At 71.5% G+C, this 57,230-nt stretch carries 47 protein-coding genes, 1 tRNA gene, 1 rRNA gene and 1 pseudogene (1 of these 50 running past the window's edge); 18 read left to right on the top strand and 32 right to left on the bottom strand.

What is annotated here, in order from left to right; translation table 11 throughout:
- The 3 genes from dapF to miaA form a co-directional block, all read right to left on the bottom strand.
- Window positions 1–183, bottom strand: the beginning of a protein-coding gene (gene dapF, locus ABZT74_RS22335; RefSeq protein WP_356437465.1) for a diaminopimelate epimerase. 687 nt of this gene lie to the left of the window's left edge; the window shows 183 of its 870 coding nt (coding positions 1–183); its start codon is at window positions 181–183; its stop codon lies off the left edge, out of view.
- 49 nt (window positions 184–232) lie between these two features.
- Window positions 233–772: a hypothetical protein gene (locus ABZT74_RS22330; RefSeq protein ID WP_355871680.1), complete on the bottom strand. Its 540-nt coding sequence runs from the start codon at window positions 770–772 to the stop codon at window positions 233–235.
- A 107-nt stretch (window positions 773–879) separates the two neighbouring features.
- Window positions 880–1,818, bottom strand: a complete 939-nt coding sequence (gene miaA / locus ABZT74_RS22325; RefSeq protein ID WP_355871456.1) for a tRNA (adenosine(37)-N6)-dimethylallyltransferase MiaA — start codon at window positions 1,816–1,818, stop codon at window positions 880–882.
- Between the two features lie 182 nt (window positions 1,819–2,000).
- On the opposite strand from miaA, the gene ABZT74_RS22320 reads away from it, so the two are divergent.
- Window positions 2,001–2,255 (top strand): hypothetical protein, encoded by a 255-nt coding sequence (locus ABZT74_RS22320; RefSeq protein WP_355871458.1) that lies wholly within the window; start codon window positions 2,001–2,003, stop codon window positions 2,253–2,255.
- Window positions 2,256–2,279: 24 nt separating this feature from the next.
- A complete protein-coding gene (locus ABZT74_RS22315) occupies window positions 2,280–2,540 on the top strand; it encodes an antitoxin (RefSeq protein ID WP_355871460.1) in 261 nt (86 codons plus the stop codon).
- Between the two features lie 105 nt (window positions 2,541–2,645).
- Here the strand turns inward: ABZT74_RS22315 and ABZT74_RS22310 are convergent, their stop codons facing one another.
- From ABZT74_RS22310 to ABZT74_RS22300, 3 genes are all read right to left on the bottom strand, one after another.
- Complete coding sequence (locus ABZT74_RS22310) at window positions 2,646–3,374, bottom strand: class III extradiol dioxygenase subunit B-like domain-containing protein (protein WP_356437463.1); 729 nt, start codon at window positions 3,372–3,374, stop codon at window positions 2,646–2,648.
- A gap of 142 nt (window positions 3,375–3,516) precedes the next feature.
- Window positions 3,517–5,049 carry a tRNA (N6-isopentenyl adenosine(37)-C2)-methylthiotransferase MiaB gene (miaB, locus tag ABZT74_RS22305; RefSeq protein ID WP_356437460.1) on the bottom strand — a complete coding sequence of 511 codons (1,533 nt, stop codon included), beginning with the start codon at window positions 5,047–5,049 and terminating at the stop codon, window positions 3,517–3,519.
- A 173-nt stretch (window positions 5,050–5,222) separates the two neighbouring features.
- Window positions 5,223–6,086, bottom strand: coding sequence for an NAD(P)H-binding protein (locus ABZT74_RS22300; protein ID WP_356437458.1), 864 nt, complete (start codon window positions 6,084–6,086; stop codon window positions 5,223–5,225).
- A gap of 98 nt (window positions 6,087–6,184) precedes the next feature.
- Between ABZT74_RS22300 and ABZT74_RS22295 the strand changes: the two genes are divergently transcribed.
- Window positions 6,185–6,913 carry a TetR/AcrR family transcriptional regulator gene (locus tag ABZT74_RS22295; protein ID WP_356437622.1) on the top strand — a complete coding sequence of 243 codons (729 nt, stop codon included), beginning with the start codon at window positions 6,185–6,187 and terminating at the stop codon, window positions 6,911–6,913.
- Window positions 6,914–6,928: 15 nt separating this feature from the next.
- On the opposite strand, the gene ABZT74_RS22290 is transcribed toward ABZT74_RS22295, so the two are convergent.
- Together ABZT74_RS22290 and ABZT74_RS22285 are read right to left on the bottom strand one after the other, a co-directional pair.
- Window positions 6,929–7,804 carry an alpha/beta hydrolase gene (locus ABZT74_RS22290; RefSeq protein ID WP_356437455.1) on the bottom strand — a complete coding sequence of 292 codons (876 nt, stop codon included), beginning with the start codon at window positions 7,802–7,804 and terminating at the stop codon, window positions 6,929–6,931.
- Window positions 7,805–8,022: 218 nt separating this feature from the next.
- On the bottom strand, window positions 8,023–8,406 hold the full coding sequence (locus tag ABZT74_RS22285; RefSeq protein ID WP_356165343.1) for a MazG nucleotide pyrophosphohydrolase domain-containing protein: 384 nt from the start codon (window positions 8,404–8,406) through the stop codon (window positions 8,023–8,025).
- Window positions 8,407–8,641: 235 nt separating this feature from the next.
- On the opposite strand from ABZT74_RS22285, the gene ABZT74_RS22280 reads away from it, so the two are divergent.
- The gene (locus tag ABZT74_RS22280; protein ID WP_356437452.1) at window positions 8,642–9,640 is read left to right on the top strand and encodes a TAXI family TRAP transporter solute-binding subunit; all 999 of its coding nucleotides are present in this window, start codon (window positions 8,642–8,644) and stop codon (window positions 9,638–9,640) included.
- A 24-nt stretch (window positions 9,641–9,664) separates the two neighbouring features.
- On the opposite strand, the gene ABZT74_RS22275 is transcribed toward ABZT74_RS22280, so the two are convergent.
- Window positions 9,665–11,077, bottom strand: coding sequence for a HAMP domain-containing sensor histidine kinase (locus ABZT74_RS22275; protein ID WP_355871568.1), 1,413 nt, complete (start codon window positions 11,075–11,077; stop codon window positions 9,665–9,667).
- Between the two features lie 9 nt (window positions 11,078–11,086).
- The gene (locus ABZT74_RS22270) at window positions 11,087–11,773 is read right to left on the bottom strand and encodes a response regulator transcription factor (RefSeq protein ID WP_355871571.1); all 687 of its coding nucleotides are present in this window, start codon (window positions 11,771–11,773) and stop codon (window positions 11,087–11,089) included.
- A 318-nt stretch (window positions 11,774–12,091) separates the two neighbouring features.
- Between ABZT74_RS22270 and ABZT74_RS22265 the strand changes: the two genes are divergently transcribed.
- The 8 genes from ABZT74_RS22265 (at window position 12,092) to ABZT74_RS22230 (ending at window position 18,665) form a co-directional block, all read left to right on the top strand.
- Window positions 12,092–12,868, top strand: a complete 777-nt coding sequence (locus tag ABZT74_RS22265) for an amino acid ABC transporter ATP-binding protein (protein ID WP_355871574.1) — start codon at window positions 12,092–12,094, stop codon at window positions 12,866–12,868.
- Between the two features lie 104 nt (window positions 12,869–12,972).
- Window positions 12,973–13,806, top strand: a complete 834-nt coding sequence (locus tag ABZT74_RS22260; RefSeq protein WP_356437449.1) for a glutamate ABC transporter substrate-binding protein — start codon at window positions 12,973–12,975, stop codon at window positions 13,804–13,806.
- A gap of 151 nt (window positions 13,807–13,957) precedes the next feature.
- A complete protein-coding gene (locus tag ABZT74_RS22255) occupies window positions 13,958–14,626 on the top strand; it encodes an amino acid ABC transporter permease (RefSeq protein ID WP_356437447.1) in 669 nt (222 codons plus the stop codon).
- Window positions 14,623–15,516 (top strand): amino acid ABC transporter permease, encoded by an 894-nt coding sequence (locus tag ABZT74_RS22250; protein ID WP_356437445.1) that lies wholly within the window; start codon window positions 14,623–14,625, stop codon window positions 15,514–15,516. Before ABZT74_RS22255 ends, ABZT74_RS22250 begins: the two co-directional genes overlap by 4 nt.
- A 173-nt stretch (window positions 15,517–15,689) precedes the next feature.
- Entirely contained in the window at window positions 15,690–17,435 is a 1,746-nt protein-coding gene (locus ABZT74_RS22245; protein ID WP_356437443.1) for an FAD-dependent monooxygenase, read from the top strand.
- Between the two features lie 33 nt (window positions 17,436–17,468).
- On the top strand, window positions 17,469–17,630 hold the full coding sequence (locus ABZT74_RS22240; protein ID WP_356164663.1) for a putative leader peptide: 162 nt from the start codon (window positions 17,469–17,471) through the stop codon (window positions 17,628–17,630).
- Window positions 17,631–17,703: 73 nt separating this feature from the next.
- Window positions 17,704–18,258 carry a cysteine dioxygenase gene (locus ABZT74_RS22235; protein WP_356437441.1) on the top strand — a complete coding sequence of 185 codons (555 nt, stop codon included), beginning with the start codon at window positions 17,704–17,706 and terminating at the stop codon, window positions 18,256–18,258.
- Complete coding sequence (locus ABZT74_RS22230; protein ID WP_356437438.1) at window positions 18,255–18,665, top strand: rhodanese-like domain-containing protein; 411 nt, start codon at window positions 18,255–18,257, stop codon at window positions 18,663–18,665. Before ABZT74_RS22235 ends, ABZT74_RS22230 begins: the two co-directional genes overlap by 4 nt.
- Window positions 18,666–18,890: 225 nt before the next feature.
- Here the strand turns inward: ABZT74_RS22230 and ABZT74_RS22225 are convergent, their stop codons facing one another.
- The 4 genes from ABZT74_RS22225 to recA all read right to left on the bottom strand — a co-directional run bounded on the left by ABZT74_RS22225 (window position 18,891) and on the right by recA (window position 24,501).
- Window positions 18,891–21,425, bottom strand: a complete 2,535-nt coding sequence (locus ABZT74_RS22225; protein WP_356437435.1) for an FtsX-like permease family protein — start codon at window positions 21,423–21,425, stop codon at window positions 18,891–18,893.
- Complete coding sequence (locus tag ABZT74_RS22220) at window positions 21,422–22,144, bottom strand: winged helix-turn-helix domain-containing protein (protein ID WP_356437432.1); 723 nt, start codon at window positions 22,142–22,144, stop codon at window positions 21,422–21,424. Before ABZT74_RS22220 ends, ABZT74_RS22225 begins: the two co-directional genes overlap by 4 nt.
- 296 nt (window positions 22,145–22,440) lie before the next feature.
- Window positions 22,441–23,367 carry a recombination regulator RecX gene (recX, locus tag ABZT74_RS22215; protein ID WP_356437429.1) on the bottom strand — a complete coding sequence of 309 codons (927 nt, stop codon included), beginning with the start codon at window positions 23,365–23,367 and terminating at the stop codon, window positions 22,441–22,443.
- Window positions 23,368–23,370: 3 nt separating this feature from the next.
- On the bottom strand, window positions 23,371–24,501 hold the full coding sequence (gene recA, locus ABZT74_RS22210; RefSeq protein ID WP_356164650.1) for a recombinase RecA: 1,131 nt from the start codon (window positions 24,499–24,501) through the stop codon (window positions 23,371–23,373).
- A gap of 358 nt (window positions 24,502–24,859) precedes the next feature.
- Here recA and ABZT74_RS22205 point away from each other — a divergent pair, with 358 nt between their 5' ends.
- Window positions 24,860–25,639, top strand: a complete 780-nt coding sequence (locus tag ABZT74_RS22205) for a hypothetical protein (RefSeq protein ID WP_356437426.1) — start codon at window positions 24,860–24,862, stop codon at window positions 25,637–25,639.
- Window positions 25,640–25,642: 3 nt separating this feature from the next.
- Here ABZT74_RS22205 and ABZT74_RS22200 read toward each other — a convergent pair whose 3' ends face one another.
- Window positions 25,643–26,854, bottom strand: a complete 1,212-nt coding sequence (locus ABZT74_RS22200) for an AI-2E family transporter (RefSeq protein ID WP_355871610.1) — start codon at window positions 26,852–26,854, stop codon at window positions 25,643–25,645.
- A 104-nt stretch (window positions 26,855–26,958) separates the two neighbouring features.
- Window positions 26,959–27,153, bottom strand: a complete 195-nt coding sequence (locus ABZT74_RS22195; RefSeq protein WP_355871613.1) for a DUF3046 domain-containing protein — start codon at window positions 27,151–27,153, stop codon at window positions 26,959–26,961.
- An 80-nt stretch (window positions 27,154–27,233) separates the two neighbouring features.
- On the opposite strand from ABZT74_RS22195, the gene ABZT74_RS22190 reads away from it, so the two are divergent.
- A complete protein-coding gene (locus tag ABZT74_RS22190) occupies window positions 27,234–28,178 on the top strand; it encodes a hypothetical protein (RefSeq protein ID WP_356164641.1) in 945 nt (314 codons plus the stop codon).
- A 128-nt stretch (window positions 28,179–28,306) separates the two neighbouring features.
- Here the strand turns inward: ABZT74_RS22190 and ABZT74_RS22185 are convergent, their stop codons facing one another.
- The 3 genes and pseudogenes from ABZT74_RS22185 to ABZT74_RS22175 all read right to left on the bottom strand — a co-directional run.
- On the bottom strand, window positions 28,307–28,615 hold the full coding sequence (locus tag ABZT74_RS22185) for an AzlD domain-containing protein (protein ID WP_355871619.1): 309 nt from the start codon (window positions 28,613–28,615) through the stop codon (window positions 28,307–28,309).
- On the bottom strand, window positions 28,612–29,439 hold the full coding sequence (locus tag ABZT74_RS22180; protein ID WP_356437423.1) for an AzlC family ABC transporter permease: 828 nt from the start codon (window positions 29,437–29,439) through the stop codon (window positions 28,612–28,614). Before ABZT74_RS22180 ends, ABZT74_RS22185 begins: the two co-directional genes overlap by 4 nt.
- Window positions 29,440–29,552: 113 nt before the next feature.
- A pseudogene (locus tag ABZT74_RS22175) lies at window positions 29,553–30,473 on the bottom strand (AraC family transcriptional regulator); the annotation flags it as partial.
- Between ABZT74_RS22175 and ABZT74_RS22170 the strand changes: the two are divergent.
- The 3 genes from ABZT74_RS22170 (at window position 30,456) to ABZT74_RS22160 (ending at window position 37,553) form a co-directional block, all read left to right on the top strand.
- Window positions 30,456–35,570, top strand: coding sequence for an ATP-dependent helicase (locus ABZT74_RS22170; protein ID WP_356437420.1), 5,115 nt, complete (start codon window positions 30,456–30,458; stop codon window positions 35,568–35,570). The pseudogene ABZT74_RS22175 and the gene ABZT74_RS22170 sit on opposite strands and share 18 nt — an antisense overlap.
- A gap of 349 nt (window positions 35,571–35,919) precedes the next feature.
- A complete protein-coding gene (locus tag ABZT74_RS22165; protein ID WP_356437417.1) occupies window positions 35,920–36,759 on the top strand; it encodes a DNA-formamidopyrimidine glycosylase family protein in 840 nt (279 codons plus the stop codon).
- 32 nt (window positions 36,760–36,791) lie between these two features.
- Window positions 36,792–37,553, top strand: coding sequence for an SDR family NAD(P)-dependent oxidoreductase (locus tag ABZT74_RS22160; RefSeq protein ID WP_356437414.1), 762 nt, complete (start codon window positions 36,792–36,794; stop codon window positions 37,551–37,553).
- A gap of 380 nt (window positions 37,554–37,933) precedes the next feature.
- Here the strand turns inward: ABZT74_RS22160 and ABZT74_RS22155 are convergent, their stop codons facing one another.
- The 10 genes from ABZT74_RS22155 to ABZT74_RS22110 all read right to left on the bottom strand — a co-directional run bounded on the left by ABZT74_RS22155 (window position 37,934) and on the right by ABZT74_RS22110 (window position 52,962).
- Complete coding sequence (locus ABZT74_RS22155; protein WP_355871634.1) at window positions 37,934–38,215, bottom strand: hypothetical protein; 282 nt, start codon at window positions 38,213–38,215, stop codon at window positions 37,934–37,936.
- A gap of 131 nt (window positions 38,216–38,346) precedes the next feature.
- Window positions 38,347–38,817 carry a DNA starvation/stationary phase protection protein gene (locus ABZT74_RS22150; protein ID WP_355871637.1) on the bottom strand — a complete coding sequence of 157 codons (471 nt, stop codon included), beginning with the start codon at window positions 38,815–38,817 and terminating at the stop codon, window positions 38,347–38,349.
- Between the two features lie 219 nt (window positions 38,818–39,036).
- Window positions 39,037–39,414 (bottom strand): helix-turn-helix transcriptional regulator, encoded by a 378-nt coding sequence (locus ABZT74_RS22145; RefSeq protein WP_355871640.1) that lies wholly within the window; start codon window positions 39,412–39,414, stop codon window positions 39,037–39,039.
- Between the two features lie 109 nt (window positions 39,415–39,523).
- On the bottom strand, window positions 39,524–40,069 hold the full coding sequence (locus ABZT74_RS22140) for a CinA family protein (protein WP_356164630.1): 546 nt from the start codon (window positions 40,067–40,069) through the stop codon (window positions 39,524–39,526).
- The gene (pgsA, locus tag ABZT74_RS22135; RefSeq protein WP_356164628.1) at window positions 40,066–40,788 is read right to left on the bottom strand and encodes a CDP-diacylglycerol--glycerol-3-phosphate 3-phosphatidyltransferase; all 723 of its coding nucleotides are present in this window, start codon (window positions 40,786–40,788) and stop codon (window positions 40,066–40,068) included. Before pgsA ends, ABZT74_RS22140 begins: the two co-directional genes overlap by 4 nt.
- Complete coding sequence (rimO, locus tag ABZT74_RS22130) at window positions 40,785–42,266, bottom strand: 30S ribosomal protein S12 methylthiotransferase RimO (RefSeq protein ID WP_356164626.1); 1,482 nt, start codon at window positions 42,264–42,266, stop codon at window positions 40,785–40,787. The genes pgsA and rimO overlap by 4 nt, the downstream gene beginning before the upstream one ends.
- A 91-nt stretch (window positions 42,267–42,357) precedes the next feature.
- Window positions 42,358–43,215 (bottom strand): RodZ domain-containing protein, encoded by an 858-nt coding sequence (locus tag ABZT74_RS22125; RefSeq protein ID WP_355871652.1) that lies wholly within the window; start codon window positions 43,213–43,215, stop codon window positions 42,358–42,360.
- Window positions 43,216–43,550: 335 nt separating this feature from the next.
- Window positions 43,551–46,277: a DNA translocase FtsK gene (locus tag ABZT74_RS22120; protein ID WP_356437411.1), complete on the bottom strand. Its 2,727-nt coding sequence runs from the start codon at window positions 46,275–46,277 to the stop codon at window positions 43,551–43,553.
- A 154-nt stretch (window positions 46,278–46,431) separates the two neighbouring features.
- Window positions 46,432–47,115, bottom strand: coding sequence for a response regulator (locus ABZT74_RS22115; RefSeq protein WP_355871658.1), 684 nt, complete (start codon window positions 47,113–47,115; stop codon window positions 46,432–46,434).
- A 354-nt stretch (window positions 47,116–47,469) separates the two neighbouring features.
- Complete coding sequence (locus tag ABZT74_RS22110) at window positions 47,470–52,962, bottom strand: HAMP domain-containing protein (RefSeq protein WP_355871660.1); 5,493 nt, start codon at window positions 52,960–52,962, stop codon at window positions 47,470–47,472.
- 409 nt (window positions 52,963–53,371) lie between these two features.
- On the opposite strand from ABZT74_RS22110, the gene ABZT74_RS22105 reads away from it, so the two are divergent.
- A complete protein-coding gene (locus ABZT74_RS22105; protein ID WP_356164623.1) occupies window positions 53,372–56,119 on the top strand; it encodes a SpoIIE family protein phosphatase in 2,748 nt (915 codons plus the stop codon).
- Window positions 56,120–56,198: 79 nt separating this feature from the next.
- Here the strand turns inward: ABZT74_RS22105 and ABZT74_RS22100 are convergent.
- From ABZT74_RS22100 to rrf, 3 genes are all read right to left on the bottom strand, one after another.
- Window positions 56,199–56,274: transfer RNA gene (locus tag ABZT74_RS22100), tRNA-Thr, on the bottom strand.
- An 85-nt stretch (window positions 56,275–56,359) separates the two neighbouring features.
- On the bottom strand, window positions 56,360–57,022 hold the full coding sequence (locus tag ABZT74_RS22095) for a DegT/DnrJ/EryC1/StrS family aminotransferase (RefSeq protein WP_356165340.1): 663 nt from the start codon (window positions 57,020–57,022) through the stop codon (window positions 56,360–56,362).
- A gap of 113 nt (window positions 57,023–57,135) precedes the next feature.
- Window positions 57,136–57,230: ribosomal RNA gene (rrf, locus tag ABZT74_RS22090) — 5S ribosomal RNA — on the bottom strand; the annotation flags it as partial.

Genomic DNA, 57,230 nt, shown 5'->3' with positions numbered 1-57,230 from the left:
GGCCTCCGGGTGGGCCGCGGAACGCACGACGTGCAGCAGACCGTCGCCGCCGATGCCCGCGCGGCGGTCGCACAGGGCGGCGACGCCGGCCGACGGGAGGTCGATGACGTTCTCCGGGTCGGGGACGATCACGAAGTCGTTCTCGGTCCCGTGTCCCTTGAGGAAGGCGATCCGCGTGCTCATCCCCCGATCGTACGGGGTCGGATCCGGGCGTCGCGGTACGGCGCCCGGGTCAGCGCAGTCGCGCCACGCGCCACACGGCGAGCACCGCGACCGCGGCGACGACCACGACGTACGCGATCACCACACGCCAGTCCGGGCGGCGGCCGGAGCCGCGCGCGGGGAAGCCGGGCAGGGCGTAGCCGACGCGGCGGGCGGCCATCATGCCCCAGCCGGCGGCGCACGAGCAGATCAGCAGGCCGAGCATGGCGACGACGGCTCCGCCGTCACCGAACTCGAAGGCCAGCGGGAAGGCGAACATCAGGGACCCGGTGGCGGCCAGCGCCACGATGGGCGCGAGCTGCCAGATGCGCAGCCGGCGCTGCGGGCGCAGCTCGACCTCGACCGCGGGCTCGGGGGACATCGCACCGGGCTCGGGCCCGTCGGCGATCACCCCGGGCGGGGTGTCGTCGGGTCCGTCGGAGCTGAGGGGTTCCCCGCCCAGCTCGGGCTCGACGCCGCGATCGGCGTCCGGGTCGATGCTCAGACCGTCTCCGTCCGGAACGGCACCGTGGTCAGTGCCTCGTGCAGTGTCGCGAGGGCCGGCCTCCATCGCCACGCGCCCTCCCAACTCGGACTTCACTGGTCGATCGAAGCTCGATGATGGCACGCCACCGGAGGCCCCGATGACGGCCGGAGCGTCCCGATGCCATGACGTGATCAGGCTGTGACCGGTCGTTCGACCAACGCCAGTGCGAGTTCCGGAAGTTCTGTGAGATCCGCCGCAGCCCCACTGAGCCAATGCACCCGGGGGTCGCGCCGGAACCATGAATCCTGACGGCGCGCGAAGCGCTTGGTGGCACGAACGGTCTCCGCGCGCGCCTCGTCCTCGGTGCACTCCCCGGCGAGCGCCGCGAGCACCTGCTGGTATCCGAGCGCCCGTGCCGCGGTGCGCCCCTCGCGCAGGCCGTGCGTCTCCAGCGTGCGCACCTCGTCGACGAGCCCGGCGTCCCACATCCGGTCGACCCGGCGGGCGATGCGCTCGTCCAGCTCGGGGCGGGCCACGTCGACGCCGATCTGCACGGTGTCGTAGACGGAGTCGTGGCCGGGCAGGTTGGCGGTGAAGGGCTTGCCGGTGATCTCGATGACTTCGAGGGCGCGGACGATGCGGCGGCCGTTGCTGGGCAGGATCGCGTGCGCGGCCTCGGGGTCCGCCATGGCGAGCCGGGCGTGCAGGGCTCCGGAGCCGCGCAGGGTCAGCTCCTCCTCCAGGCGGGCGCGCACCTCGGGGTCGGTGCCGGGGAACTCCAGGTTGTCGACGGCCCCGCGCACGTACAGTCCGGAGCCGCCCACCAGGACCGGCCAGCGGCCATCGGCGAGCAGGGCGTCGATACGGGCGCGGGCGAGTCGCTGGTACTCGGCGACGCTGGCCGTGACCGTCACGTCCCAGATGTCCAGGAGATGGTGAGGGACTCCGCCGCGTTCCTCGTCCGTCAGCTTGGCGGTGCCGATGTCCATCCCTCGGTACAACTGCATGGAGTCGGCGTTGACGACCTCGCCGCCGAGGCTCTTGGCGAGGAAAACGCCCAGATCGGACTTTCCTGCCGCGGTCGGTCCGACGACGGCGATGACCCGGGGGGCGGGGGGTGTGCTGCTCACGGTCCCAGTCTCGCAAACCCCGGGGCCTCTCCCCTAACGAGCTACGTGACGGGCCCGGTCCGGGTTCGTTGCCTGTTGCGAGGTTCCAGCCGCCGGTGTCGAGAGCCGGTGACCCGGGCGACGCAATCGGACGCACCGGGCAACGCGGAATTTCGCCCTCACGAGTAACGTATGGAGCGGATATGGGCGTATTTACACGGCTTCTCCGGAGGTCGAAGGCGACGGAGGAGGCGTCAACCGCCGAGGCGCAGGCCCCCGCAGGGCCGGCCGGCACCGAGGCGGAGGTGGCGGTGGACGCGGAGGGTTCGTCCGGGAGCGAGGGCGAGGCGCCGGCGGGAACCGCCGAGGCCGGCACCGCGGAGGAGGTCGACATCCCGCGGCAGCAGACCGCCGACCAGGCCGCCGACAACGAAGCCGGTGACAGCGCCCGAAGGTAACTGCCCCGCGAGGGAAGGCGAACCATGGGTCTGATGGACAACCTGAAAGCCAAGCTGGAGCCTGCCAAGGACAAGGTCTCGGGGCTCGCGCAGCAGCACGGGCACAAGGTCAACGACGGCCTGGAGAAGGCGGCCAAGGTCGTGGACGAGAAGACCAAGCACAAGTACAGCGACACGATCCGGACGGGCACCGGCAAGGCGAAGGACGCCATGGACCGCCTCGCGGCGAAGGAGGGCGGGTCCGCTACACCGCCGGACACGCCGACCCCGCCCCAGGCACCCTGACCGACGCTCACATCGGCGGACGGCCGTGAAGCCCCGTGCTTCCGGCCGTCCGCCGTTTCGTGGGCGGCTTCGGAACAGCGACGGGGGCCGGGATGCCGCGTGACCCTAGGACCAGGCCGCCACGATGTACCCGACTCCGTAGGGCGCGTCGTCGTAGAGCAGGGCGCCGGCCAGGCCCGCGCCCTCCGCGGCGCCCGCGAGGACCTGCCAGGGGGCGCGCCCCGCGACCTTCAACTCCTCGGCCAGTTCCGTGTCCAGTGCCTTGAGCGCCTCGACGTCCGCCGTTCCCAGGGCGCGGGCCGCCTCCGCGTCGAAGCCCGCCGCGCGCTCATCGAGATAGCCCGGCGCCTTCAGCGTCCGGCACGCGCTGGCGTCACCCATGACCAGCAGCGCCACGCGCTCGGCGCGCGCGCCGAGCTGGGACCCCGTCACGACGCACCGCTCGGTTTCCAGTGGTTCGCCCACGCCGAGCCCCTCGACGGGGGCATCGGACCAGCCGGTTCGCTCCAGCAGCCAGGCGGCGACGGCCAGCGAGGGCGGGAGCTCACCGTCCGCGGTGTCGGAGCCCGTGCCGGCCGCGTTCTCCCGGCCGAGGCGGACGGCGAGGTCGACGCCGAAGCCGGCGAAGGAGCCGCGCGTTCCCTCCGGGTGCGGTCCGCGGCCGCTCCGGTCGGCGGGGCCGACGACGACGAGCAGGTCGGGGCGGGACGCGGCGAGCACGCCCAGCGCGTCCGTGCACGCCGCGCGCGCGGCGTCCAGCTCGGGTGCCGCGCCGGCGGCGACGTCGGGCACGAGCAGCGGGGGGCAGGGGCAGACTGCGGCGGCTACAAGCATGATCCGCAGCGTAACGCTGTCCCCCGGGAGCCGCCCGGGACCGTCAGCCCTCCGGGACCGGACCCCATCCTCCCGGGCAACACCCTGACCACCGAAGGCCCGTGACCGGGCGCACCTCCGCCCGAGCCCCGTCGGACGTGGTTCAGTCGCAGCCGCAGCCGCTGCCGGCTCCCGCGGCGACCGGCAGGGGCTCCGGGGCGCCGATCTTCGGCAGGCCGAGCATGACGCCCGCCGGCTTGGCGGCCGCCGCGGCGTTGCGCTTCTCCCAGGCGTCCCCCGCGCGCGTGCGCCGCACGTCCAGGACGGCGCCCTCGGCGAGGAGGTGGTGCGGGGCGGCGTACGTGATCTCGACGGTGACCACGTCGCCGGGACGGACCTCCGCCTCGGGCTTGGTGAAGTGGACCAGGCGGTTGTCGGGGGCGCGGCCGGAGAGCCGGTGGGTCGCGCCGTCCTTGCGGCCCTCGCCCTCGGCGACCATCAGCTCCAGGGTGCGGCCGACCTGCTTCGTGTTCTCGTCCCAGGAGATCTCCTCCTGGAGGGCGACGAGACGCTCGTAGCGCGCCTGGACGACCTCCTTGGGGATCTGCCCCTCCATGGTGGCCGCCGGGGTACCGGGGCGCTTGGAGTACTGGAAGGTGAAGGCCTGCGAGAAGCGGGCCGCGCGGACGGCGTGGAGGGTCTGCTCGAAGTCCTCCTCCGTCTCGCCGGGGAAGCCCACGATGATGTCGGTGGTGATCGCCGCGTGCGGGATGGCGGCCCGGACCTTGTCGATGATCCCGAGGAAGCGCTCCTGGCGGTACGAACGGCGCATGGCCTTCAGGACCGTGTCCGAGCCGGACTGCATCGGCATGTGCAGCTGCGGCATCGCGTTCGGCGTCTCGGCCATGGCGGCGATCACGTCGTCGGTGAAGTCGCGCGGGTGCGGCGAGGTGAAGCGGACGCGCTCCAGGCCCTCGATCTTTCCGCAGGCGCGCAGCAGCTTGCTGAAGGCCTCGCGGTCGCCGATGTCGCTGCCGTACGCGTTGACGTTCTGTCCGAGGAGCGTGATCTCGGAGACGCCCTCGCCGACCAGGGCCTCGATCTCGGCCAGGATGTCGCCGGTCCTGCGGTCCTTCTCCTTGCCGCGCAGCGCCGGGACGATGCAGAAGGTGCAGGTGTTGTTGCAGCCGACGGAGATCGACACCCAGGCGGCGTACGCGCTCTCGCGGCGGGTCGGCAGCGTGGAGGGGAAGGCCTCCAGGGACTCGGCGATCTCGATCTGCGCCTCCTCCTGGACGCGGGCGCGCTCCAGCAGGACCGGCAGTTTGCCGATGTTGTGCGTGCCGAAGACGACGTCCACCCAGGGCGCCTTCTTGACGATGGTGTCGCGGTCCTTCTGGGCGAGGCAGCCGCCGACGGCGATCTGCATGCCGGGGCGCTTCGTCTTCATCGGGGCGAGGCGGCCGAGGTTGCCGTAGAGCTTGTTGTCGGCGTTCTCCCGGACGGCGCAGGTGTTGAAGACGACGACGTCCGCGTCGCCGTCCGAGCCCTCGGGGGCCCGCACGTAACCGGCGTTCTCCAGGAGCCCGGAGAGTCGCTCGGAGTCATGGACGTTCATCTGACACCCGTAGGTGCGCACTTCGTACGTCTTGGATTCCTGAACGTCCACTGCCTGACTCCGGTCGCCGCTGCTCATGTGACAAGGGTAGGCGGTTGACGGAGTGCGTCAGGACGCAGGCGCCCCACGGCCGGGACGGCGCACGGGACGGGCCGGGTCCGGGCGCCGCGGCCGGGCCGCGGCGCCCGGCACGGGAGGCGCCTCTCCCGGTCACGAGCGGGCCGTCGTCGTGCGCTGCGCGGCGGCCGGGGTCATGCCGGGATCGCGGCCCGCAGGACGTCCTCCACCGGCACCGTGGGCCGGCCCAGCAGCCGGGCGAGCGCGGGGTCCGCGGGTGCGAACGCGCCCTGGCGGCTCGCGGCGAACAGTCCGACGAGGAGGTCGGCCGCCGGCTCGGGTACGCCGTGGCCGACCAGACCGGACCGGTAGTCCGCGTCGGAGACGACGACCCGGCGGATCGTACGGCCCGTTATCCGCGAGGCGATCTCCGCGATGCCCGCCATGTCGACGGTCTCGGCGGCGGTCAGCGCGGGCGTGAAGCCGTCGAGCTCGTCCGTCCCGTCCGCGAGGGCGAGCGCCGCCGCCTCGGCGAGGTCGGCGTGGGCGGTCCAGGCGACCGGCCCGTCCTCCGGGGCGACGAGTTCGCCGGTCTCGACGGCGGCGCCGAGCAGCATCGCGGCGGAGGCGGCGTAGAAGCCGTTGCGCAGGGAGGTGAAGGGGACGCCGGACCGCTGGAGGTCCTGCTCCGTCGCCGCGTGGTCGGGCATGGGGGGGAACGGCGAGGTGGGGTCGGCGCCCATGTGGCTCGTGTAGAGGACGCGCTTGGCGCCGGCGGCGGCCGCCGACTCGATGGCGGTGCGGTGTCCGCCGACCGCGGTCTCGCCGACGGCGTCGGCGGAGACGACGAGCACCTTGGAGGCGTCCTCGAAGGCGTGGGCGAGGCTCGCGGGGTCGGTGAAGTCGCCGCGGCGCACTCGCACGCCGCGCTCCGCGAAGGCCCGGGCACGGTCGGGGTCGCGCACGCTGACGCCGATCTCCTCGGCGGGGACGCGGTCCAGCAGCTTCTCGACGACGAGCCGGCCGAGCCGGCCGTTGGCTCCGGTGACGACGATCATGACGGTCCTCTTTCGGTGTTTCCAGCGATAACACTTCGAAGGTACCACTGGAAACGAACAGACGCTAACGTTGCTCCGTTACCATCGGAAGCATGACCATGGAGAGCACGGGGAGCATCGACGTCACCGCGGTGGAGGCTCCTGAGGGGCCGCGCGGACGGATCGTCGCGGCGGCCACGCGACTGCTGGCCGAGGGCGGCCCGGACGCGGTGTCGACGCGGGCCGTGAGCGCCGCCGCGGGGGTCCAGCCGCCGACCATCTACCGGCTCTTCGGCGACAAGGAGGGCCTGCTCGACGCGGTCGCCGCGCACGGCTTCACCGCCTACCTGACCAGCAAGTCCGCCCTCGCCTCGACAGGAGACCCGGTGGAGGACCTCCGCCGTGGCTGGGATCTGCACATCGGCCTCGGGCTCGCGAACCCGGCGCTCTTCACCCTGATGTACGGCCGCTACCGCCCGGGCACGACCTCCCCCGCGGCGGCCGCCGCCTTCGAGGTGCTCTCCGGTCACATCCGCCGCGTCGCTGAAGCGGGCCGGCTGACCGTCCCCGAAGAACGCGCCGTCGCCCTGGTCCACGCGGCCGGATCCGGTACGACACTCACGCTCATCGCCACGCCCGAGGACCGCCGCGACCCCGAACTCTCGCGCACCGCCCGGGAGGCCGTCCTGGCGGCGATCACCACCGACGCGCCGGCCGACACCGCGCCCGAGCCCGTCACCGCGGCCGTCACCCTGCGGGCGGTCCTCCCCCGGACCGATGCCCTGACCGCACCCGAGCGCGGGCTCATGGAGGAGTGGCTGGACCGGATCGCCGCGTCCGCCGAGTGACCGCCGGTTCCGGTGTCAGGCCAGGCCGGTGAACCGTTCCGCGACCGTCTTCGCGGCGGCGCCCAGCAGGATCGTGTAGTGGTTGGAGCCCTCGACCAGTTCGGCGGGCAGGTCCACCGCCCCACCGGTCCAGCGCTCGACCACGGTGGCGGGGAGCATCGGCGGTTCCTGGCCCAGCAGCCCGAGCGGCGCGTGCAGCAGCAGCGCCGGGACGGACAGCCGCTCCAGGTCCGCGGCGAACCGGTCGCCCGAGGCCAGCAGATCGCGCCCGTCCTGCCGTACGGCCTCCTCGCGCGCCCTCGACCGACGGGCGCCCTCGGGACCCATGAGGTCGTAGCGGACGTACGTCTCGACGTCGGCGTTCCAGTCCGGGCCGAGCGCCGGGTGCGCGCGGAAGAAGTCGACGTAGTCCTGGTCGGTCCCGTACGTGCGGCCGAGGCGCACTATCGCGGGGCCGAGCGTCACATCGAGGATGCCGTCGAGATCGGCGCCGGGCGGCACCGGCAGGGGCAGCGCTCCGTCGACGAGCAGGAGCCGGTCGAACAGTTCGGGCCGGCGCGCGGCGGCGAGCAGCGCGACGTACGCGCCCATCGAGTGCCCGGTCAGCGCGACCGGGGCACCCGCGCCGAGGCCCTCCGCCAGCCGGCACAGGTCGGCGGCGTGCCGGTCGAGGCCGTACGGGCCGGGGGTGTCGGTACTGCCGCCGCGTCCCCGCAGGTCGGGCGCGAACAGGCTCCACTCGTCGGGGAGGTGGCGGGCGAGGGCGCCGAAGGCCATGCCGGACGCGGTGATGCCATGGGCGGCGAGCGCGGTCCGGGGGCCGTCGCCGAACCGCAGGACGCGCAGGGTTCCGCCCTCGACGGGCAGATCGAGTTCGGCCGGCTCGTCCATGCGCTCCCCCTGCTCGTCCCGGCGGCCCGGCGACATCGCCGGCCGCTTCGCTCCGCGACGCCGCGAGGCGCCGCTCCGCGAAGTTAACAAGCGGGTCCGAGGCCGCGGAAGAGGTGCGCGAGCACGTCGCCGGGACGCGGTGCGAGAGGCGCCGCCTGGCTCGGCGCGCCCCGGTCGGCCGGAACGCCACGACCGGGGTGCGACCGGAACGGCGGGCCCTAGGCGTCCGGCGTGCTCCACCCCTGGCGACGCAGGACCTCCGCGACATCCGGGGCCCGGTAGTGCTCGCCCTTGAGGACCTTGCCGTCGGCCCGGCGGGCGACGTGGCCGTCGGGGCCGATCTTGGTCATGTTGGCCCGGTGGATCTCGGCGATCACCGCGTCGAGGTCGATCCCGTGGACGAGGGCCGTGCCGTACGCCACGTACACGACGTCGGCGAGCTCGTGCGCCAGCCGGTCGAGCGGGCCCTCGACCGAGACCTCCGCCACTTCCGCGGCCTCCTCGGCCAGCAGTTCCCCGCGGTGCGCCGCCAGCCCGGGCGACACCTCGGTCGGGACACTGCGGGCGTCCAGGCCGAACGCCCGGTGGAACTCCCGGACCAGCGAGGCCGGGGACGGCGACGGGCAGGCGGACGAGGGGACAGCGGCCGGAACGGCACCGGCGGAGGTGCCCTCCGAAGCGTCCGGAGACGCCGCCGGGGAGGCTGCTTGACCTGCGGGAGACGGGCCGCGCGACGGGAAGGACGGCTGCATACGGGCGAGCCTATCGATCCGCCGGACCCCCTCTCCCCCGTCCCGGCCTGGTCAGGACCGCCCTCGGGCTGGCAGGATCGCGCGCATGTTCCCGGCACTCCCCCACATCGGCAGACGCCGCGCGCTGTTCGGCTCCGCGGCCGTCCTCGCGGTCGTCGGACTGCTGCTGTGGTGGCTGCTGCCCCTCGGCGAGGAGTCACCGCGCGGGACGATCACCTTCAGCGCGGGCACCCCGACCGGGGTCTACCAGAAGTACGGCACGCTCCTGCAGGGAGCCATGGCCAAGGACATGCCCGATGTCGACGTCAAGCTGCTGAACAGCGACGGTTCGCAGGAGAACATCCGGCGCGTGGCCACCGGCGAGGCCGACTTCAGCATCGCCGCGGCCGACGCCGTGGAGACGTACATCCTGCAGAACAAGCCGGGCTCGGGCCGGCTGCGCGGCTGCTCGCGGCTGTACGACGACTACGTGCACCTGGTGGTGCGGCGCGGCTCGCCCATACGGTCGGTGGCGGATCTGGAGGGCAGGAAGGTCGCCGTCGGTCCGAGCGGTTCCGGAGTGCGGCTGATCGCGAACCACGTGCTCCAGGCGGCGGGCCTTGACGCCGACAGCGACATCGAGCCGCTCGACAACGGCATCGCGGACATGCCGGAGATGCTCAAGGACCACAGGATCGACGCCTTCTTCTGGTCCGGCGGCCTGCCGACGAGCGCCGTGCTCGGACTCTCCGAGAGCGACGACATCCGGCTGGTGCCGATCGGCAGCGACCTCGTCAAGAAGCTGCACGAGCAGGGCGGCGCCTCCCGCTACTACCGGGCCGCGGTGATGCCCGCCGACGCCTATCCGAGGGCGCAGCGCGGCGCGGCCGTGCAGACGCTGGCCGTGGCCAACTTCCTGATCACACGGGACGACGCGGACGCGAACCTGACCGAGGAACTCACCCGCACGGTGATCGCCAGCCGCGACCGCATCGGTGCCGAGGTGCACGCGGCCCAGCTCGTGGACCTGCGCACGGCGATCTACACGGACCCGCTGCCGCTGCACGACGGCGCGCGGCGCTACTACCGGTCGATCAAGCCGTAGCCGACCGGACGGGACGTACGCCGCTCAGGTCACCCGTCCGGGCTCCGACCTCGGCACCGTCACCGTCACGCACAGGCCGTGCGGCTCGTGGTGCTCGTACGCGATGGAGCCGCCGCCCGCCTCCAGGAGGGCCCGCGAGATGGACAGGCCGAGGCCCGAGCCCTTGACGTTCTGATGGACGGCACTGCGCCAGAAGCGGTCCCCGATACGCGTCAGGTCCTCGTCCGTGAGGCCGGGACCGCAGTCGGTCACCACGACGGTCGACGTCCGGCCGTTGGACGCGACCGTCACCTCGACGCATCCGTCCTCGGGCGTGAACTTGACCGCGTTGTCGATCACCGCGTCCAGGGCGCTGGACAGCGTGACCGGGTCGGCCCAGGCGGTGGTGGCCGGGCAGGTCCCCACCAGCCGTACGCCCCGGCTCTCGGCGACCGGCTGCCAGGACGCGACCCGCTCGGCGGTCAGCCCGCCGATGTCCGTGAGGCGCACATCGGCCTCGGCGTGCTCGGCGAGGGCCAGGTCGAGCAGGTCGTCCAGGACCCGGGCCAGGCGCTTGCCCTCGGTGCGGACGGAGGCGATCTCCTCGTTGCCCTCGGGCAGTTCGAGGGCGAGCAGCTCGATGCGCAGCAGCAGCGCGGAGAGCGGGTTGCGCAACTGGTGCGAGGCGTCGGCGACGAAGGCGCGCTGCTGCTCCAGCACGTCCTCGACGTTGTCGGCCATCTCGTTGAACGACCGGGCCAGGCGCTGGAGTTCCGGTGGCCCGCCGGCCGCCGCGACACGGGACTTGAGGCGCCCGGTCGCGATGTCGTGGGTGGTGGCGTCGAGGACGCGTACCGGGCGGAGCACCCAGCCGGTCAGCCGCAGCGCGGCGCCGACCGCGAGGAGCATCGCGGCGATCTCGCCCGCTCCGATGATCAGCCAGCCGTGCAGGGTCGCGGACCGCATCTGCCCGGTGGGCGAGTCGGTGACGACGACGGCGATGACGTCGCCGTCCTTGATGACCGGGGAGGCGACGACGAGACGGTGGCGCTGCCAGGGCCAGACCTGCTGGGGGTCGTGACTGCGGCGGCTGACCAGCGCCTCGTTGAAGGCGTCGCGGGCCACCCCGGTCCGGGGCAGACCCCAGTCGTCCGGGGCGTTGGCCATGGGCCTGTCGTTGCGGTAGAAGACGCCGGCGCGGATGCCGTACACCTCGTAGTAGCGGGCCAGCTCGGTGCGCAGCGTCTCGGCGCGTTCGTCGGGGAAGCCGCCCTGGGTGCCGCTCGGCGGCTCGGTGACGTACTGGGCGAGGGCGGAGAAGCGCGCGGTGTCGTCGATGCGGTCGACGACGACGCGCTGCTGCCGGGCCGCCGCGAGGCTGACGGCGAGCGGGACGCCGAGGGCGAGCAGGACGGCTGCCATCAGGACGATGAGCAGCGGGAGGAGGCGCGCGCGCACCCGTGCCCGCTACCCGGCCGGGGCGACGAGCCGGTACCCGACGCCGCGCACGGTCTCGATCAGCGCCGGCATGCGCAGCTTGGAACGCAGCGAGGCGACGTGCACCTCCAGGGTGCGTCCCGTCCCCTCCCAGCTGGTGCGCCACACCTCGCTGATGATCTGTTCGCGGCGGAACACGACGCCGGGGCGCTGGGCGAGGAGCGCGAGCAGGTCGAACTCCTTGCGGGTCAGCTGGACGGTCGTGCCGCCGACGGTGACCTGCCGGTTGGGCAGCTCGATGCGGACGGGGCCGAGGAGCAGCGCCGTCTCGCCGGGTGACGCGGCGTCGTCGTGGGCGGTGCGCCGCGCGACGGCGTGGATGCGGGCCAGCAGCTCCCCGGTGTCGTACGGCTTCACCACGTAGTCGTCGGCGCCGAGGTTGAGGCCGTGGATGCGGGACCGCACGTCCGCGCGCGCGGTGACCATGATCACCGGGGTGGCGGTCCGCTTGCGGATCTTGCCGCAGACCTCGTAGCCGTCCTGGTCGGGCAGTCCGAGGTCGAGGAGGACGACCCCGAACCCGTCGCTCTCCGGCACGAGGGCCTGCAGGGCCTCCTCGCCGCTGCGGGCGTGCGTGACGTCGAAGCCGTGGCGTGCGAGCACGGCGGACAGGGCCGCGGCGACGTGGTTGTCGTCCTCGACGAGCAGCAGTCTCATTCCGGCCCCCTCCGGTTCATCGGTCGTACGGTCTCGGCGCGTGCAATGTCGTACGGTCGCGGCGCGTGTCCTGGGCAAGGGTGCACGCACGCGGGCACCAAGTAGGAAGTCACGCCGATGGACAAGGACGGCGTCAAGGGGCTTCGGGTTGCCTGCGGCTTCCGTTACCCAGCCGGTACGCGTCTTCGCGCCGGCCATTACGACACGTGTCCGATTGCTACCAGATCGTGATGCTCAAGTTCCCCTCAGATGTAATGACGCTGGTCGTGCGGGGTCACTACTGTCCTCCGAAACCGAGGAGGACGGAGCCCCAAAGCGATGACCGAAGTATCGGTGGCCAAGGACGACCTGGCCGGGACCGACGAACTGGTCGTCCTGAAGAGCGTCAACAAGCACTTCGGCGCGTTGCACGTACTCCAGGACATCGACCTGACGATCACACGGGGTGAGGTCGTCGTGGTCATCGGACCGTCCGGGTCCGGGAAGTCCACACTCTGCCGCACGATCAACCGCCTGGAGACCATCGATTCGGGTGACATCTCGATCGACGGCAAGCCGCTGCCCCAGGAGGGCAAGGGGCTCGCCCGGCTCCGGGCCGACGTGGGCATGGTCTTCCAGTCCTTCAACCTCTTCGCGCACAAGACCGTGCTCGAGAACGTGATGCTGGGCCAGATCAAGGTCCGCAAGACCGACAAGAAGGCGGCGGAGGAGAAGGCCCGCGTCCTTCTCGACCGCGTCGGTGTCGGTACGCAGGCGGACAAGTACCCGGCGCAGCTGTCGGGCGGCCAGCAGCAGCGCGTCGCGATCGCGCGGGCCCTGGCGATGGACCCGAAGGTCATGCTCTTCGACGAGCCGACCTCGGCGCTGGACCCCGAGATGATCAACGAGGTCCTCGAAGTCATGCAGCAGCTCGCCCGCGACGGCATGACCATGATCGTCGTCACCCACGAGATGGGATTCGCCCGTTCGGCCGCGAACCGCGTCGTGTTCATGGCCGACGGCCGCATCGTCGAAGAGGCGGTGCCGGACCAGTTCTTCAGCAACCCGCGCAGCGACCGTGCCAAGGACTTCCTGTCGAAGATCCTGCACCACTGACAGCTCCCGGCGTCCCTGACGTCTCCCGTCGTGTGCGGGGCTCCGAACGCCCGAGCCGCGCTTCGACGGCCCGTACCTCTTTCTCCACGCAAAGGATGTTCTCCATGAAGCTCTCCAAGGTCGTCGCCGCCTCGGCCGCCGTGCTCGCCCTCACCGCCACCGCCACGGCGTGCGGTTCGGACAACAAGGACGACAGCGGCTCCTCGGGCGGCGGCAAGATCAAGGTCGGCATCAAGTACGACCAGCCCGGTCTCGGCCTGAAGCAGCCGGACGGCTCCTTCGCCGGTTTCGACGTGGACGTCGCGACCTACGTGGCCAAGGAGCTCGGTTACAAGCCGAGCCAGATCGAGTTCGTCGAGACGAAGAGCGCCGACCGTGAGAACGCGCTCCAGCGCGGCGACGTGAAGTTCATCGCGGCCACCTACTCGATCACCGACGAGCGCAAGGCGAAGGTCGACTTCGCCGGCCCCTACCTGCTGGCCCACCAGGACCTGCTCGTCAAGGCCGACTCGGACATCACCAAGGGCACGGACCTCAACGGCAAGAAGCTGTGTTCCGTCACCGGCTCGACGTCGGCGGAGAACGTCAAGAACACCATCGCCCCGAAGGCCAACCTGCGTAAGTACAGCGGCTACTCGGAGTGCATCGCGGGTCTGCAGAGCGGTGCCGTCGACGCCGTGACCACGGACGACTCGATCCTCGCGGGCTTCGCCGCACAGGACAAGTACAAGGGCCAGTTCAAGCTCGCCGGCCTCAAGCTGAGCAACGAGAACTACGGCGTCGGCATCAAGAAGGGCGACTCCGCCCTCGAGAAGAAGATCAACGCCGCTCTCACGAAGATGGTCGGCGACGGCGCCTGGGAAGCGGCGGTCAAGAAGAACTTCGGGACGAGCTACAAGAACGAGCCTGCCCCGAAGGTCGGCGTGATCGTCAAGTAGTCCGAGGTCGTCAGCCAACGCAGGGACCCATCGGTAACGCAGGAGCCCGCGGTTCACGCGGGGTTCCGCCAGTGCGCCGCCGCCCGCCGCGATCACGGCGGCGGCGCGCCGCGTCCGCCACGTACGCCACCACCCGGAAGCGCGGGAGATCGTGTTCGACTTTCTTCAAGGTTATGACGTCCTAGGGGCGTTCTGGACGACGGTGAAGCTCACCGTCTACGCCGGCCTCGGCTCCCTGATCCTGGGCACGCTGCTGGCCGCGATGCGGGTCAGCCCCGTCCCGCTCATGCGCGGGTTCGGCACGGCCTACGTGAACATCGTCCGCAACATCCCGCTGACCGTCATCATCGTCTTCAGCTCGCTCGGCCTCGCCGACATCTTCGGTGTGACGATGGGCGCGTCCGACAACTTCGATCTCCAGGGCTTCCGGCTCGCGGTGCTCAGCCTCATCGCCTACACGGCGGCCTTCGTGTGCGAGGCGCTGCGGTCCGGCATCAACACCGTGCCCGTCGGGCAGGCGGAGGCGGCCCGCGCGATCGGGCTGAGCTTCAGCCAGACCCTCCGGCTCATCGTGCTGCCGCAGGCGTTCCGTTCCGTCATCGTCCCGCTGGCGAACGTGCTGATCGCGCTGACCAAGAACACGACCGTGGCCGCCGCCATCGGCGTGGCCGAGGCCGCCACCCTCATGAAGACGATGATCGAGGCCGAGGCGCAGACGGTCCTCATCGCCGTCGTCTTCGCGTTCGGGTTCGTGGTCCTGACCCTCCCCACCGGCCTCATCCTCGGCTGGCTGGGCAAGCGACTGGCGGTAAAGCGATGACCTCCGTTCTCTACGACGCCCCCGGCCCCCGGGCCAAGCGCCGCAATGTGGTCCTCTCGATCGTCTTCGTCGTCCTGCTCGCCCTGTTCCTGTGGTGGATCTGGACGGCGATGGACGACAAGAACCAGCTGAAGTGGGCCCTCTGGGAGCCGTTCACCACGGCGGACGCCTGGAGCACCTATCTGTGGCCGGGTCTCCTCGGCACGCTGAAGGCCGCCGCGCTCAGCATGGTGATCGCCCTCCCGCTCGGCGCCGTCTTCGGCATCGCCCGGATGTCCGACCACCGCTGGGTCCGCGTCCCGGCCGGCGTCGTGGTCGAGTTCTTCCGGTCGATCCCGGTCCTGCTGCTCATGCTGTTCGCGAACGAGCTGTACGCGCGCTCCGCGGGCATCGCCAGTGAGGACCGCCCGTTCTACGCCGTCGTCACCGGCCTGGTCCTCTACAACGCCTCGGTTCTCGCCGAGGTCGTCCGGGCCGGCATCCTCGCCCTGCCCAAGGGACAGACCGAGGCCGCGTACGCGATCGGTCTGCGCAAGGGCCAGACGATGAGCAGCATCCTGCTGCCGCAGGCGGTCACCGTCATGCTGCCCGCGATCGTCAGCCAGCTCGTGGTGATCGTGAAGGACACCGCGCTGGGCGGCGTCATGATCGGCTACCAGGAGCTGCTCACCGCGCGCAGCACGCTCGCGGCCAACTACGCCAACGTCGTCCAGAGCTTCATCGTGGTCGCCGTCATCTTCATCATCGTGAACTTCGCGATCACCAGCTTCGCCTCCTGGCTGGAGGCACGGCTGCGGCGCGGCAAGAAGTCGACCGGCGCGGTGCTCCCGGCGGACGACGCCGCGATCGCCGGGATCACGGGCACGAACGCCGGCGGCGGCGGCATCTGACAAGCGGTCAATCAGCTTGGCCGGTGGGGGCAGTGGCATGATCGCCACTGCCCTCGTCACTTGACGCAAGCACCGGCAATGGGTTGCATACGTTCTGTGATCGTGCACCCCGCTCCACCTGCCTGTTCCCGTACGTCTCTCAGGACACCGCTCCGGGCAGGGGGCACCGCGTCGTGGACCCGGTGATCATCGTCGGAGCAGGGCCCGTCGGGCTCACGCTGGCCCTTGCGCTGGCGCGCCAGGAGGTCCCCTCCGTGGTCCTGGACGAGGGGCCGGGCAAGGACGAACAGCGGCTCGCGCGGAGTGTGGTGCTGCGCGAGGACACGGCCGCGCTGGTCGGCAGGCTCACGGGGCTCCCGATCGACGACGTCGGCTTCCGTTGGGCCGGATGGCGGTCGATGCGGCGCAAGCAGGTGATGCGCGAGGTCGTCTTCGGCGGGCGGGTGAGCGGGAGCGGGGCACGGAGCGCCACCGGTCCCCGGGACACCGGGATGTCCCGCGGTGACGGCCCTCGGGGGGCCGTCACCGCCCGGGGCGCGGGTGCCGGCCGGAGTACGGAAAGCCCGGCGGAGGCCGAGGAGTTCAGTGCTCCGCTGCACATCGCCCAGCACGAGCTGACCGCCGCCCTGCGCGAGGCGATCGTCCACGAGCGCCTCGTCAAAGTCGCCTCCGACAGCCGTCTCGACTCCGTGGAGCAGGAGACGTCGGGTGTCACGGCGCACACCCGCGGGTCCAACGGAACGTGGTGGCGCGGCAGTTACCTCGTCGGCTGCGACGGGCCGCGCTCGACGGTGCGCAAGCTCCAGGACATCCGCTTTCCCGGCCGCACCGCCGTCGAACGGCACGCCGTGGCGGCCCTGCGGGCCGAACTCCCCTGGCCCGGAGAAGCGTTGCTGCATCGCCTGCCGCCGTGGCGGACGTCCGGGCCCTCCCTCGGTGAGGTGGCCGCGCGCCCGCTCGCCGAGGACGTGTGGCGGCTGGACTGGCTGCTGCCCCCGGGCAAGGACCTGGTCACGCCCGACCTGCTGGTCGCCCGCATCAGGGAGACCCTCGGCGGCTGGAGCGGCGGCTCCACCCCCGCGTACGAGCTGCTCGACACCGGCGTCCACACCGTGCACCACCGGCTCGCCCGGCGGTGGCGCGTCGGGCGCGTCTTCCTCGCCGGGGACGCGGCCCACCTGCTGGGTGCCCTCGGTACCCAGGGGCTGGACGAAGGTCTGCGGGACGCCGACAACCTCGCCTGGAAGCTGGCTCTCGCCTGGCACCACGGCCCGCACGACGCCCTGCTCGACAGCTACCAGACCGAGCGGCGGGCCGTGGTCGCCGCCCGGCTGCGCGCCGCCGACCAGGCACTGCCCGTCCTGCGGGGCGGCGGCGGGCTGCGCGCCTACGTCCCCGGTTCCGCTCGCGGCCACGACGCGCTCCTCACGGACGGTCACCTCGGGCGGGGACCGCTGGGCACGCCGGGGTCGTACGCCGACTCCCCCCTCGCGCCCCCGCCCGTCGACTCGCAGGCCCCCGTCGCCACCGAGCCCGGCGCTCCGGTCACCGATGTGCGGGTGACCGCGGAGGACGGCTCGTTCGTCCCGTTGCGCGAACGGCTCGGCCGCGGCGTCCTGCTCGTCGTACTGATCGCCCCGGGCACCGGAGTGTGGGAACGCAAGCACTGGGTGACGGCCGGCATCATGCCCCGCCTCGCCGCCGCCGTGACCGCGCTGCCGCACCCCGCCGAACTGCTCGTCGCGGAGAGCTACCCGGGCGCGGCCGCACACACGGTGCTCCTCGTCCGGCCCGACGGTCATCTGGTCACCGCGCTCAGCGGGGTCCGGCCGGCCGACCTGTACGAGGCGGCGGAGACGGCCCTCGGCGGACCGGCGGCGACGGAGACCGCCTCGGAGGCGACCGTCGGCCGAAGTTGAACGCTCCGTGACCACCTGAGCTGGGACGATCCGATGCCGTGGGCCCGAAGGGGTCCACATAGTGACAGTGAGTTGACCGGCCTGCACCGCCATGGTCTACTCCGGAGCGTGACCGACACCTGTGTGCGCCTGTGGCGGAGGGTCCATATGGACCTCCTCCGCTATGCGGGCTGCGTGTGTCGTCCGTCCTTCTGACTTCGCATCCTTCCTCCCGCGCGCCGCTTCGTGCCCCCGCGCGCCCCTCTCGCGAACCCTCAGGACGGTCCGAGTGTCCGTGTCACCCGCTGTCTCCGCGTCTGCCGTCGCCCCCACTGTCCCCGCTGCCTCCGGCACGCCCACCCAGGCCGATCTGCTCGCCTTCGTCCGCCGTACGGCCGCCGACACCGAGCTGATCGCCTCACTCCCCCTCGACCCCGAAGGCCGCACCTGGGTGCGGCTCGAAGGCCCCGGCGGCAGCGAGGCCTGGCTCATCGGCTGGCCGCCCGGCACCGGTACCGGCTGGCACGACCACGCCGAATCGGTCGGCGCCTTCCTCACCGCGTCCGGTGAGCTCAAGGAGCACTCGCTCGCCGCGCGGCTGCCCGCCGACGGCTGGAAAACCCTCGAACTCAACGAGGACATCGACCGGCACCGCACCCTGTCCGCCGGTACCGGCCGCGGCTTCGGCCGCCATCACGTGCACGAGGTCCTCAACGAGTCCACCGAGAAGCACGCGATCTCGGTCCACGCCTACTACCCGCCGCTCCCGCAGATCCGCCGCTACAGCCGCACCGGCCAGGTGCTGCGCCTGGAGCACGTCGAACGTCCGGAGGACTGGCAGTGAGCACCCTTCCCCCCGTCGGCATCGACGAACTGCTGGAGCGGGTCCGCGCCGGCCTCGACCGCGTGGAACCCGAGGAGGCGTACGCCGCCGCGCAGTCCGGCGAGGCCCTCCTGGTCGACACCCGGTACGCGGCCCTGCGTGACCGCGACGGCCTGGTCCCGGGCGCCCTCGTCGTCGAGCGGAACGAACTGGAATGGCGGCTCGACCCCACCGGCAGCCACCGCGCTCCGGAGGCCACGAGCCATGCCCTGAAGGTCGTGGTGTTCTGCAACGAGGGATACGCGTCGAGCCTCGCCGCCGCGTCCCTGCGTCAGTTGGGACTGCACCGGGCGACCGATCTGGTCGGCGGCTTCCAGGCGTGGAAGGCGGCCGGTCTTCCGGTCACGACCACCGACCCGGAGGAGTGAGCCGCCGGCCGTCGGTCCACACGGACCTCTGAACCGTCCCGACTGACGCATACGAGGGCGGGTGCCTCTTGGGTAAGGGGCACCCGCCCTTGCGCAACGCCCCTTACAGCCGCCCTCCTGGGGACGCCCTTCCGGTGGCGGCGCTCACTCATCGACGACGTGTCCCACCCCGCCACCGGCGCGTCTCACTCGTGAACGGCGGGTCCCCCTCGTGAACGGCGGGTCTCACTCTTTGGCCGTGGCCACCAGAACGGGGCGCGACCGCAAGGCGACGCGTCCGGGCAGCGCGGTGGCGACCAGGGCGAGCAGCCCGGCCACCGCGACGACCGTCAGGTACACGAGCGGAGTGACCGAGGGGGCGCCGCTGCCCGTCATACCGACGCTGAAAGCGGTGAGGACGGCGAGCGCGATCCCGCTGCCGAGGGCCGTGGCGAGCAACAGGACCGACAGCGCCTCGGTCCGCAGCATGCGCAGCACCTGACGGCGGGTCGCACCCGCGAGGCGGAGCATCGCGAACTCGCGGACCCGTTCGGCGACCGACATGGCGAGGGTGTTGACGACGGCGATGGCGGTGAAGGCCAGGACCAGCCCCATGGCGAGGTAGTTCACCTCGGCGTTCGCCTGCTGCCGCTCGGCCTGGACCGAGTCCGCCGCGGCCGGGGCGAGCACCCGCACGGCCGGGAACTCACGGAGCGTAGTCGCGAGTTGTGTCTGTGTACGGGCCGTATCGACCAGGACGGAGGTGGCGAGTGGGTTGTCGACATGACGGGCGACCAGGTCAGGGGCGAAGGTCAGGTCCCCGAAGCCGAGCCCCCTGGCGTAGACGGCGGCGACCGTGAGCCGGACGGGCGTTCCGTCACCGAGGGTGAGACGCAGCCTGTCCCCGGGCTTCAGACGGAGCTGGTCCGCGGCGAGTTCGCTGACGGCGACCGTGCCGGTGTCGAGGTCGTTCAGGGTGCCCGCGGTGACGTCCGGGTCCCAGGTGCGGGACAGACCGGCCGGGGTGACGCCCTGTGCCGCGTACTTGTCGAGGCCCACGCGCACGGTCGTGCGGACCACTTCGGTGACCACGTCGTGGTGCGTGCGCAGGGCCCGCGCCGCCGCGGCCGGGACACCGGGTCCCTGTGCGGCGAGTACCCAGTCGGCGCGGATCCCGTCGCGCGCCTGGGCGCGGGCCGCGTTCCCGAGCGTGGGCTGGACGAAGAGCACGGTGCAGGTCATCCCGATGAGGAGGGTGAGCGGAGTGACGACGGAGGCCATGCGGGCCGCGTTGCCGCGGAGGTTGGCACGGGCGAGCCGTCCCGCGGGGCCGCTCCGTCGCAGCGGGCCGGCGAGCACCGCGGCGGCGGCCCTGACCAGCAGCGGTCCGAGGAGGGCGACAGCGGTGGCGAGGACCACGACGGCCAGGAAGGTCACGGGCGTCGACGCGGGCTCGGTGCGCAGCGTGCTGAGCACGGCGACGAGCACGGCTCCGCCCGCGAGGATCACGAGACCGGCGAGCACCCGGCCCCGGGCCGGGCGAGTGCGCTCGATCCGTGCTTCGGCGAGTGCCTCGGCCGGGCGGATGCGGGCGACACGGCGGGACGAGATACGGGCGGCGGCCCAGGCGCCGAACAGCGTGGCGCCCACCGCGGCGAACAGGGGGAAGATACTGACGGTGTGCTGAAGCGTGGACGGGACGGCGCCCAGGGCGACGAAGCGGCTGTACAGCCAACTCCCCAGGGGCAGGCCCACAAGGGCTCCGCTGACACCGGCGGCCGCCCCCACGATCAGGGCCTCGCGTCCGAGCAGTCTGCGGATCTGGCCCTGGGTGGCGGCGATGGCACGCAGCAGCGCGAGTTCGCGGTGCCGCTGCTGGACCGACAGGACGAAGGTGCCCACGACCACCAGCACGGCCACGAGCAAGGAGGTGCCGCCCATCGCGCCGCCCATGCTGACCAGCCGGACGCGGGCGGCCGCCGCGTCCAGGAACTCGACCGGGCCTCGTTCGTCGCCCGAACCGACCTGTGCGGTGGTGCCGTTCAGCGCCTCGGCCACCGCCCGCTCGACCGCTCGGACGTCGGCACCGCGGTCGGGCAGCACGCCGATGGCGCTGACCTGCCCGGGGTGCGCGGCCAGCCGCGTGGCCTCGGCGGTGGAGAAGAAGAGGGAGGTCTGGTGGCTGACGTCGGAGGCGGGCGCGGCGATTCCGCTGACGCGGTAGGTGCGGGGTGACTGCGTCGACTGGACGGTGAGGCGGTCGCCGGGCTTCAGGTGCGCGCGCCCGGCGAAGTGCCGGTCGACGACGAGGTCGGTGTCCACGGCGGGCGCCCTGCCTGCGGTGAGCCGGTACGGAGTCAGCGCGGCCGAGTCCCAGGCGTGCCCGTAGGCGGGCCGGTCCTTCTCGACTGCGGACCCGGTGGCCAACGGCTGCGCCAGGAAGGTCAGTTCGGGGACGACTCGGCGCACTCCGGGAAGACCGCGCAACCGTGTGGCGAGGTCGTCCGCGAGCCAGGCCCGTTCGGCGATCGGCTTCGCCTTGTGCTTGACCTTGGTCTTGCCCTTCTTGTGCTTGACAGTCGTCCGGTGGACGTTCTGGTCGGCGGAGACCACGATCGGCGCCGCGGCGTAGCGCTCGGTGCGGATCGTGCCGCGCAGACCGGTCTCCAGGAGAGTGCCACAGGCGGTGATGAGGGCCGCCGCGCACATCAGGGCGACGAAGGCACCGAGGAAGCCGCCCTTGCGGGCGCGGACGGTCTTCAGCGCGTAGCGCAGCATCATGTCGGGTCGCTCTCTCTCCTGTTGTGGGGCGCCTCGGTGTCGTCGACCGCTGTGCTGCCGTGGGCCGGTGGCCCGCTCGCGGCTTCGGTGTCCTTGTCCGGGGCCGGATGGGCGAGGAACCGGGTGAGGACGGTGCGTGCGCCGGCGGGAGTGTCGGCGTCGGCTCGCTTGTAGCGGTTGAGGAGCGCGATGTACTCCTCGAAGAACCCGTGCAGTTCGGGAAGCGTGAGCCGGATGCTGCCGCGCGAGTACGGGAACGCGTCGGCCCACGGGTCCTGGTCCGTGCCGGCCCGTTCCTGCGCTTGAGCCTGCGCCTGGGCCTTCTCGAAGAGTTCGAGGTCGGCGGCGTGGGCGTGGTGGTTCAGCTCGTCCATGACGAGCCGCATCTCGGCGCTCTGCCTGCTGCGTGGCGGGAAACGCCGGTCACCGGGAACCGCCCGCCACCAGCGCTCCCGGCCGTGACCGGCCGCCTCCGGCTGCTCCTCGACGAAGCCGTACCGGGCGAGCTCACGCAGGTGGTAGCTCGTGGCTCCGGTGTTCAGCCCGAGCTCGCGGGCCAGACTCGCCGAGGTCACCGGGCCGTGCAGGGTGAGGTGCTGGAGGATCCGCTGCCGCCGGGGCTGCGCTAGAGCCTTGAGCGTGGCGAGGTCGGCGAGTTCCGTGCGGGCATGCGGCGCCTGCGCGGGTGTTGCCTCCTGCGTGCCGGGTTCCTGTGCCATGCGTACACAGTCGTCTGTGCACAGGGGCCTGTGCACTGCGGTGACCAGGCGTCTTCCGCCGGGGGTTAACCCCACCCCGTCAGGGACGAGTTGACGTCACAGCGGGTGGACGCGTCACGGCCGTGCTTCTACGCCCCCGTGGATCCGCCCCCACCCACCTATGCGTCCGGGCCCCGAACGCGATCGGCGCCCCCGCGCGTCCACCGTGTTCAGAGCCCGTGACCGGACGACGGCACGCCCATGCTTCCGGGGCACCGTGTGCTGCTGTTCCACCAAGCGATCAGAACCCTGTGGGCTCAGAACCCCTCGTCCGCGAGCCCTTCCGTGTCCTCGCCCTCTTCCTCCAACGCCTGCCGGACCACGCGCAGGGCCATGCCCTGGGAGTAGCCCTTGCGGGCGAGCATGCCCGCGAGGCGCCGCAGTCGCTTGTCGCGGTCGAGTCCACGTGTGGAACGCAGCTTGCGCGCCACCAGCTCCCGCGCGGTCGCCTCCTCCTGATCGGAGTCGAGCTGCCCGACGGCCTCGTCGATCAGCGTCGGCTCGACTCCCTTGGTCCGCAGCTCCTGGGCGAGCGCTCGTCTGGCCAGCCCCCGGCCGTGGTGCCGGGACTCGACCCAGGCTTCCGCGAAGGCGCCGTCATTGATCAGCCCGACCTCCTCGAACCGTGACAGGACCTCGTCCGCCACCTCGTCCGGGATCTCGCGCTTGCGCAGCGCGTCCGCGAGTTGCTTCCGTGTGCGCGGGTTCCCGGTGAGCAGACGCAGACAGATGGCGCGCGCCTGCTCAGCCGGGTCCTTCGGGGAGTCTCTCTTCTCCGCCCTCGACGAGGAGGGAGTGCCTCCGTCCTGCGGGTCGTCGGACGGCTCGCCGAAACCGCCACGCCTCCGACGCCCTCGTCCACCTCGTGGTCCGCCCGCACCGCGGCCGGCGCCACCGCCACGCCGGGAGCCTTCGCCCGGCGGGCCGTCACTCCGCCGCGCGCCGAAGGCCGGCGCCCCGCCGCCGTCCGGATCACCGTCGTCCGGATCGTCGCCGAAGAAGCCTTCCCCACCGTCAAGCCTGTCGTCGGCGGGGCCGTACGAACGGCCGCCGTACCCCCCGGCACCGCCGTACGCTCCGTCACCGTCTCCGCCCGGGCCGCCGTCGCCCCCGCCGTACCCCTGCCCCTGCCCCGTGGGGCCGACAGGAGCGGCGTACTCGGCCCAGTCGGTTCGCCGTGTCATGGACTAGCTCTTGGCCGCCGCGGCCCGGGTCTTGGTGGCCTTGGCCGCCGGAGCGGGCACGGTCTTCGCGGCGTCGTCCGGGGCGGCAGCCGAGACCGCGGCGTCCGCGCCCGGCACGGCGGTGGGCTCCTCGGTCTTCTTCACACCGACGCCCAGCTTCTCCAGGATCTTCTTCTCGATCTCGTTGGCGAGGTCGGGGTTGTCCTTCAGGAAGTTACGCGCGTTCTCCTTGCCCTGGCCGAGCTGGTCGCCCTCGTACGTGTACCAGGCGCCGGCCTTGCGGACGAAGCCGTTCTCCACGCCCATGTCGATCAGGCCGCCCTCGCGGCTGATGCCGTGCCCGTAGAGGATGTCGAACTCGGCCTGCTTGAAGGGCGGCGCGACCTTGTTCTTGACGACCTTGACGCGCGTACGGTTGCCGACCGCGTCCGTGCCGTCCTTCAGGGTCTCGATGCGGCGGATGTCGAGTCGCACCGAGGCGTAGAACTTCAGTGCCCGGCCACCGGTCGTGGTCTCCGGGGAGCCGAACATCACGCCGATCTTCTCGCGGAGCTGGTTGATGAAGATCGCGGTGGTCTTCGACTGGTTGAGCGCGCTGGTGATCTTTCGCAGGGCCTGGCTCATCAGACGGGCCTGCAGACCCACGTGCGAGTCGCCCATCTCGCCCTCGATCTCCGCGCGCGGCACCAGGGCGGCGACGGAGTCGATGACGATGAGGTCGAGCGCGCCGGAGCGGATCAGCATGTCCACGATCTCGAGGGCCTGCTCGCCGTTGTCCGGCTGCGACAGGATGAGATTGTCGATGTCGACGCCGAGCTTCTTCGCGTACTCGGGGTCGAGGGCGTGCTCGGCGTCCACGAACGCCACCTGGCCGCCGGCCCGCTGCGCGTTCGCGACGGCGTGCAGGGTCAGGGTCGTCTTACCGGAGGACTCCGGGCCGTAGACCTCGACCACACGGCCGCGCGGGAGCCCGCCGACGCCGAGGGCGACGTCGAGCGCGGTCGACCCGGTGGGGATGACCTCGATGGGCTCATTCGGCCGCTCGCCCAGGCGCATCACTGCGCCCTTGCCGAACTGTCGTTCAATCTGCGCGAGCGCGGCGTCGAGCGCCTTCTCGCGGTCGGTTCCTGCCATGGGTTCCACCCGGTTTGCTTGAGTCGATCGCTTCACGTCAAAGACGCTAACGCCTGCCACTGACAATGCGCCCCGACGCCCGTCCGGCCTGTGGATAACTCGGGCACATCTCCGTGGAAACCCTGCCGAAACCCTCGGCGAGGGCTCCGCCGGAACTTCCATAAGAATGGATGTTCGATTTTCGTGTCAAGCGCACCACGCGACACCTCCGAGACTACGTTCACCGTCCGACAATCCCCCGGATCCGGGGCGTCACGGGCCCGGCGCTCGTCCGGCCCGGGCTACTCCCCCGGGCGTAGCGCCGGTGTCTTCGGCGGTACGACGACGCCCCGCGGGGCCGCCCGGCAGGCTGTGCGCCATGGAAACGACGAGGGTCCGCCCGCCGACTCCGCTCACGCCCTCGCTCCGTCCGGCCGAGCGGTTCTGCCACGTCACGGGCGCCGTGCTCGTCCTGTCGGGATGCCTGCATCTGCTGGTCTTCGCCGTCGACGGCGGCCCCTGGGACGGACCGGTCTCCTGGCGCAAGCCCGTCACCTTCGGACTCTCCTTCGGTCTGACTCTGATCGCGGTCACCTGGGTGACGTCGTATCTGCGCGTCGGGGCCCGGCTGCGCACCACGCTGCTCGTCGGGTTCGCCGTGGACTGCGTGGTGGAGGTCGGCGGGATCACACTCCAGGCGTGGCGACGGGTGCCCTCGCATCTCAACATGGAGACCGGCTTCGACACGGCGGTGTCCATGACGCTCGCCGTGGGCGGTGGGGTGCTGGTCGTGGTGCTGGCCCTGTTCGCGGTCGCGTCGTTCCGGAACCGGCCCGCGGGGCCTCCCGGCATGCCGCTCGCCCTGCGGTCCGGGTTCGCGATCCTGCTGGTCGCGCTGGCCTCCGGTGCCGCGATGATCGCGCGCGGGGTCGTCCTCACGCGCACCGGCCACCAGGAGGCCGCCTACCGCTCGACGGCTCCGCTCAAGCCGCTGCACGGCGTGAGCCTGCACGCCGTCCTCGTGCTGCCCGCACTGGTGTGGCTGCTGTCCCGTACCGGCTGGAGCGAGCGGGTCAGGGAGCGCGTCCTGTACGGGGCGGTCGGCTGCTACGTCGTGGCCGTCCTGGCGGCCGGCGTCGACGCGGTGCTCACCTGGTGAGCGTCACCGGTCCAGCAGGCGCCGCACGCGCACGGCCAGGCCCTCCGAGCTGCGCGTACGGTGCCCGTGGACGCGCGGGTCGTCCGTGACCTCGTAGCGCTTCACGTACGCCCCGAGGAACGCCTGGAGCGTGGCCACGGCGGGGATGGCGATCAGGGCACCGACGGCTCCGAGGAGTGCCGTGCCCGCGATGACGGACCCGAAGGCGACCGCCGGGTGGATGTCCACCGACTTGGAGGTGAGTTTGGGCTGCAGCACGTAGTTCTCGAACTGCTGGTAGATCACCACGAAGACGAGCACCCACAGCGCGTACCAGGGGTCGACGGTGAAGGCGATCAGCATCGGCAGGGCACCGGCGAGATAGGTGCCGATGGTCGGGATGAACTGCGAGACGAGGCCGACCCACACGCCGAGCACGGGCGCGTAGGGCACGCCGAGCGCCTCCAGCAGGATGTAGTGCGCCACTCCCGAGATCAGTGCCATCAGGCCGCGTGAGTACAGATAGCCGCCGGTCTTGTCGACGGCGATCTCCCAGGCGCGCAGCACCTCGGCCTGCCGGGCCGGCGGCAGCACCGAGCAGAGCGCGCGCCGCAGCCGCGGACCGTCGGCGGCGAAGTAGAACGAGAACAGCGCGACGGTCAGCAACTGGAAGAGCCCGCCCAGGACCTGCCCGGAGACGTCCAGTACGCCGGTGGCGCTGTTCTGCACGTACTTCCGCAGCCAGGCGGAGTGGAGCAGGCTGTCCTGGATGTCGACCCGTCTCAGGTCGGTGTGGAAGTGCGCGTTGATCCAGTTGATGACGGAGTCGAGGTAGTCGGGGAAGCCCTCGACCATCTTGATGATCTGCCCCGCGAGCATCGAGCCGAGCAGGGTGATGAATCCGGCGGTCAGGATCAGCGAGCCGAGGAACACGAGGAACGCGGCCAGTCCCCTGCGCATGCCCCGCGCGGCCATCCAGCTCACCGCGGGTTCTATCGCGAGCGCCAGGAAGAACGAGATCAGGATATTGATCAACAGGCCCGTGAGCTGGTGGAACGCCCAACTGCCCAACTGGAAGCCCGCGATGAGCATCAGCGCGAGCACCATGGCACGCGGCAGCCAGCGAGGCATGCGACCGCCCTGCGCGACGACGCCCGCCCCGGGCGGGTCGGGCGGTGTCGTGCCGAACGGGGATGCCTGCTGATCGACCTGCGTGTTCTCGTCTGTCGGGGCCACGGAGCAAGTTTCGCCCACGCCACCGACAATCGGCCCCGGTCCCCCCATGTTCGATACCCGTCGGACACTTCCCCGGCCCGGACCAGGTACTTTTCGGATACCTGTCAGTGCTTTTCGTACGGAACATCCATCGACGCGCACACCACGCGCCAGACGTCCTTGGCCTCCCAGCCGGCGTCCAGCGCCTCGTTCACGGTGCGCCCGCCGAGTTCCGTCATCACGTGATCGCGCGCGAAGGTGTCGGCGTACCCCGCGCCGAAATGATCAGCCATTCGCTGCCAGAAGACCGTCAACCGCATGACACCAGTATCCCGCCCCTGGGGGTGGGCCGATGCAGGGACCGCATGCCGGGACCGCTTTGCGCCCTACGGTCTGACGCATGGCCGAAACAGGAGCATCCGCACTCCCCCAGACGCCCCCGGCGCGTTCCCCGCTCGCACGCGCCGAGCACTTCATCTGGCTCACCGCGCGCGTACTGGAACAGCGCCGCTTCGCCTATCACTTCCTCGGCGGCGGCGCCGACCCGGTGGAGACCGCGCTGACCGCGTACCGCAACGACGACGACGGGTACGGGCACGCGCTCGAACCCGATCTGCGCGGCCCGATCAGCCAGCCGCTGCACACCGGGCACGCGTTGCGGGTCCTCGACTCGATCGGGCGCTGCGGAGGGCAGCGGGTCGAGCGGGTGTGCCGCTATCTGACCTCCGTGTCGACGGCGGACGGCGCGCTGCCGGCGATCCGTCCCAGCCAGCGCGGCTACCCGGCCGCCCCCTTCCTCCCGATCGTCGACGACCCGCCGAGCGAACTCCTCGCCACCGGGCCGGTGGTGGGCCTGCTGCACCGCAACGAGGTGTGGCACGCGTGGCTCTTCCGGGCCACCGACTTCTGCTGGCAGGCGGTCGATTCCCTGGAGCGGTCCCATCCGTACGAGATCGAGGCGGCGGTCGCCTTCCTCGACTCGGCGGCCGACCGCCCGCGCGCCGAGGCGTGCGCCGACCGGCTGGGCCGCCTCGTCCGGGAGGGCCGGCTCGCCGCGCTCGACCCCGAGAACCTGTCGGCCTTCCCCGTAGCCCCCGGGTACGCGGAAGGCGAGCATCACTTCCCGCACGACTACGCGGGCACTCCGGGCTCGCTCGCGCGGGCGTGGTTCACCGACGAGGAGATGACGCGTTCCCTCGACCACCTCGCGTCCGAGCAGCAGGAGGACGGCGGCTGGCCGATCCGGTGGCGTCAGTGGGCCCCGGGCACCGCACTGGAGAGCCGCCCCCTGGTGACGATCGAGGCCCTGCGCACACTCCGGGCGCACGGCAGATCCCTCGACTGAGGACGTCCGACACTCGTTGCGGGTCCGCGACCATGACCCTGCATCCGGGAGTGCGACGGGATCGTAGGCCGCCCGGCTACGGGAGCGCGGAGGCGTCCGCAAAGGGCCCACGCGCGCGTGCCCGCGTGTCAGCCCGCGATCGCGCGGACCCCGGCCGTCACCACCACGGCGGCGGCGACCACCAGCAGGAACGGGGCGCGCAGGATCAGCGCTACGGCCGCCGCCGCCAGCCCCGCGGCCTTCGCGTCCAGGACGAGGACCCGCCCGTCCGCGAAGGTCTGCTGGGCCGTGAGGGCGGCCAGGAGCGCGACGGGCAGCAGGGCGGCGAGCCGCTGCACGAGCGGCCGCTCCAGTACCCCGGCGGGGATCAGCAGGCCGACGAGCTTGACGACGTAGCAGCCGACGGCGGTGGCGCCGATGGCGATCCAGATGTTCAACGGTCTTCCCCAGATGCGTCGTGCGGTGCGTCGTCGGGCACATCGGTCGGTGCCCCGGTCCCGGTCGTGGACGGACTTCGCGGCGATTCGCCCCGTGGCCCGTGGCCGGTGCGCGCGCGGTTGCGTCCCGTCACGTAGAGAACGGCGGGGGCGGCGAGCGCGGCCACCAGCACGGGGACTCCGGCGGGCAGCACGGGCAGCAGGCCGAGCCCCAGCAGGACCGCGATGCCCGCCACCGCGCGTTCCGTGGTGCTCTTCAGCATGGGCGCGAGCAGGGCCAGGAACACGGCAGGCCCGGCGGCGTCCAGGCCCCACGCGTCGGTGTCCCCGATGGCCTCGGCCCCGGCCGCGCCCAGCAGGGTGGTCAGGTTCCACAAGAGGTACAGCGACAGGCCGGTGACCGTGAAGCCGAGCCTGACGCTGCGGCGGGTGGGCTGGGCGAGCGCGACGGCCGTGGTCTCGTCGATCACCCACTGGGCGGCGAACGGGCGCACCGCGCGCGGGAGAGCGAGGAGCTGCGACAGGCGCAGCCCGTAGAAGGCGTTGCGCACCCCCAGGAAGAAGGCGCCCGCTGCCGCCGTGAGCGGGTTGCCGCCCGCCGCCAGGGCGCCGACCAGCGCGAACTGCGAGGCGCCGGTGAACACCAGGAGGCTGAGCGCGCAGGTCTGCAGAAGGCTCAGCCCACTGCCGGCCGACGTCACCCCGAAGGCGAAACCGGACAGTCCGACGGCGACCCCGACTCCAAGTGCGTCGCGGACGACGGCGGCGTCGGGTTTTCCGGCTTCTTCACTGCGCTGGTCCGCGAGAGCTGTCTGTTCTGCCACGCGTCGGACGGTACGAGGAGGTGGCCCGCGCCGTCTTGTACGTTCTTGCGCTCACGCTGGTAGGCGCCCGGGGGCACGCCCACGATCCGGGTGAAGTGGCGGTTGAGGTGAGGCTGGTCCGTGAAGCCGACGGCGACGGCCGCCTCGGCGGGCGCGGAACCGGCGTCCAGGAGGTGACGTGCCCTGCGGACCCGTGCGTCGGTCAGCCACGTGTGGGGCGGCATCCCGTAGGTGTCCCGGAACGCGCGCAGCAGGGCGAACGAACTGGTGCCGAAGTCGGCGGCGAGCCGCTCCAGCGTCGGCGGCTCGGCCATCCGTTCCTCCAGCACGGCACGCGCGCGTGCGGCGAGACGACCGCCCGCGGTCCGCACGGCACGCTGCGGCAGGGGACCGCCGTTCAGGCGCAGCAGCCGGGTCACGGCGACGCGCAGCAGGGTGTCGGCGGCCAGCGCGTTGCCCTCGTCGGCGGCCCGGAGCACCTGGTGGACCAGACCGGCCGCGTAGGGATCGTCGAGGACGGGCCGGGTGAATCCGGGGGCACCGCGCAGGGTGGTGGTCTCGGCGGCGATCTCCGCGACGAGGTCGGGGGAGGGGTAAACGGCGCCGTAACGCCAGCCCTCGGGAACACCGGCGCGTCCGGTGTGCGGGGTGTCGGGGTTGACGAGGGCCAGGGCACCGGGACCCGCGTACTGGTCGACGCCACCGTGGTGGAAGACCTCGACGCCCTCGTCGATGGCGGCGATCACGAAGTTCTCGTGCGTGTGCCGCACGAAGATCTTCTCGACGTACCGGGCGCGCAGGAGATCGACACCGGGCAGCTCCGCGTACTGCCAGTGTCGTGCCCGCTCCTGCCCCGAACCTGCCACGTCCTCATTCTCCGCCACCTCGGCCGGAGCCACCGCGGACGTCCACCGCACCCCCGCCCGGGCCGGGCGTTCTCCGGTCGGCCGACCCGTTCCCTCCCTGTATCCGCGCAGGTCAGAGCGATTGTCAGTGAGCGGGTGCAGGATGGACGCATGGTCAGCTCCACGCATCGGGCCCTCGACGGCTTCTCCCCCGCGACCCGCGGCTGGTTCACGGGGGCCTTCTCCGCGCCCACCGCGGCCCAGGCCGGGGCGTGGAAGGCCATCGGCGCGGGCTCCGACGTGCTGGTCGTCGCCCCGACCGGATCCGGCAAGACGCTGGCCGCGTTCCTCGCCGCGCTCGACCAGCTGGCCTCGACGCCCCCGCCCGCGGACCCCAGGAAGCGCTGCCGGGTGCTGTACGTGTCGCCGCTCAAGGCGCTCGCGGTCGACGTGGAGCGCAATCTCCGCAGCCCGCTGACCGGCATCCGGCAGGAGTCGGTGCGGCTCGGGCTGCCGGAACCCGAGGTGAAGGTCGGGATCCGCTCCGGCGACACCCCGCCCGCCGAGCGCAGGGCGCTGGCCACCCGCCCGCCGGACATCCTGATCACCACCCCCGAGTCGCTGTTCCTGATGCTGACGTCGGCCACGCGCGACGCGCTGACGGGCATCGAGACGGTGATCCTGGACGAGGTGCACGCGGTCGCGGGCACCAAGCGCGGCGCCCACCTCGCGCTCACACTGGAGCGCCTCGACGAGCTGCTGCCCAAACCGGCCCGCCGGATCGGCCTGTCCGCGACCGTGCGTCCCGTGGACGAGGTCGCGCGCTATCTCTCCCCGCAGCGCAAGGTGGAGATCGTCCAGCCGCCCTCCGGCAAGGAGTTCGACCTCTCGGTCGTCGTCCCGGTGGAGGATCTGGGCGAGCTGGGCGGGTCCCCCGCCGCCGACGGCAAGGACGGCGCGGAGAAGCCCTCCATCTGGCCGCATGTCGAGGAACGGATCACCGACCTCGTCCAGTCCCACCGCTCGACGATCGTGTTCGCCAACTCACGGCGTCTCGCGGAGCGCCTGTGCAACCGGCTCAACGAGATCGCGTACGAGCGGGCGACCGGTGAGCCCCTGGACGAAGCGCACTCTCCCGCCGAGCTGATGGGCGGCTCGGGAGCGGCACAAGGCGCGCCGGCCGTCATCGCGCGTGCGCACCACGGCTCGGTGTCCAAGGAACAGCGGGCCCAGGTCGAGGAGGACCTGAAGGCAGGCCGTCTCCCCGCCGTCGTCGCCACCTCCAGTCTCGAACTGGGCATCGACATGGGCGCGGTCGACCTCGTCATCCAGGTCGAGTCCCCGCCCTCCGTGGCGTCGGGGCTCCAGCGGGTGGGCCGCGCGGGCCACCAGGTCGGCGCGGTCTCCACGGGCGTCGTGTTCCCGAAGTACCGGGGAGACCTGGTCCAGGCGGCCGTGGTCACCGAGCGGATGCGTACGGGCTCCATCGAGTCCCTGCGGATCCCCGCCAACCCCTTGGACGTACTGGCCCAGCAGCTCGTCGCCATGACGGCGCTCGACACCTGGCAGGTCGACGACCTGCTCACCACCGTCCGTCGCGCGGCGCCCTTCGCCGCGCTCCCGGAGTCGGCGTTCACGGCCGTGCTCGACATGCTCGCCGGCCGCTACCCCTCGGACGCCTTCGCGGAGCTGAGGCCCCGCGTCGTCTGGGACCGCGTCGCGGGCACGGTCACCGGCCGCCCCGGCGCCCAGCGGCTCGCCGTCACCTCCGGGGGCACGATCCCCGACCGCGGGCTCTTCGGGGTCTTCCTCGCGGGAGCCGACCCCAAGAAGGGCGGCGGCCGGGTCGGCGAGCTCGACGAGGAGATGGTCTACGAGTCCCGTGTGGGCGACGTGTTCACGCTCGGCACGAGCTCCTGGCGCATCGAGGACATCACGCGGGACCGCGTCCTCGTCTCCCCGGCCCCCGGGGTCCCCGGCAGGCTGCCCTTCTGGAAGGGCGACCAGCTCGGCAGGCCCCTCGAACTGGGCCGTGCCGTCGGCGCGTTCCTCCGGGAAGTCGGCTCCCTCCCCGAGGACGACGCCCGGCTCCGCCTCCTCGCGGCGGGCCTCGACACCTGGGCCGCCGACAACGTCCTGGCGTACCTCACCGAACAGCGCGAGGCGTGCGGTCATGTGCCGGACGACCGCACCATCGTCGTCGAGCGCTTCCGCGACGAGCTGGGCGACTGGCGCGTCGTCGTGCACTCCCCGTTCGGCGCCCAGGTCCACGCCCCCTGGGCCCTCGCCCTGGGGGCGAAGCTGTCCGAGCGGTACGGCATGGACGCCCAGGTCATGCACGCCGACGACGGCATCGTGCTGCGGCTGCCCGACGCCGACCTGATGGGCATGGACCTGCTCGACCAGGCCCCCACGAAGCCGGGCGCCGAGTACGACGCCGACCAGGCACCGGTCGGCGCCGCGGACGTCGCCTTCGACAAGGGCGAGGTCAACCAGATCGTCACGGACCAGGTCGGCAGTTCGGCCCTGTTCGCCGCCCGCTTCCGCGAGTGCGCCGCCCGCGCCCTGCTGCTCCCGCGCCGCAGCCCCGGCAAGCGCACCCCCTTGTGGCAGCAGCGCCAGCGCGCCGCCCAACTGCTCCAGGTGGCGAGCGAGTTCGGCTCGTTCCCGATCGTCCTCGAAGCCGTCCGCGAATGCCTCCAGGACGTCTTCGACGTCCCGGGCCTCACGGAGCTGATGGGCGACATCGAGTCCCGCAAGGTCCGCCTCGTCGAGGTCACCACCACCGAGCCCTCCCCCTTCGCCCGCTCACTCCTCTTCGGCTACGTCGCCCAGTTCCTGTACGAGGGGGACTCGCCCCTCGCCGAGCGGCGGGCCGCCGCGCTGTCGCTGGACTCCCGCCTGCTGGCCGAACTCCTCGGCCAGGCCGAGCTGCGCGAGCTGCTTGACGCCGACGTGCTCGCCGAGCTGGAGAGCGAACTGCAATGGCTCACCGAGGACCGGCGCATCAAGGACGTGGAGGGCGTCGCCGACCTGCTGCGTGTGCTGGGGCCGCTCACGGACGCCGAGCTGGCCGAGCGGGGCGCCGAGCCGCACTGGGCCCAGGAGTTGGCCGCCGCGCGCCGTGCCATCCGGGTCCGGATCGCCGGGACCGATCACTGGGCGGCGATCGAGGACGCGGGCCGCCTGCGGGACGCGCTCGGAACCGCGCTGCCCGTCGGCGTCCCGGAAGCGTTCACCGAGCCGGTGAAGGACCCCCTCGGAGACCTCCTCGCACGGTACGCACGCACCCACGGGCCGTTCACGTCGACGACGGCCGCCGCCCGCTTCGGCCTCGGCACGGCGGTGACGGACGGCGCGCTGCACCGGCTGGCCGCCGGCGGCCGCGTCGTACAGGGCGAGTTCCATCCCGCGGGCATCGGCCAGGAGTGGTGCGACGCCACGGTCCTGCGCAGGCTGCGGCGCCGCTCCCTCGCCGCGCTGCGCCACGAGCTGGAGCCGGTGCCGCCCGCCGCACTCGCCCAGTTCCTCCCGCAGTGGCAGCACGTCGGCAGCGGTCACGGACTGCGGGGCATCGACGGACTGGTGCGCGCCGTCGAGCAGTTGCAGGGCGCGTCCGTGCCGGCGTCCGCGCTGGAGAAGCTGGTGCTGCCCTCCCGTGTCGCCGGGTACGCACCGGCGCTGCTCGACGAGCTCACGGCCGCCGGAGAGGTGGTCTGGGCCGGAGCGGGTTCGCTGCCGGGCAAGGACGGCTGGGTCTCGCTCTATCTGGCCGACGCCGCCCCCCTGCTGCTTCCGGCCGCGCACCCCCTGGAGCTGACGGCGCTGCACCAGTCGGTCCTCGACACCCTCACCGGCGGCTACGGCCTCTTCTTCCGCCAGATCGCCGACCAGGTCCGCGCCACCACCCACCCCGACGCCACCGATCCCCAACTCGCCGACGCCATCTGGGACCTGGCCTGGTCGGGGCGCCTCACGAACGACACCCTCACCCCGATGCGCTCCCTCCTCGGCTCGGGCCGCACCGCCGGATCGACCGCCCACCGCGCCAAGCGCTCGGTCCCCCGCGGGCGGTACGGCGCTCTGACCGGTGGCGCACGCCCCCAGTCGCGGACCGGCCCACCGACCGTGGCGGGCCGCTGGTCGCTCCTGCCCGAACGCGAGCCCGATCCCACCGTGCGCGCCCACGCCCTGGCCCGCACCCTGCTCGACCGGCACGGCGTGGTCACCCGAGGTGCCGTCGCCGCCGAGGGTGTGGAAGGCGGCTTCTCCGCCGTCTACCGCATCCTGTCCGCCTTCGAGGACAGCGGTCAGGCACGCCGGGGCTATGTGGTCGAGGGCCTCGGCGCGGCCCAGTTCGCCATGGACGGCGCGGTGGACCGCCTGCGCGCGGCGGCGAACGCACGGGACCGCGGCGACACCTCAACCCCGCTCACGCCATCCGGCGGACACGGCTTCCCGGACGACTCCCCCGGGGCCCACGGTTTCCCGGACGACCACGGCCTGCCAGGCGGTAGGGGATCCGCCCTGGGCCCGGCGGACGTCCCCGGGTTCCCCGACCTCTCGGGGCTCCCGGGCACCGGCGGCCGCATGGACTCCTCCGGCCGGCCCGACGGCGAGGGCGACGGGCACGGCACCGGCCTCGGCAGTCCGGACATCGACGGACACGGGCCTGCCTTCGGCGATCCCGGCTTCGACGGAGGCGACCCCGGTTCCGGGGACGGCGGGGCCCACGCGTTCTCCGCCGACTCCGCCTTCTCCTCCGGTTCCTCGTACCCCGACGCCTCCGGCCACCCGCCTGCGTCGTCCCGGCGCAACGGCTCGCCGTACGGGTACGGCTCCACGGGCCCCACCGACCGTGGCTTTCAAAACGCCCGCTCCCGCACCCGCGCCACCTCCCCGGCGGTCGTCCTGGCCGCGGCCGACCCCGCGAACGCCTACGGCGCGGCGCTGCCCTGGCCGGAGTCGCCGACGGAGGCGGGCCACAAGCCGGGCCGCAAGGCGGGTTCCCTGGTCGTCCTGGTCGACGGCGAGCTGACCCTCTACATGGAGCGCGGCGGCAAGACCCTGCTGGCCTGGGCCGCCGATCCGGAGAGTCCGGTCGGCGACGACGTCCGCCTGCACGCCGCGGCCGAAGCCCTCGCAGCCGCCGCCCGCGCGGGCTCGCTCGGCACGGTGACCGTCGAGCGCGTCAACGGAGCGTCGGCCCTGACCTCTCCCCTCGGCACCCTCCTGGAAGGAGCGGGCTTCATCGCCACCCCACGCGGGCTGCGACTCCGAGCCTGACCTCGCCCCGCGCGCCGGGCCCCTCCCCGGGACCGGGAGCGACTCCGCGCGCAGGCACACGGTCCGATGAGAAGCGTCCCTGTCGACCGGCAGACAGGTGACACAGACCCTCGCAGCCGACGGCCGACGACCGACGACCGATCCGCCGGGGATAAGCCCCCGGAACCCGTCCACCTACTCCCGGCACCCGGACTGCCAGCCTCCGGTACTCGCCCCCCGCACCCGTCCACCGATCGCGACACCCATCTGCCGCCCCCGGCCCCCGTCGACCGATCGCGACACCCGTCCCTCGACACCGCACGGCCCCTCACCTCCGCCCTCCACTTCCCACCCGTGCCACCCTGGACCCATGCCCGAAGGAGACACCGTCTGGCAGGCCGCGAGGCGGCTGCATGGGGCCCTCGCGGGCAAGGTGCTGACCCGGTCCGACCTACGGGTCCCGCAGTTCGCCACAGCCGACCTCACCGGTCGCACCGTCCTGGACGTCACCCCGCGCGGCAAGCACCTGCTCACCCGGATCGAGGGTGACCTGACGCTGCACTCCCACCTGCGAATGGACGGCTCCTGGAAAGTGTTCGAGCCCGGCCGGCGATGGAGCGGTGGGCCGGCCCATCAGATCCGGGCCATCCTCGGTACGGCGGACCGCACCGCGGTCGGATACCGCCTGCCCGTCCTGGAACTGCTCCGCACCACGGACGAGGACCGCGCGGTCGGCCATCTCGGCCCCGATCTCCTGGGCCCGGACTGGGACCCGGACAAGGCTCTGGAGAACCTCTTCCGCGACCCGGACCGAGCCCTCGGCGAAGCCCTCCTGGACCAGCGGAATCTCGCCGGGATCGGCAACGTCTACAAGAGCGAGCTGTGCTTCCTGCTCGGCGTCACCCCCTGGCTTCCGGTCGGCGCCCTGCCCTCGGGTCTGGCCGCCCCCCTGCCCGACCTGGCGAAGAAGCTGCTGGAGTTCAACCGCGACCGCCCCGCCCGCATCACCACGGGCCGCAGCGACCAGCACCTGTACGTGTACGGCCGCGCTCCCCGCCCCTGCCTGCGCTGCGGAACACCGGTCCGCGTCGCCGACCAGGGCGACGGATCCCGCGAACGCCCGACGTACTGGTGCCCCCACTGCCAGACGGGCCCCACGCCACCGCCGGGCGGACGCCGAGCCGTACATCGACCCCGCACAACTAATTGACGGACCGTCAGAAACGCTCGTACCGTCGCTTCATGGCCCTCCCCGCGTACGACCTCACCGGACGCACCGCCTTCGTCACCGGCGCGGCGAGCGGCATCGGCCGCGCGTCCGCGCTGCTGCTCGCCGAGGCGGGCGCCGTCGTCCACTGCGCGGACCGCGACGCACAGGGCCTGCACGAGACGGCGACCCTGATCAAGGACCAGGGCGGCACGGCCCACACCCACCACATCGACGTCGCCGACCGAGCCCAGGTACAGCAGGCCGTCGCATCGTGCGACCGCGTCGACATCATGGCCGCGGTCGCCGGGATCATGCACAGCAGCCCCGTCCTGGAGACCAGGGACGAGGATCTCGACCGGGTGCTGAGCGTCAACTTCAAGGGTGTGCTCCACGCCTGTCAGGAAGCTGCGCACGCCATGATCGCGAAGGGCGTCCGGGGCAGCATCGTCACGATGGCGTCGGGCGCGATCGACACCGGCGGACCGGGCCTGTTCTGCTACAGCGTGTCGAAGGCGGCCGTCGTCCAGCTGACGAAGACGCTCGCCACCGAGGTCGGTCCGCACGGGATCCGTGTCAACGCGGTCGCGCCCGGCTGGATCCGTACGCCCATGACCGACCACCACGGCGAGAAACAGGCGCACACCGAGGCGTTCATGGCCCGGCTGTCACCGTTGGGCCGCGTCGGAGAGCCAGAGGACATCGCCCACGCCGTGCTGCACCTGGCCTCGGACGCCTCGGGGTTCACCACGGGCCAGATCCTCCGCCCCAACGGCGGCGTCGCGATGCCCTGGTAGCGCTGCACCCTGTATCGCCCCGGCGTCCGGAGGCCGATCCCAGGCCCCCGCGTCCCCCGGCGGCGAAGCCGCGAGCCCAGGCGCGCCTGTCAATGACCTCATCAAACCGCACGCCGAGCCACAACCACCCGGCACTCGCTACCTGCCACCGCCACCCGAACAACGACCCGGCGTCCCAGCCCGCACCCCACCCCCAGGCCCCATACCCGCAGCCACAGGAGCCACAAGGGCCACAGACACACCGACCGGAGCCGCAACACCCCAACTACCCCACGAAGCCCTCAGCCCTCAGCCCTCAGCCCTCAGCCCTCAGCCCTCAGCCACCGTCCAGCCAAAGGCGCGGCAGCGAGCCCCCCGCACCACCCCACCCCACCCGCCGCCTACCCGACCCCAGGAGCCGGACCCTCCCCGTTCCCCTCACCGCTCCCCCGTCGGCGCCAGACCTCCCGCCAGTACGCCCCCCACCGGTCGGAGCCGACGGCACCGGCCGCGCGGGACTTCGGCACACAGTGGACCGGAAGCAGGCTCAGCCCCCATCCGCCCGCCGCTATCGTCCCTTCGAGCACCCCCGCGTCGGGGGCGAGAGCGAGCCGGAGCACGCTGCACCACCACAGCACGCCCAGCACCAGAGCGGCCCCCCGGCGCACTATTCGCCCCGCCATGGCACCCTCCTCAGGCCCGGCACCGGGCCATCGATTCCACACTCGCGACACTCGCGACACGAGCGACCTCACGGGCGGCCGACGGGTACGGCCGGCGGCGAAGCGCCGAGCCACCGGTCAGTCATCAGCCGTCAGCCGTTCTCCGCCTGGAACATCCAGTGATGCTTCTCCAGGTCGGCCGTGATGCCGATGAAGATGTCCTGGCTGACCGGGTCCGGCTCACCGGTGGAGTCCACGCGTTGCCGCATCCGGGTGATCACCGCGCCGAGCGCGTCGACGAGGGCAGCCACGGCGTCCTCGTCCTTGATCCAGCCGTCGGGGGTCGCACCGATGCCGCTGCTCGTCGCCACCGTCGCGGCCCGCCCGTCCGGCGGGACGCCCAGCGTCGCGGCGCGCTCGGCGACGGTGTCGGAGTGCAGGCGCGCGGTGTCCACGACCTCGTCGAGCTGGAGATGGACGGAGCGGAAGCGGGGCCCCACGACGTTCCAGTGCACCTGCTTCGCCACGAGGGAGAGGTCCACCAGGTCGACCAGGGCGCCCTGCAGCGCCTCGGCGACGGTCTTCAGGTCCGCGTCGGACAGAGGGCTCTTCACGACGTACATCCACATCCTCCGATTCACGACGGGTCCGGCGGTCGGCCTCGCCCCGTCCCTCCACCATGAAGGGCGGTCCGCAGACCGGCAAATGGGCCATATCGCTCTCCACTACCCCCGTCCGGCAACGCGAAAGCCCCGGCCGGGTGCCTCCAGGTCTCCCTGGAGGACGCCCCGGCCGGGGCTTTCCCTGTGCGTGACCGGCTCAGGGACGTGAGTCCGTGAGCATCAGGCGGCGACGACGTCGACCGCCTCGGCAGGCGCCTTGATCGTGACCCGTTCCGGTGGCACACCGGCCACCGATACGGAATTGAGCATCGGGCGACGTACCGGTGCGGACACCGGTTCGGTGGCCGCAGCCGACTGGGCCAGCTCGGCGAGAGCGAGCTCGTCGCTCACTTCCCGCATGAGCTCGGACATCCGTACGTCAAGCGCGTCGCAGATCGCGGAGAGCAGCTCGGAGGATGCCTCCTTCTGCCCCCGCTCCACCTCGGAGAGATAGCCGAGTGAGACTCGGGCGGACGAGGAGACTTCGCGCAGAGTACGGCCCTGGCGCTGGCGCTGCCGACGCAGCACGTCACCAAGCAGGCGACGGAGCAGAATCATCGGTGGCTCCCTCCTCGGACCGCGTAGCCGCATCCTTCACGCCCCACCGTACCGCCTTGCGCCGCGGCCGTGCGGGGAGCGATGTCGTGTTCACTCAGGGCTGCAAACATCAAAACCCCCCGTTCTGTTCCGTATCCTGTGCCCGCTCATTCCCCGTCTGTTCGCCCGCCAGCTCCCTCAGGAGCAGGGCGAGCACGCTGCGTACACTCTCCATACGGATTTCCGCCCGGCCACCGTTCAACCGCAGTGGCGCCACTTTCCCGCCCTCAGGGGCAGGAAAGGCCGCGCCCGGAGGTCCCGCGACGGCCACGTAGACCGTGCCGACCGGCTGGCCGTCCTGCGGATCCGGGCCGGCGACACCCGTGGTCGCGATCCCCCAGTCCGCGCCGAGCGCCCTGCGCACTCCGGCCGCCATCTGGGCCGCGACCTGCGGATCCACCGCGCCGCGCTGGGCCAGCAGAGTGGCGTCGACACCCAGCAGCTGATGCTTGAGCTCGGTGGCGTACGCGGTCACGGAGCCCCGGAACGCCTTCGAGGCACCCGGCACCGCCGTGAGCTCGGCCGCCACCAGGCCACCGGTGAGCGACTCGGCGACCGCGAGGGTTTCGCCCCTCACCGTGAGTAGTCGCACCACCTCAGTGGCCTCGGACGTCACCGCGCGGACTCCTCGGCGGCTGCCCGGCGCGCGGCGATGCCCTGCCTGCGCAGCACGACGGCCTGTCGCACGTAGTCGAGTCCGGTGACCACCGTCAGGACGACCGCCACGGCCATCACCCAGAACCTCAGGGTGGCCAGTGCCCCCGTCAGCGCCAGGATGTACATCCCGACCGCGGTGCCCTGGGCCAGCGTCTTCAGCTTTCCGCCCCGGCTCGCCGGGATGACTCCGTACCGGATCACGACGAACCGCAGCAGCGTGACGCCCAGCTCACGGCCGAGGATGACGACGGTCACCCACCAGGGCAGATCTCCGAGGCCCGAGAGGCAGATGAGCGCCGCGCCCATGATCGCCTTGTCGGCGATCGGGTCGGCGATCTTCCCGAAGTCGGTGACGAGGTTGTACGTGCGTGCCAGATGGCCGTCGAAGATGTCGGTGATCATGGCGACGGCGAACGCCGCCCAGGCCCAGGCGCGCATGGCCGGGTCGTAGCCGCCGTCGGCCAGCATCAGGGCCACGAAGCCGGGCACGAGGACGAGCCGGATCATGGTCAGGATGTTGGCGATGTTCCACAGGCTGGCCTGGTCGACGGCCGCGGCGGTCAGCTTCCCGCCCCGCACCGTCTTGCCGTCACCCGGAGCACCGGACACGTCGGGGGCGCTCGTAGCGCCTTTGGCGCTGGGGGAGCCGCCCGCCGCGGATGCCGGGACTCCGGTCATCTGGCCGCCTCCTCAGTCTCCGTACACGCGAGCGCGCCGATCAGCGGCTCGGCCACGAGGTCGACACCTTCCGTACCGACCACCTTGGCCTCGACGATACGGCCGACGGTCAGACCCGCGCCGCTCGTGAACAGCACCTGCCCGTCCGTCTCGGGCGCCTGGTGCGCGGCGCGGCCGTACGCGCCGTCCTCGCCGTCGATCGACTCGACCAGGACGCGGACCGTCTCGCCGACACGCTCCTCGGCGCGCTGGGCGACGAGTTCCTCGGCGAGTCGGGACACGCGCGCGAGGCGCTCGGCGACGACGTCCTCGTCCAGCTTGTTCTCGAAGGTCGCCGCTTCGGTGCCGTCCTCGTCGGAGTAGCCGAAGACGCCGATCGCGTCGAGGCGGGCGCCGGTGAGGAAGCGCTCCAGCTCGGCGAGGTCGGCCTCGCTCTCGCCGGGGAACCCGACGATGAAGTTCGAGCGCACGCCGGCCTCCGGGGCCTTGGCGCGGATGGTGTCGAGCAGTTCCAGGAACCGGTCGGTGTCGCCGAAGCGGCGCATGGAGCGCAGCACGTCGGGCGCGGAGTGCTGGAAGGACAGGTCGAAGTAGGGCGCGACGTTCTCCGTCGACGTCAGCACGTCGATCAGGCCGGGGCGCATCTCGGCGGGCTGCAGGTAGCTGACCCGCACCCGCTCGATGCCGTCGATCTCGGCCAGCTCGGGCAGCATCGTCTCCAGGAGACGGATGTCACCGAGGTCCTTGCCGTACGAGGTGTTGTTCTCGGAGACCAGCATGACCTCCTTCACACCCTGCTCGGCGAGCCAGCGGGCCTCGTTCAGGACGTCGCTGGGGCGGCGTGAGATGAACGAGCCGCGGAAGGACGGGATGGCGCAGAAGGTGCAGCGGCGGTCGCAGCCGGAGGCGAGCTTCACCGAGGCGACCGGGGAGCCGTCCAGCCTGCGGCGCAGCGGCGCGCGGGGGCCGGAGACCGGGGCGACGCCCTCGGGCAGGTCGGTGGGGGCGCCATGGCCCGGAAGGGCCACTTCCTCGCCGGCGGTCTGCCGCTCGGCGGGGCTGATCGGCAGCAGCTTGCGCCGGTCGCGCGGGGTGTGGGAGGCGTGGATGCCGCCGTTCAGGATGGTCTGCAGGCGGTCGGAGATGTCGGCGTAGTCGTCGAATCCGAGCACGCCGTCGGCCTCGGGGAGGGCTTCGGCGAGTTCCTTGCCGTACCGCTCGGCCATGCAGCCCACCGCCACGACGGCCTGGGTTCTGCCGTGCCCCTTGAGGTCGTTGGCTTCGAGCAGGGCGTCGACGGAGTCCTTCTTGGCGGCTTCGACGAAGCCACAGGTGTTGACGACGGCGACGTCCGCTTGCTCGGCGTCCTCCACGAGGTGCCAGCCGTCCGCCTCCAAGCGGCCTGCGAGCTCCTCCGAGTCCACCTCGTTACGGGCGCAGCCAAGGGTGACGAGTGCGACGGTACGGCGTTCAGGCATGGGCTCAAGACTACTTTGTCTCTCCGACACCCCATGTCGACGGGGTTGGCCGATCTTGGCCAACCCCGTGGACTGCCTGTGTCTGCTGGCCTCAGCCGACCTGCGGGTCGCCCTTTGTGTAGGTCAGACGCTCGACCGCGCCCGGCCGGAAGTCGTCCTCGATCTTCTTGCCGTTGACGTAGAGCTGGATGGCTCCGGCGTCACCGAGGATGAGATTGATCTTGGAACTGTCCTGGAAGGTCTTGGACTCGCCCTGGTTCAGCAGCCCGTCGAAGAGCATCCGGCCGTTGTGGTCCTTGGCGGAGATCCAGCTGCGTCCGTCCGGGGCGGTGACCCGCACGGTCACCTTGTCCTGCGGGGCGGCCGCGATGGCGCTGTCGGACGGGTCCGGCTTCGGATCGGCGGGCTTACTGGCGTTCGCGGTGGGCGAGGCGGCCTTGCTGGCGGTGGGCGTGGAGCCCTCGGCGACCTGGGTCTTCGAGTCGTCACCGCTGTCGCCCCCCTTGACGACGGTGAACCCGACGAAGCCGATCACCGCGACGATCGCGGCGACCATGGCGGCCGTCCAGTTCGGTCCGCGCCGCTCGGGACGGATGCGTTCCGCCTCGAAGAGCGGGGCGGCGGGCGTCGGCGCGGGACGTCCGCCGTGCTCGGCGTCGTACTGGGTCAGGAGCGGGACCGGATCGAGCTGGACGGCGCGAGCCAGCGTCCGGATGTGCCCGCGGGCGTAGACGTCGCCGCCGCACGGGGTGAAGTCGTCCTGTTCGATGGCGTGGATGATCGTGATGCGGACGCGGGTGGCGTTGCTGACGTCGTCGACGGTCAGGCCGGCGTCGATACGTGCCTGCTGAAGGGCACGGCCGATCGAGACCGGTTCGGCCGCACGATCGTCTTCGAACGGACGCTCGTCTTCGGGGGTGTTGCCGTCAGGGGAGTTGCCGATGGACACGGGGGCGCCTTTCGAGCGTGTAGCCACCTGTGCTGGAGGTTCAGTCTAGGGGGGGTACGAAAGGGTGGGGCAACCGGGCGGTGGGACTTTGTACGCCATCAGAATGGCCGGTCATCCTGACGCCGGGACAGGTTGGCGTCCCCTCGCTCAACTTGACGTGCGACGAAGGGAAACGGTTGCCCGTCGATCCCTTACGGGTGAGTCACGTTCGAATATCAGACTGGGGCTGAACGTGTCGTTCCGCCACCCGCGCGGCCAACCGCCCGACCTTCGGGCGTCCCGCCGTGCGTCCACCCTGCCCCGACCGGCTGTCCCGTCTTCCTCCGTCGAAGTGCCTACGCTCCTGCTTCCCCGCGAATCACGGCCAACACTCCGTCGAGCTCGTCCGCCTTCACGAGCACGTCCCGGGCCTTGGAACCCTCGCTGGGCCCGACGATGCCGCGCGACTCCATCAGGTCCATCAGCCGGCCGGCCTTGGCGAAGCCGACGCGCAGCTTGCGCTGGAGCATCGAGGTGGACCCGAACTGCGAGGTGACGACCAGTTCGGCCGCCGCGCACAGCAGGTCCAGGTCGTCGCCGATGTCCTCGTCGATCTCCTTCTTCTGCTTGGTGCCCACGGTGACGTCTTCCCGGAAGACGGGCGCCATCTGGTCCTTGCAGTGCTGCACGACCGCGGCGACCTCGTCCTCGGTGACGAAGGCGCCCTGCATACGCGTGGGCTTGTTGGCGCCCATCGGCAGGAAGAGGCCGTCGCCCTTGCCGATCAGCTTCTCGGCGCCGGGCTGGTCGAGGATGACGCGGGAGTCGGCGAGCGAGGACGTGGCGAAGGCGAGCCGGGAGGGCACGTTCGCCTTGATCAGACCGGTGACGACGTCCACCGAAGGGCGCTGGGTGGCGAGCACCAGGTGGATGCCGGCCGCGCGGGCGAGCTGCGTGATCCGCACGATCGCGTCCTCGACGTCCCGCGGGGCGACCATCATCAGGTCGGCGAGCTCGTCGACGATGACCAGGAGGTACGGGTACGGGGTCAGCTCGCGCTCGCTGCCCTCGGGCAGTTTGACCTTGCCGCTGCGGATCGCCGCGTTGAAGTCGTCGATGTGCCGGTACCCGAACGCGGCGAGGTCGTCGTAGCGCAGGTCCATCTCGCGGACGACCCACTGGAGCGCCTCGGCCGCCCGCTTCGGGTTGGTGATGATCGGCGTGATCAGGTGCGGGATGCCCTCGTAGGCGGTCAGCTCGACGCGTTTGGGGTCGACCAGGACCATCCGCACGTCCTCGGGGGTCGCGCGGACCATGACCGAGGTGATCAGGCAGTTGATGCACGAGGACTTGCCGGACCCGGTGGCGCCGGCGACCAGCACGTGCGGCATCTTCGCGAGGTTGGCCATCACGTAGCCGCCCTCGACGTCCTTGCCGAGCGCGACGAGCATCGGATGGTCGTCCTCGGCCGCGTCCGCGAGCCGCAGTACATCGCCGAGGTTGACCATCTCGCGGTCCGTGTTGGGGATCTCGATGCCGACCGCGGACTTGCCGGGGATCGGGCTGATGATCCGCACGTCGGGGCTGGCGACCGCGTACGCGATGTTCTTGGTGAGCGCCGTGATCCGCTCGACCTTGACGGCGGGGCCGAGCTCGACCTCGTAGCGCGTGACGGTCGGACCACGGGTGAAGCCGGTGACGGCGGCGTCGACCTTGAACTCCCGGAAGACGTTCTGCAGGGAGGCGACCACCGCGTCGTTGGCGGCGCTGCGCGTCTTGCCGGGGCCGCCGCGCTCCAGCAGGTCGAGCGAGGGCAGCGAGTACGTGATGTCCCCGGAGAGCTGGAGCTGCTCCGCGCGCGGGGGCAGCTCGCGGGGCGCGTCGGGCGCGGCCTTGGTGAGGTCGGGCACGACGCCCTCGGAGGGCAGAGTCTCCTGCTTCGGCCGCTTGGCACCCGGCACCGGGCCCTTGGCACGGGCGGCCGGCACCGGCGTGGTCTCCTCGTACCCGTCGCGCTCCACGCTGACGCCCTGCGTCAGGTCGGCGACCAGCGGCGAGGGCGGCATTCCGTGCAGCACGGCGCCGTCGAGCGCGGCGGCGGCCGCGGCGGCGACGTCCACGGCGTCCATCGGCCGGTTCATGCCGGGCTGCTGGGCGCCGGGCCGCCGGGGCCTGCTCCGACGCTTGGTGAGCGCGTCCTGTTCGGCGTTGTCGGGGTCGTACGCGTCGGGGGCCTGCGGGCGTCTGCGGGAGCGCGCCGGGGTCGCCTCGCGCCACTGCTCGTCGTAGCGCTCGTCGTCCTCACCGAACGCGTCCTCGTCGAAGTCGGCCTGGACGATGCCGAGCTTCTGGCCGAGCAGTCGCAGCCGCTGCGGGATCGCGTTGACCGGGGTGGCCGTGACGACCAGCAGGCCGAAGATCGTGAGGAGCACGAGGAGCGGTACGGCGAGGACGTCGCCCATCGTGTAGGTCAGCGGGGTGGAAGCACCCCAGCCGATGAGTCCGCCGGCGTCCCTTATCGCCTGCATGCCGTCGCTGCGCGCGGGCGCCCCGCACGCGATGTGGACCTGCCCGAGCACACCGATCGCGAGCGCGGACAGACCGATGACGATGCGGCCGTTGGCCTCGGGCTGCTCGGGATGGCGGATGAGCCGGGCCGCGATGACGCCGAGGAGTATCGGCACGAGCAGGTCGAGGCGCCCGAAGGCACCGGTGACGAGCATCTCGACGAGGTCTCCGACCGGGCCGCGCAGATTGGACCAGGTTCCCGCCGCGACGATCAGCGCGATGCCGAGCAGCAGCAGCGCGACGCCGTCCTTGCGGTGGGCCGGGTCGAGGCCCTTGGCGCCCCGCCCTATGCCACGGAAGGTCGCTCCGACGGCGTGGGCGAGGCCCAGCCACACGGCGCGCACCAGTCGGTACACGCCCGCGGTCGGGCTGGGCGCCGGCGCGGGAGCGGGCCTCCTGGCAGGCGCCTTCTTGGCGGCTGCCTTTTTCGCGGGGGCCTTCTTCGCCGGAGCCTTCGTCGGACCGGCCGCCTTCTTCGCGGGCGGCTTCTTGGCTGCGGACTGACGTGAGGCCATGTGTGTGAGGTTACCGGTGGAGACGACAGGGGACACGTGTGCCCACGGCTTCACCCGATCGTGTCGCCCTTGCCAGGGACCGGAACTGACGCGTCCTCATCCGGTTCCCGGCCGGCCGCGCCGACGTCGACAACGTTTCCGCGCCGGCGTCGGTTCAGCTCTGCGACGGGAGCGGGGGCGCGCTGCCGGTGCCCGGCTCCAGGGCGTCCAGCGCTCTGCGCAGCCCGGTCAGCTTGCGTTCGAGGTGGGCCGCGGTCGCCACCGCCGCCGCGTCCGCGGAGTCGTCGTCCAGTTGCTTGGACAGCGCCTCGGCCTGCTCCTCAACGGCCGCGAGCCGGGCGGACAGTTCGGCGAGAAGACCGGCGGGCTCCTTGGCGTCGCCGAGCGTCGCCTTGCCGCCACCGCCCTCCAGCTGGAGCCGCAGCAGGGCCGCCTGCTCCCGGAGTTGGCAGTTCTTCATGTACAGCTCGACGAAGACCGAGACCTTCGCGCGCAGCACCCACGGGTCGAACGGCTTGGAGATGTAGTCCACAGCGCCCGCCGCGTACCCCCGGAAGGTGTGGTGGGGGCCGTGGTTGATGGCGGTGAGGAAGATGATCGGGATGTCCCGGGTCCGCTCCCGCCGCTTGATGTGCGCGGCGGTCTCGAAACCGTCCATGCCCGGCATCTGGACGTCCAGCAGAATGACCGCGAAGTCGTCCGTGAGCAGCGCCTTGAGCGCTTCCTCCCCGGACGATGCCCGCACCAGTGTCTGATCGAGCGCGGAGAGAATCGCCTCCAGCGCCAGCAGATTCTCCGGCCGGTCATCGACCAGGAGGATCTTGGCCTTCTGCACCATGGCCCGCCCTCCTCGCCCCGGCATGGGGCCTCCCCTGTCCGCAGGACTTGGGGTAGCACCGGGGGCCGCCCCAGAGGACGACTCCCTTACGTCGTCCGTCCTTGTGCGGGTCATGGTAGCCGCACCCCGCCTGTCGCCACACCCTGTCACCGTGATGTCACTGTGCACGTAGCAGAAACGTCGCGGGAGACCAGAAGGTTCCCCGTATCCCGTGCTTCTACACGGCTTCGGGCCAGGTCCGTTGTGCGACCTGCCGTACGAGGCGGGGCCTCCCGCGCGGCCGTACCGCACGGTGAACCGCCCCTCGACACCGCGTCACCGGACGGCGGCCCGCACCGCCCGGTGTCGCCCATGTCACCCCTCGCGCATCCACTGCTCCATCACGGAGAGCAGGTGATCGGGATCGACCGGCTTGGTCACGTAGTCGGAGGCCCCCGACTCGATCGCCTTCTCCCGGTCGCCCTTCATCGCCTTCGCCGTCAGGGCGATGATCGGCAGCCCCGCGAACTGCGGCATCCTGCGGATCGCCGTGGTCGTCGCGTAACCGTCCATCTCCGGCATCATGATGTCCATCAGAACGACCGTCACATCGTCGTGCTGCTCCAGGACCTCGATGCCCTCACGGCCGTTCTCCGCGTACAGCACCGAAAGGCCGTGCTGCTCCAGGACGCTCGTCAGCGCGAACACGTTGCGGATGTCGTCGTCGACGATCAGGACCTTCTCCCCCTCGAAGCGGATGCCCCGGGGCGGCTGCGGTCCCGTCTCCGGAACCGCCCACTGCTCCTGAGAGCCTCCCGCGCCGCTCTCCGGCTGCCCGGGGGCGGCGCCGCGCTCCTCGGCCGCGGGAAGGGTCCTGCGGCGCCTCCTGAAGAGCGCGGCGGGTCCGTTCTGGGTCTCCTGGTACGACTTCACCTCGGCCGTCATCTCCACGCCCGGGCCGGCCAGCTCCGCCTCGGAGGCCAGCAGCTCCCCCGCCTCCAGCGCCGGGACCATCTGCCCGTAGCCCTGCGGCGGCAGTTCGCTCGGGTGCAGCGGCAGGTACAGCGTGAAGGTGGAGCCGCGTCCCGGCTCGCTCTGCGCGTGGATCTCGCCGCCCAGCAGCCGCGCGATCTCCCGCGAGATGGAGAGCCCGAGTCCGGTGCCGCCGTACTTGCGGCTCGTCGTGCCGTCCGCCTGCTTGAAGGCCTCGAAGATCACCCGCATCTTGCTCGCGGCGATCCCGATACCGGTGTCGGTCACCGAGAACGCGATGAGGTCGCCGTCCGCGTCCCGCAGCGACCCGGACTCCAGGAGCTGCTCCCGGATGGCCACCGGCACGTCCGCGCCGGCCGGCCGGATCACCAGCTCGACCGCCCCGGAGTCGGTGAACTTCACCGCGTTGGAGAGCAGGTTGCGCAGCACCTGCAGCAGCCGCTGTTCGTCCGTGTGCAGCGTGGCGGGCAGTTCCGGCGAGACCCGCACCGAGAAGTCGAGCCCCTTCTCCGCCGTCAGCGGGCGGAAGGTGGCCTCCACGTAGTCGACGAGCTGGACGAGCGCGATACGGGTCGGCGACACGTCCATCTTGCCCGCCTCGACCTTGGACAGGTCGAGGATGTCGTTGATCAGCTGGAGCAGGTCCGAGCCCGCGCCGTGGATCGTCTCGGCGAACTCGACCTGCTTGGGCGTCAGGTTCGTGTCCGCGTTGTCGGCGAGCAGTTTGGCGAGGATCAGCAGGGAGTTGAGCGGCGTCCGCAGCTCATGCGACATGTTCGCCAGGAACTCGCTCTTGTAGCGCATGGAGACGGCGAGCTGCTCGGCACGCTCCTCCAGGACCTGGCGGGCCTCCTCGATCTCGGTGTTCTTCACCTCGATGTCCCGGTTCTGCTGGGCCAGCAGCTCGGCCTTCTCCTCCAGCTCCATGTTCGAGTCCTGGAGCGCCTTCTGCCGGTTCTCCAACTCCGCTGAACGCTCGCGCAGTTGCTCGGTCAGCTCCTGCGACTGCCCGAGCAGCACCTCCGTCTTGGTGTTCACGGAGATGGTGTTGACGCTCGTCGCGATCATCTCGGCGATCTGGTTCAGGAAGTCCTTCTGGATCTGCGTGAACGGCGTGAACGACGCCAGCTCGATGACACCGAGCACCGTCCCCTCGAACAGCACCGGAAGCACGACGACCTGGGCCGGAGGCGCCTCACCGAGCCCGGAGGAGATCTTCAGGTAGCCGCTCGGCGCGTTCTCCACCAGGATCGTGCGCTTCTCCTGGGCGGCGGTCCCGATGAGCGCCTCGCCGGGCCGGAACGACGTCGGCATGGAGCCCATCGAGTAGCCGTACGACCCGAGCATGCGCAGCTCGTACGCCTCCTCGTCCTCGGCGCCCGCGTCCTTGCCGTCGACCAGCGGCATGGAGAGGAAGAACGCGCCGTGCTGGGCCGAGACGACCGGCGTCAGCTCGCTCATGATCAGGGAGGCCACGTCGGCGAGGTCGCGGCGGCCCTGCATCAGGGCGGAGATGCGGGCGAGGTTGCCCTTCAGCCAGTCCTGTTCCTTGTTCGCGATCGTGGTGTCGCGCAGGTTGGCGATCATCTTGTTGATGTAGTCCTGGAGTTCCTGGATCTCGCCGGACGCGTCCACGTCGATCTTCAGGTTCAGGTCACCGCGGGTCACCGCGGTCGCCACGCGCGCGATGGCACGCACCTGCCGGGTCAGGTTCCCGGCCATCTCGTTCACCGACTCGGTGAGGTCGCGCCAGGTGCCGTCGACGTCACGCACGCGTGCCTGGCCGCCCAACTGCCCCTCGGTGCCCACCTCGCGGGCCACCCGGGTGACCTCCTCGGCGAAGGACGACAACTGGTCGACCATCGTGTTGATGGTGGTCTTGAGCTCCAGGATCTCGCCGCGCGCGTCGATGTCGATCTTCTTGGTCAGGTCGCCCTTCGCGATGGCCGTCGTGACCATCGCGATGTTGCGCACCTGGCCGGTCAGGTTGGACGCCATCCCGTTCACCGACTCGGTGAGGTCCTTCCACGTGCCGGACACGCCCGGTACGCGCGCCTGGCCGCCGAGGATGCCGTCCGTGCCCACCTCGCGGGCCACCCGGGTCACCTGGTCCGCGAACGAACTCAGCGTCTTCACCATGGTGTTGACGGTGTCGGCGAGCTGCGCGACCTCGCCGCTCGCCTCGACCGTGACCTTCTTGGTGAGGTCGCCGTTGGCCACCGCCGTCGCGACCTGGGAGATGTTCCGCACCTGGTTGGTCAGGTTGTTGGCCATCACGTTGACGTTGTCGCTCAGGTCCTTCCAGATGCCGGTGACACCCGGCACCCGCGCCTGCCCGCCCAGGTTGCCGTCGGTGCCCACCTCGCGGGCCACCCGCGTCACCTGCTCGGCGAAGTTCGACAGCTGGTCCACCATCGTGTTGACGGTCGTGACCAGTTCGAGGATCTCGCCCTTCGCGTCGACGGTGATCTTCTTCGACAGGTCGCCCTTCGCGACCGCGGTCGTCACCTCGGCGATGTTGCGCACCTGGATGGTCAGGTTGTTGGCCATGAAGTTCACGGACTGGGTGAGGTCCTTCCAGGTGCCGGAGACACCCTGCACCTCGGCCTGCCCGCCCAGCATGCCCTCCGTGCCCACCTCGCGGGCCACCCGCGTCACCTGCTCGGCGAAGTTCGACAGCTGGTCCACCATCGTGTTGAGGGTGTTCTTCAGCTCCAGGATCTCGCCGCGCGCGTCCACGTCGATCTTCTGCGACAGGTCACCCCGGGCCACCGCCGTCGCCACCTGCGCGATGTTGCGCACCTGGGCGGTGAGGTTGCCGGCCATGCCGTTCACGGAGTCGGTCAGGTCGCGCCAGACGCCGGCGACACCGGGCACCTGGGCCTGCCCGCCGAGCCGGCCCTCCGTACCCACCTCGCGCGCCACCCGCGTCACCTGGTCGGCGAACGCGGAGAGCTGGTCGACCATCGTGTTGATGGTGTTCTTCAGCTCCAGGATCTCGCCGCGCGCGTCCACGTCGATCTTCTGCGACAGGTCGCCCCGGGCCACCGCGGTGGTCACCTGCGCGATCTGGCGTACCTGCGAGGTCAGGTTGCCCGCCATGAAGTTGACGGAGTCGGTGAGTTCCTTCCACGTACCGGACACACCGTCCACCCGGGCCTGACCGCCGAGCCGGCCCTCCGTACCCACGTCCCGGGCCATCCGCGTCACCTGGTCGGCGAAGCTCGACAGCTGGTCCACCATCGTGTTCACGGTGTTCTTCAGCTGGAGCATCTCGCCGGACACGTCCACGGTGACCTTCTGCGACAGGTCACCGTTCGCGACCGCCGTGGTCACCTGCGCGATGTTGCGCACCTGACCCGTCAGGTTCTGGAACGCCGTGTTGACGGAGTCGGTGAGGTCCTTCCACGTACCGGCAACACCCGGCACCTGCGCCTGACCGCCCAGCTCACCCTCGACACCGACCTCGCGCGCCACCCGGGTGACCTCGACACCGAACGACGACAGCTGGTCGACCATCGTGTTGACGGTGTTCTTCAGCTCCAGCATCTCGCCGGCCACGTCCACGGTGACCTTCTGCGACAGGTCACCGTTGGCCACCGCCGTCGTCACCGCGGCGATGTCGCGCACCTGCGTCGTCAGGTTCCGGAAGACCGTGTTGACCGAGTCGGTCAGGTCCTTCCAGGTGCCCGCCGCGCCCGGCACGTTCGCCTGGCCGCCGAGCTGACCCCCGGCGCCGACCTCGTTGGCCACACGCGTGACCTCGTCGGCGAACGTCCGCAGCGTCTCGGTCATCTGGTTGATCGTCTCGGCGAGCTGCGCGACCTCGCCCCGCGCGGAGACGGTCACCTTCTGCGACAGGTCACCGCTCGCGACGGCCGTCGTCACCTGCGCGATCCCGCGCACCTGGGCCGTCAGGTTGCCGGCCATCAGGTTCACCGAGTCGGTGAGGTCCTTCCAGACGCCGGCCACCCCGGGCACCTGCGCCTGGCCGCCCAGCTCGCCCTCCGTCCCCACCTCACGCGCGACACGCGTCACCTCGGAGGAGAAGGACGAGAGCTGGTCGACCATCGTGTTGACGGTGTTCTTCAGCTCGAGCATCTCGCCGGCCACGTGAACGGTGACCTTCCGCGACAGGTCACCCTTGGCGACCGCCGTCGTCACCAGCGCGATGTCCCGCACCTGGGCCGTCAGCCGGTACGCCATCGTGTTGACCGAGTCCGTGAGGTCCTTCCACGAACCCGACATCCCGCGCACTCGGGCCTGCCCGCCCAGCTTGCCCTCGGTCCCCACCTCGCTGGCCACCCGCGTGACCTCGTCGGTGAACGTCGACAGCTGGTCGACGAGGTTGTTGACCGTCCGCCCGACCTTCAGGAACTCGCCGCGCAGCGGATGCCCGTTCCCGTCGGCCGCCTGCGCGCGCAGATCCATCCGCGGCGACAGATCACCCTCCGCGACCGCGGACAGCACCCGGCCGACCTCGGAGACGGGCCGTACGAGATCGTCGACCAGCGCGTTCGACGCGTCGATCGCGGCCGCCCAGGAGCCCTCGCAGACCCCCGTCTCCAGCCGCTCCGTGAGCTTTCCCTCACGGCCCACCACCCGCCGCACCCGCGACAGCTCACCGGTGAGATGCAGATTGCGGTCGGCGACCTCGTTGAAGACCGCCGCGATCTCGGACATCACCCCGTCGCCGGAGACCGTGAGCCGCTTGCGGAAGTTCCCGTCCCGCATCGAGACCAGGGCGGCCAGCATGCGGTTCAGCGCCGCCGTGTCCACCTCGGTGGTACCGGTGCGCGGTGTGCGCCCACTGCTCGGGGACTGTCCGCCTTTCGCGCGCGTCCTACCGCCCCGCGTCGCTGCGCCAGACTCCACTGTGTCCCTCCCGCAAGGGTCGACCATTACTGCTCGGCGTACTCGGGTACTGCTGCTCTGCGTGCAGAGGAGGCACTCGGCGTGCCCGGACCTTCTCCGTGGAGCCTGCCCAGTGTTTCACCCCGGCTGAACCAGGCCATAACAGTTCGGCAGCTTCGCACATCGTCCGCACACCATCGGTCCTCGTCCGCACACCCGCGGAACCGCAGCCGAGCCTGGTCGCAGACGACCACAAGCACACGGCAGAACGGAAACTCCCGGCCCTTCCGGACGGAAACACTGGTGACCGGCATCCGCATGGACCGCGAAGGTAAGTAACCTTGCATGCGGCTGTCCAGCCGTGCCGGACCTGTCCGGCCTGGGCGGTGGCACGAGCACGAGCGGGCAGGCATCGGAGGGGCACCGCACCATGACCACCGGACTGCATCCTGGGGAAGCCCCTCAGGATCCCCGGCCGACGGGGAACCACGCTCTTCCCACGCAGGAGCGGGGCGGCCACGCAGCCGTGCACGCCGACAACCGGACGAGGAGTTCTGTGATCACCGCGCGCGCGGCCGCCAGTTTCGAGCCGGTGGGACGCTCCGTCGCTACCGCCCGCTCCTTCGTCCGCGACACCCTCCAGGGTTGGGGATTCGCCGACATCGTGGACGACGCCGTCGTCCTGACCAGCGAACTGGTCACCAATGCCGTCGTACACGCGGGCACCTCCGCCGACGTTCTGTGTCTGCGCAGCGACGACGGCGTACGCATCGAGGTGGCGGATCACTACCCCGAACGCGAGATCCCACTCCAGGGCGCGGCCATCGACATGGGCAGCCCCGACCGCGAGGGCGGACGCGGGCTCCAGCTCTGCGCGGCCCTCGCCGGCCGCTGGGGTGTCGAGTACACGCCCACCCACAAACAGGTCTGGTTCCAGCTCGAACTCCCCGAGCGCGCGGTCGGCACCCGCGCCGCCGGCCCCGCCCTGCCCGCCCACCTCCTCCCCCTCGCCGACGGCCGCGTCCGCGTCGCGGTCGTCCAGATCGACCGCACCGGCGCCATCAACGCCTGGAACGAGGACGCCGAGGAACTCTTCGGGTACGCCGCCGAGCAGGTCACCGGCAAACCGCTGACGGACCTCGCGGCCTGGCCGCACACCCCCGGCACCAGCACCGGCATCGTCGAGGCCCTCCAACTCTCCCGCTGGGAAGGCAGTTACGGCATCCGCTGCGCCGACGGCCGGGTCACCCCGGTCTACGCCTCGCACCTGCGGGTCCGGGACACGAGCGGCGAACCGTCGACGGTGTGCCTCCTCGTCCGCGACCACGAACGCGCCGTCCTGCAGACCCCGTTGCGCCTCGCCGCGGCGGACTCGGGCACCACCGCCGAGGGCCAGACCACCGACCCGTTCGAGATCTTCATCGGCTCGCCCGCCCCGGACGACCTCGACGGCCTCCTCCAGCGCACGGTGGAACGCGCCCGCGACATGCTCGACGCCGACTCCGCTTTCCTGCTCCTCGCGACCGACGACGAGACGGAGTTGGAGGTACGCGCCTCGACGGGCCTGCCCTCCGCCCGCCAGCGCTTCGCCCGCGTCCCCGTCGAGGCGGGCCCCGGACGCTACGGCTCCGCCCGGATGCCCGCCGTCCACGAGGACCTGACGGTCGTCCCCGGCGCCGTCCCGCTCCTCGGCGGCACCGGCATGCGCTCGGTCGTCACGGTCCCACTGAAGGTCGAGGGCCGCCTCACCGGCTCCCTCGGCGTCGCCGCCGAAGCCCCGGGCCGCTACTCCAACGAGGAGGCCCTGCGCCTCCAGTTCGCCGCCGACCGCATCGCCCTCGCCGTGGAGTCCGCCCGGCTCGGCGAACTGGAACGCCTGCGCCGCGGCTCCCTGTCGTTCCTCGTCGAGGCCTCCGACCTCCTCGCGGGCACCCTGGACCGCGACCAGACGCTGGCCCTCATGGCCCAGATGACCGTCCCGACCCTCGCGACCTGGTGCGCGGTCTACACGATCGCCGACCAGTCCTCGGAGCCGTACCTCTCGTACGTGCTGCACGAGGACGAGGAACGCATCGACGGTCTCAAGGCGCTGCTGTCGAAGATCGCCCCGCCGGACCCGGTGCCCACGCCGGGCGCCCGCGTCTGGTCGGCACCCGCCGCCGCGGCGCACGAGGCGGCCCTGCGCACGTCCATGCGCAGTCTGGGCCTCGGCGAGACCGCCTCGGCGAGCACCGGCATCGGCACAACCCTCGCCACGGCCTCCGCGGTCGGCGGCGAGACGGTCGTCCTCCCCCTGGTGGCCCGCAACCGCGTCATCGGCATGCTGACCCTCGGCAAGCCGTCGGACGAGCACTTCCGCCAGGAGATCCTGGAACTGGCCGAGGACCTCTCCCGCCGAGCGGCCCTCGCCCTGGACAACGCCCGCCTGTATTCGGAGCGCACAGCCATCAGCCAGTCCCTCCAGCGCAGCCTCCTGCCCCCCGAGCTCCCCCACATCGAGAACGTCGAGGTCGAGGTCATCTATCGTGCGGCCGGCGAGGGCAACGAAGTCGGCGGCGACTTCTACGACCTCTTCCCCATCCGCGACGGCGCGTACGGCTTCGCCATCGGCGACGTCTGCGGTACGGGTCCGGAGGCGGCGGCGGTCACCGGCCTCGCCCGGCACGCCCTGCGCCTGCTGGCCCGCGAGGGCTACGGCGGCCCGGCCGTACTGGAGCGCCTGAACTCCGCGATCCTCGACGAGGGCGCCCGCAGCCGCTTCCTGACCCTCCTGTACGGCGAGCTGTGGCCCCAGGAGGACGGCAGCGCCATCCTGAAGGTGGTCTGCGCCGGGCACCCGCTCCCGCTGCGTCTGCGCCAGGACGGCACGGTCGAACCGGCAGCCGAACCCCAGCCGCTGCTGGGCGTGATGGAGGACCTGGAGCTCTACGAGCAGACGGTCACCCTCGATCCGGGCGATGTCCTGCTCTGCGTCACGGACGGCGTCACCGAGCGCCGCGAAGGTACCCGCATGCTCGGTGACGACGGTCTCGCGGACGTCCTCACCACCTGCACGGGCCTGACGGCGGGTGCCGTCGCTGCACGCATCATGCGGGCGGTGGAACGCTTCGCCTCTGACGCCCCCTCGGATGACATGGCGATTCTCGCGATGCGCGTGCCGGGCCTCCAGACCGACTAGTCGTCGGGGCCGGCCGGTACACCGGTCGGCCCCGGACATGCGAAAGGCCCCCGCCCACAAGGGCGGAGGCCTTTTCTGCTGGAGCCCCCCAACGGAATCGAACCGTTGACCTTCTCCTTACCATGGAGACGCTCTACCGACTGAGCTAGGGGGGCCTGCTGCCCTTGCGAAGTTTCCCTCGCGGCAACGAAATAGATCATACCCCGAACACAACGGTGTTCCCAACCACCGGTGCGGAGATCAGAAAGCGGGCTGGAGAAGCCCTCCGAGCGCATTGCACGCGGAGACGATCCGCTGCATCTCCCGCTTGGTCAACGCCCCGTCCACCGGAAGCGAAAGGGTCTCGTCCGCGGCCCGCTCCGTCTCGGGAAGGTGTACGTCCCGACGGAACCCGGGCATGCGGTGCACCGGCGTCTTGACCGGCACCCGGCACTCAACGCCCTTGGCCCGCACGGCTCGTGCGAAGGCGTCCCGGTCCGGTCGTCCGTTGCCGGGCACCCGCACCACGTACTGCTGGTAGGTGTGTCCGTCTCCGCCGTCCGGTGTCCGCACTCCGCTGAGCCGGCCGTCGAGGTAGGCGGCCCGTTCCCGGCGCTGCGCGGTCTCGTCGTACGGCGTCGCGGACTCTCCTTGTTCCAGCACCAACAGCCCGTGCCGTCGGCCGAGTTCGTGGAGCCGCGGCAGGTCGGCGGTCCGTCCGAAGCGGTGCACGACGACGACAGCCGCGGACCGGGGTGTTATGACGGCGTCGACCGCCAGCGGGTCGAGGCAGTAGGTCGCCGGGTCTATGTCGGCGAAGACGACGGTGGCGCCGGCCTGGTCCACGGCCTCGGCGACCTCCACGTTCCCGAAGGCCGGGACGATGACCTCGTCACCGGCTCCGACGCCCGCGGCCCTGAGCATTGCAGCAGTACCCATACTGGGGATCGTGGTCGCGCAACGTGAACTTCAAGTGACGCAAAACAAAAAAGAGCTGGTCCCCGAACCGAAGTTCGGGGACCAGCTCTTCAAGATTAGTTCGGCGGCGTCCTACTCTCCCACAGGGTCCCCCCTGCAGTACCATCGGCGCTGTGAGGCTTAGCTTCCGGGTTCGGAATGTAACCGGGCGTTT

Source organism: Streptomyces sp. NPDC005302, assembly GCF_040607345.1.
Lineage (GTDB): Bacteria > Actinomycetota > Actinomycetes > Streptomycetales > Streptomycetaceae > Streptomyces.
Note: the sequence above shows the minus strand (reverse complement) of the source record. Positions and strands in the feature narration are given on the sequence as shown.

Coding starts and splice junctions, on each gene's coding strand:
- ABZT74_RS22260 (WP_356437449.1), top strand. CDS start 12,973: ATGAAGCTCTCCAAGGTCGTCGCCGCCTCGGCCGCCGTGCTCGCCCTC.
- ABZT74_RS22190 (WP_356164641.1), top strand. CDS start 27,234: ATGGCCGAAACAGGAGCATCCGCACTCCCCCAGACGCCCCCGGCGCGT.
- ABZT74_RS22220 (WP_356437432.1), bottom strand. CDS start 22,144: ATGGCACAGGAACCCGGCACGCAGGAGGCAACACCCGCGCAGGCGCCG.
- ABZT74_RS22280 (WP_356437452.1), top strand. CDS start 8,642: ATGTTCCCGGCACTCCCCCACATCGGCAGACGCCGCGCGCTGTTCGGC.
- ABZT74_RS22320 (WP_355871458.1), top strand. CDS start 2,001: ATGGGCGTATTTACACGGCTTCTCCGGAGGTCGAAGGCGACGGAGGAG.
- ABZT74_RS22165 (WP_356437417.1), top strand. CDS start 35,920: ATGCCCGAAGGAGACACCGTCTGGCAGGCCGCGAGGCGGCTGCATGGG.
- miaB (WP_356437460.1), bottom strand. CDS start 5,049: ATGAGCAGCGGCGACCGGAGTCAGGCAGTGGACGTTCAGGAATCCAAG.
- ABZT74_RS22250 (WP_356437445.1), top strand. CDS start 14,623: ATGACCTCCGTTCTCTACGACGCCCCCGGCCCCCGGGCCAAGCGCCGC.
- ABZT74_RS22095 (WP_356165340.1), bottom strand. CDS start 57,022: ATGCTCAGGGCCGCGGGCGTCGGAGCCGGTGACGAGGTCATCGTCCCG.
- ABZT74_RS22265 (WP_355871574.1), top strand. CDS start 12,092: ATGACCGAAGTATCGGTGGCCAAGGACGACCTGGCCGGGACCGACGAA.
- ABZT74_RS22330 (WP_355871680.1), bottom strand. CDS start 772: ATGGAGGCCGGCCCTCGCGACACTGCACGAGGCACTGACCACGGTGCC.
- ABZT74_RS22300 (WP_356437458.1), bottom strand. CDS start 6,086: ATGATCGTCGTCACCGGAGCCAACGGCCGGCTCGGCCGGCTCGTCGTC.
- ABZT74_RS22170 (WP_356437420.1), top strand. CDS start 30,456: ATGGTCAGCTCCACGCATCGGGCCCTCGACGGCTTCTCCCCCGCGACC.
- ABZT74_RS22290 (WP_356437455.1), bottom strand. CDS start 7,804: ATGGACGAGCCGGCCGAACTCGATCTGCCCGTCGAGGGCGGAACCCTG.
- ABZT74_RS22270 (WP_355871571.1), bottom strand. CDS start 11,773: ATGAGACTGCTGCTCGTCGAGGACGACAACCACGTCGCCGCGGCCCTG.
- ABZT74_RS22160 (WP_356437414.1), top strand. CDS start 36,792: ATGGCCCTCCCCGCGTACGACCTCACCGGACGCACCGCCTTCGTCACC.
- ABZT74_RS22120 (WP_356437411.1), bottom strand. CDS start 46,277: ATGGCCTCACGTCAGTCCGCAGCCAAGAAGCCGCCCGCGAAGAAGGCG.
- ABZT74_RS22205 (WP_356437426.1), top strand. CDS start 24,860: ATGGAAACGACGAGGGTCCGCCCGCCGACTCCGCTCACGCCCTCGCTC.
- ABZT74_RS22155 (WP_355871634.1), bottom strand. CDS start 38,215: ATGGCGGGGCGAATAGTGCGCCGGGGGGCCGCTCTGGTGCTGGGCGTG.
- ABZT74_RS22145 (WP_355871640.1), bottom strand. CDS start 39,414: ATGATTCTGCTCCGTCGCCTGCTTGGTGACGTGCTGCGTCGGCAGCGC.
- recA (WP_356164650.1), bottom strand. CDS start 24,501: ATGGCAGGAACCGACCGCGAGAAGGCGCTCGACGCCGCGCTCGCGCAG.
- recX (WP_356437429.1), bottom strand. CDS start 23,367: ATGACACGGCGAACCGACTGGGCCGAGTACGCCGCTCCTGTCGGCCCC.
- ABZT74_RS22295 (WP_356437622.1), top strand. CDS start 6,185: ATGGAGAGCACGGGGAGCATCGACGTCACCGCGGTGGAGGCTCCTGAG.
- pgsA (WP_356164628.1), bottom strand. CDS start 40,788: ATGACCGGAGTCCCGGCATCCGCGGCGGGCGGCTCCCCCAGCGCCAAA.
- rimO (WP_356164626.1), bottom strand. CDS start 42,266: ATGCCTGAACGCCGTACCGTCGCACTCGTCACCCTTGGCTGCGCCCGT.
- ABZT74_RS22240 (WP_356164663.1), top strand. CDS start 17,469: ATGCCGTGGGCCCGAAGGGGTCCACATAGTGACAGTGAGTTGACCGGC.
- ABZT74_RS22115 (WP_355871658.1), bottom strand. CDS start 47,115: ATGGTGCAGAAGGCCAAGATCCTCCTGGTCGATGACCGGCCGGAGAAT.
- ABZT74_RS22195 (WP_355871613.1), bottom strand. CDS start 27,153: ATGCGGTTGACGGTCTTCTGGCAGCGAATGGCTGATCATTTCGGCGCG.
- ABZT74_RS22105 (WP_356164623.1), top strand. CDS start 53,372: ATGACCACCGGACTGCATCCTGGGGAAGCCCCTCAGGATCCCCGGCCG.
- ABZT74_RS22315 (WP_355871460.1), top strand. CDS start 2,280: ATGGGTCTGATGGACAACCTGAAAGCCAAGCTGGAGCCTGCCAAGGAC.
- ABZT74_RS22150 (WP_355871637.1), bottom strand. CDS start 38,817: ATGTACGTCGTGAAGAGCCCTCTGTCCGACGCGGACCTGAAGACCGTC.
- ABZT74_RS22225 (WP_356437435.1), bottom strand. CDS start 21,425: ATGATGCTGCGCTACGCGCTGAAGACCGTCCGCGCCCGCAAGGGCGGC.
- ABZT74_RS22310 (WP_356437463.1), bottom strand. CDS start 3,374: ATGCTTGTAGCCGCCGCAGTCTGCCCCTGCCCCCCGCTGCTCGTGCCC.